42 protein-coding genes (1 of these 42 running past the window's edge) are annotated in these 57,671 nt (G+C 42.3%); 28 read left to right on the top strand and 14 right to left on the bottom strand.

Translation table 11 applies throughout. From position 1 onward, the window contains the following. A protein-coding gene (gene rpoB, locus DI53_RS03915) for a DNA-directed RNA polymerase subunit beta (protein WP_037495618.1) crosses the window boundary here: on the top strand, positions 1-2,878 show its 3' portion. 932 nt of this gene lie to the left of the window's left edge; 2,878 of the gene's 3,810 nt are visible here — the last part of the coding sequence; the start codon falls outside the window, past its left edge; its stop codon occupies positions 2,876-2,878. A 67-nt stretch (positions 2,879-2,945) separates the two neighbouring features. After that, a complete protein-coding gene (rpoC, locus tag DI53_RS03910) occupies positions 2,946-7,223 on the top strand; it encodes a DNA-directed RNA polymerase subunit beta' (protein ID WP_037495616.1) in 4,278 nt (1,425 codons plus the stop codon). 75 nt (positions 7,224-7,298) lie between these two features. Here the strand turns inward: rpoC and DI53_RS03905 are convergent, their stop codons facing one another. Further along, positions 7,299-8,297 carry a sugar kinase gene (locus DI53_RS03905; protein ID WP_037495614.1) on the bottom strand — a complete coding sequence of 333 codons (999 nt, stop codon included), beginning with the start codon at positions 8,295-8,297 and terminating at the stop codon, positions 7,299-7,301. Between the two features lie 151 nt (positions 8,298-8,448). Here DI53_RS03905 and DI53_RS03900 point away from each other — a divergent pair, with 151 nt between their 5' ends. After that, the gene (locus DI53_RS03900; protein WP_037495612.1) at positions 8,449-9,270 is read left to right on the top strand and encodes an SDR family oxidoreductase; all 822 of its coding nucleotides are present in this window, start codon (positions 8,449-8,451) and stop codon (positions 9,268-9,270) included. 13 nt (positions 9,271-9,283) lie between these two features. Continuing rightward, positions 9,284-10,453: a mannonate dehydratase gene (gene uxuA, locus DI53_RS03895; RefSeq protein WP_037495704.1), complete on the top strand. Its 1,170-nt coding sequence runs from the start codon at positions 9,284-9,286 to the stop codon at positions 10,451-10,453. Between the two features lie 7 nt (positions 10,454-10,460). Here uxuA and DI53_RS03890 read toward each other — a convergent pair whose 3' ends face one another. The 5 genes from DI53_RS03890 to tyrS form a co-directional block, all read right to left on the bottom strand. Beyond that, positions 10,461-11,486, bottom strand: coding sequence for a LacI family DNA-binding transcriptional regulator (locus DI53_RS03890; RefSeq protein ID WP_037495610.1), 1,026 nt, complete (start codon positions 11,484-11,486; stop codon positions 10,461-10,463). 5 nt (positions 11,487-11,491) lie between these two features. After that, positions 11,492-12,136 (bottom strand): outer membrane lipoprotein periplasmic chaperone LolA1, encoded by a 645-nt coding sequence (lolA1, locus tag DI53_RS03885; protein ID WP_037495608.1) that lies wholly within the window; start codon positions 12,134-12,136, stop codon positions 11,492-11,494. Between the two features lie 3 nt (positions 12,137-12,139). Next, positions 12,140-14,839 (bottom strand): FtsK/SpoIIIE family DNA translocase, encoded by a 2,700-nt coding sequence (locus DI53_RS03880; RefSeq protein ID WP_037495606.1) that lies wholly within the window; start codon positions 14,837-14,839, stop codon positions 12,140-12,142. A gap of 111 nt (positions 14,840-14,950) precedes the next feature. Next, a complete protein-coding gene (locus DI53_RS20480; protein ID WP_052072045.1) occupies positions 14,951-15,970 on the bottom strand; it encodes an energy transducer TonB in 1,020 nt (339 codons plus the stop codon). Positions 15,971-16,017: 47 nt separating this feature from the next. Beyond that, on the bottom strand, positions 16,018-17,301 hold the full coding sequence (gene tyrS / locus DI53_RS03870; RefSeq protein ID WP_037495603.1) for a tyrosine--tRNA ligase: 1,284 nt from the start codon (positions 17,299-17,301) through the stop codon (positions 16,018-16,020). Positions 17,302-17,388: 87 nt separating this feature from the next. Here tyrS and DI53_RS03865 point away from each other — a divergent pair, with 87 nt between their 5' ends. Then, positions 17,389-18,063 carry a hypothetical protein gene (locus DI53_RS03865; RefSeq protein ID WP_037495602.1) on the top strand — a complete coding sequence of 225 codons (675 nt, stop codon included), beginning with the start codon at positions 17,389-17,391 and terminating at the stop codon, positions 18,061-18,063. A 58-nt stretch (positions 18,064-18,121) separates the two neighbouring features. After that, complete coding sequence (locus tag DI53_RS03860) at positions 18,122-19,810, top strand: amino acid permease (RefSeq protein ID WP_037495600.1); 1,689 nt, start codon at positions 18,122-18,124, stop codon at positions 19,808-19,810. 115 nt (positions 19,811-19,925) lie between these two features. On the opposite strand, the gene DI53_RS03855 is transcribed toward DI53_RS03860, so the two are convergent. Continuing rightward, positions 19,926-21,869: a KUP/HAK/KT family potassium transporter gene (locus DI53_RS03855; RefSeq protein WP_037495598.1), complete on the bottom strand. Its 1,944-nt coding sequence runs from the start codon at positions 21,867-21,869 to the stop codon at positions 19,926-19,928. 231 nt (positions 21,870-22,100) lie between these two features. On the opposite strand from DI53_RS03855, the gene DI53_RS03850 reads away from it, so the two are divergent. Next, positions 22,101-22,499 (top strand): T9SS type A sorting domain-containing protein, encoded by a 399-nt coding sequence (locus DI53_RS03850; RefSeq protein WP_157836747.1) that lies wholly within the window; start codon positions 22,101-22,103, stop codon positions 22,497-22,499. Positions 22,500-23,055: 556 nt separating this feature from the next. On the opposite strand, the gene ispG is transcribed toward DI53_RS03850, so the two are convergent. Then, entirely contained in the window at positions 23,056-25,056 is a 2,001-nt protein-coding gene (ispG, locus tag DI53_RS03845) for a (E)-4-hydroxy-3-methylbut-2-enyl-diphosphate synthase (RefSeq protein ID WP_037495597.1), read from the bottom strand. Between the two features lie 30 nt (positions 25,057-25,086). Beyond that, entirely contained in the window at positions 25,087-26,013 is a 927-nt protein-coding gene (locus DI53_RS03840) for a LiaI-LiaF-like domain-containing protein (RefSeq protein WP_131555168.1), read from the bottom strand. Between the two features lie 175 nt (positions 26,014-26,188). Between DI53_RS03840 and DI53_RS03835 the strand changes: the two genes are divergently transcribed. The 3 genes from DI53_RS03835 to DI53_RS03825 all read left to right on the top strand — a co-directional run bounded on the left by DI53_RS03835 (position 26,189) and on the right by DI53_RS03825 (position 28,698). Further along, entirely contained in the window at positions 26,189-26,923 is a 735-nt protein-coding gene (locus DI53_RS03835) for an MlaE family ABC transporter permease (RefSeq protein ID WP_037495591.1), read from the top strand. Positions 26,924-26,926: 3 nt separating this feature from the next. After that, entirely contained in the window at positions 26,927-27,682 is a 756-nt protein-coding gene (locus DI53_RS03830) for an ABC transporter ATP-binding protein (protein ID WP_037495589.1), read from the top strand. Between the two features lie 113 nt (positions 27,683-27,795). Then, on the top strand, positions 27,796-28,698 hold the full coding sequence (locus DI53_RS03825; RefSeq protein WP_037495587.1) for a class I SAM-dependent methyltransferase: 903 nt from the start codon (positions 27,796-27,798) through the stop codon (positions 28,696-28,698). A gap of 245 nt (positions 28,699-28,943) precedes the next feature. Here DI53_RS03825 and DI53_RS03820 read toward each other — a convergent pair whose 3' ends face one another. The 3 genes from DI53_RS03820 to DI53_RS03810 form a co-directional block, all read right to left on the bottom strand. Continuing rightward, complete coding sequence (locus DI53_RS03820; RefSeq protein ID WP_037495584.1) at positions 28,944-30,737, bottom strand: hypothetical protein; 1,794 nt, start codon at positions 30,735-30,737, stop codon at positions 28,944-28,946. Between the two features lie 136 nt (positions 30,738-30,873). Continuing rightward, positions 30,874-31,716, bottom strand: coding sequence for a formyltetrahydrofolate deformylase (gene purU, locus DI53_RS03815; protein WP_037495581.1), 843 nt, complete (start codon positions 31,714-31,716; stop codon positions 30,874-30,876). A gap of 25 nt (positions 31,717-31,741) precedes the next feature. Then, positions 31,742-33,601 carry a DNA topoisomerase IV subunit B gene (locus tag DI53_RS03810; protein WP_037495580.1) on the bottom strand — a complete coding sequence of 620 codons (1,860 nt, stop codon included), beginning with the start codon at positions 33,599-33,601 and terminating at the stop codon, positions 31,742-31,744. Positions 33,602-33,776: 175 nt separating this feature from the next. Here DI53_RS03810 and DI53_RS03805 point away from each other — a divergent pair, with 175 nt between their 5' ends. Next, positions 33,777-35,789: a transglutaminase-like domain-containing protein gene (locus DI53_RS03805; RefSeq protein WP_037495579.1), complete on the top strand. Its 2,013-nt coding sequence runs from the start codon at positions 33,777-33,779 to the stop codon at positions 35,787-35,789. A gap of 61 nt (positions 35,790-35,850) precedes the next feature. Here DI53_RS03805 and DI53_RS03800 read toward each other — a convergent pair whose 3' ends face one another. Then, positions 35,851-36,354, bottom strand: coding sequence for a cupin domain-containing protein (locus tag DI53_RS03800; RefSeq protein ID WP_037495578.1), 504 nt, complete (start codon positions 36,352-36,354; stop codon positions 35,851-35,853). Between the two features lie 198 nt (positions 36,355-36,552). On the opposite strand from DI53_RS03800, the gene DI53_RS03795 reads away from it, so the two are divergent. The 14 genes from DI53_RS03795 to DI53_RS03730 all read left to right on the top strand — a co-directional run bounded on the left by DI53_RS03795 (position 36,553) and on the right by DI53_RS03730 (position 52,222). Then, positions 36,553-38,775 carry a helix-turn-helix domain-containing protein gene (locus DI53_RS03795; protein WP_052072040.1) on the top strand — a complete coding sequence of 741 codons (2,223 nt, stop codon included), beginning with the start codon at positions 36,553-36,555 and terminating at the stop codon, positions 38,773-38,775. Between the two features lie 101 nt (positions 38,776-38,876). Next, the gene (locus tag DI53_RS03790; RefSeq protein WP_037495577.1) at positions 38,877-39,104 is read left to right on the top strand and encodes an AtpZ/AtpI family protein; all 228 of its coding nucleotides are present in this window, start codon (positions 38,877-38,879) and stop codon (positions 39,102-39,104) included. Continuing rightward, on the top strand, positions 39,097-39,501 hold the full coding sequence (locus DI53_RS03785; protein WP_037495575.1) for a hypothetical protein: 405 nt from the start codon (positions 39,097-39,099) through the stop codon (positions 39,499-39,501). The genes DI53_RS03790 and DI53_RS03785 overlap by 8 nt, the downstream gene beginning before the upstream one ends. A gap of 89 nt (positions 39,502-39,590) precedes the next feature. Continuing rightward, on the top strand, positions 39,591-40,685 hold the full coding sequence (gene atpB, locus DI53_RS03780; protein ID WP_037495573.1) for a F0F1 ATP synthase subunit A: 1,095 nt from the start codon (positions 39,591-39,593) through the stop codon (positions 40,683-40,685). 38 nt (positions 40,686-40,723) lie between these two features. Beyond that, the gene (gene atpE / locus DI53_RS03775) at positions 40,724-40,912 is read left to right on the top strand and encodes an ATP synthase F0 subunit C (RefSeq protein ID WP_028070619.1); all 189 of its coding nucleotides are present in this window, start codon (positions 40,724-40,726) and stop codon (positions 40,910-40,912) included. Between the two features lie 99 nt (positions 40,913-41,011). Then, on the top strand, positions 41,012-41,512 hold the full coding sequence (locus tag DI53_RS03770; RefSeq protein ID WP_037495567.1) for a F0F1 ATP synthase subunit B: 501 nt from the start codon (positions 41,012-41,014) through the stop codon (positions 41,510-41,512). Between the two features lie 86 nt (positions 41,513-41,598). Next, a complete protein-coding gene (locus DI53_RS03765; RefSeq protein WP_037495564.1) occupies positions 41,599-42,144 on the top strand; it encodes a F0F1 ATP synthase subunit delta in 546 nt (181 codons plus the stop codon). A 55-nt stretch (positions 42,145-42,199) separates the two neighbouring features. After that, positions 42,200-43,774, top strand: a complete 1,575-nt coding sequence (gene atpA / locus DI53_RS03760; protein WP_037495562.1) for a F0F1 ATP synthase subunit alpha — start codon at positions 42,200-42,202, stop codon at positions 43,772-43,774. A 69-nt stretch (positions 43,775-43,843) separates the two neighbouring features. After that, a complete protein-coding gene (atpG, locus tag DI53_RS03755; RefSeq protein ID WP_037495560.1) occupies positions 43,844-44,731 on the top strand; it encodes an ATP synthase F1 subunit gamma in 888 nt (295 codons plus the stop codon). A 295-nt stretch (positions 44,732-45,026) separates the two neighbouring features. Continuing rightward, positions 45,027-45,392 carry a hypothetical protein gene (locus DI53_RS03750; protein ID WP_131555167.1) on the top strand — a complete coding sequence of 122 codons (366 nt, stop codon included), beginning with the start codon at positions 45,027-45,029 and terminating at the stop codon, positions 45,390-45,392. 40 nt (positions 45,393-45,432) lie between these two features. Then, positions 45,433-47,478 (top strand): ComEA family DNA-binding protein, encoded by a 2,046-nt coding sequence (locus DI53_RS03745; RefSeq protein WP_081939379.1) that lies wholly within the window; start codon positions 45,433-45,435, stop codon positions 47,476-47,478. Next, positions 47,472-49,559 (top strand): ComEC/Rec2 family competence protein, encoded by a 2,088-nt coding sequence (locus DI53_RS03740; RefSeq protein ID WP_037495554.1) that lies wholly within the window; start codon positions 47,472-47,474, stop codon positions 49,557-49,559. Before DI53_RS03745 ends, DI53_RS03740 begins: the two co-directional genes overlap by 7 nt. Positions 49,560-49,562: 3 nt before the next feature. Next, a complete protein-coding gene (locus tag DI53_RS03735; RefSeq protein ID WP_037495552.1) occupies positions 49,563-51,464 on the top strand; it encodes a RecQ family ATP-dependent DNA helicase in 1,902 nt (633 codons plus the stop codon). 131 nt (positions 51,465-51,595) lie between these two features. After that, the gene (locus tag DI53_RS03730; RefSeq protein WP_037495550.1) at positions 51,596-52,222 is read left to right on the top strand and encodes a sterol desaturase family protein; all 627 of its coding nucleotides are present in this window, start codon (positions 51,596-51,598) and stop codon (positions 52,220-52,222) included. Between the two features lie 43 nt (positions 52,223-52,265). Here the strand turns inward: DI53_RS03730 and DI53_RS03725 are convergent, their stop codons facing one another. Beyond that, positions 52,266-53,312 (bottom strand): 3-oxoacyl-ACP synthase III family protein, encoded by a 1,047-nt coding sequence (locus DI53_RS03725; RefSeq protein WP_037495548.1) that lies wholly within the window; start codon positions 53,310-53,312, stop codon positions 52,266-52,268. Between the two features lie 65 nt (positions 53,313-53,377). Here DI53_RS03725 and DI53_RS03720 point away from each other — a divergent pair, with 65 nt between their 5' ends. The 3 genes from DI53_RS03720 (at position 53,378) to DI53_RS03710 (ending at position 57,059) form a co-directional block, all read left to right on the top strand. Beyond that, positions 53,378-53,659: an ATP-dependent Clp protease adaptor ClpS gene (locus DI53_RS03720; RefSeq protein ID WP_037495546.1), complete on the top strand. Its 282-nt coding sequence runs from the start codon at positions 53,378-53,380 to the stop codon at positions 53,657-53,659. Positions 53,660-53,741: 82 nt separating this feature from the next. Beyond that, positions 53,742-56,195, top strand: coding sequence for a TonB-dependent receptor (locus DI53_RS03715; RefSeq protein WP_037495544.1), 2,454 nt, complete (start codon positions 53,742-53,744; stop codon positions 56,193-56,195). Positions 56,196-56,243: 48 nt separating this feature from the next. Beyond that, positions 56,244-57,059, top strand: coding sequence for a 3-keto-disaccharide hydrolase (locus tag DI53_RS03710; RefSeq protein ID WP_037495542.1), 816 nt, complete (start codon positions 56,244-56,246; stop codon positions 57,057-57,059). Positions 57,060-57,671 lie beyond the last annotated feature (612 nt).

Here is a 57,671-nt window from a genome sequence, read left to right as displayed (position 1 = left end):
TAATACATTACAAAAAGATACGTCAAACTCGGAGAAAGAGGCCGTGGAGCATATCTATCGTCAGTTGCGTAACGCAGAACCACCTGATGAGGAAACTGCACGTGGTATCATCGATCGTCTGTTCTTCTCGGACAAGCGGTATGATTTAGGTGACGTGGGTCGTTACCGTATCAACCGTAAGTTGAAGTTAAACACGCCGGATGAAACGAAGGTGTTGACTCGCGAAGATATCATCGCTATTGTGAAATATTTGATCAATTTGATCAATTCTAAAGCTGAAGTGGATGATATTGACCACTTGTCCAACCGTCGTGTTCGTACGGTAGGTGAGCAGTTATATGCACAATTTGGCGTAGGTCTATCACGTATGGCACGTACGATACGTGAGCGTATGAACATCCGCGACAACGAAGTGTTTACACCAACAGATTTGATCAATGCGCGTACGTTATCGTCCGTGATCAACTCCTTCTTCGGAACAAACCAGTTATCGCAGTTTATGGATCAAGCCAATCCATTAGCGGAGATTACGCACAAGCGTCGTTTATCAGCGTTAGGACCTGGAGGTCTTTCGCGTGAACGCGCTGGTTTCGAGGTTCGTGACGTTCACTATACACACTACGGCCGTCTATGTACTATCGAAACGCCAGAGGGGCCAAACATCGGTTTGATTTCGTCTTTAGCGGTACATGCGAAAATTAATAATTTAGGATTTATCGAAACACCATACCGTAAGGTAACCGATGGTAAAGTAGTCGTTGATGAGCCGGTTGTTTACCTATCTGCCGAAGATGAGGATGACAAAACGATCGCGCAAGCGAATGCACAGTATGATGATAATGGTAACTTCCTAGATCCAAAAGTAAAAGCTAGATACGAGGGTGACTTCCCGATTATCGAGCCAGAGCGCTTGGACTATATGGACGTTGCACCTAACCAGATTACATCAATCGCTGCTTCACTGATTCCTTTCTTGGAGCATGATGATGCCAACCGTGCGTTGATGGGATCGAACATGCAGCGTCAAGCTGTGCCTTTATTGCGTCCTAGTGCGCCAATTGTAGGTACCGGTTTGGAAGCGCGTGTTGCATCTGACTCGCGTACGCTGATCAATGCTGAAGGCAATGGTGTGGTAGAATACGTTGATGCCAACGAGATTAAAATCCGTTACGAGCGTACGGAAGATGACCGCTTGGTTTCCTTCGATGACGACGTAAAGACATACAGATTAATAAAATTCAAGAAAACCAACCAAAATACCTGTATCAACTTGAAGCCTATTGTTATTAAAGGCCAAAAAGTTAGTAAAGGTCAGGTATTATGCGAAGGTTATGCTACCGAGAATGGTGAGTTAGCGCTGGGTCGTAACTTGAAAGTAGCATTCATGCCTTGGCAAGGATATAACTTTGAGGATGCGATCGTAATCTCAGAGCGTGTCGTATCAGAAGATTTGTTTACATCACTTCACATCGAGGAGTTCGAACTGGAGGTGCGTGATACGAAACGTGGTGAAGAAGAGTTGACTGCTGATATCCCTAACGTTTCTGAAGAAGCTACAAAAGATTTGGATGAAAATGGTATCATCCGTATTGGTGCTGAAGTAAACGGTGGCGATATCCTTATCGGTAAGATCACGCCTAAAGGAGAATCTGATCCTTCACCAGAGGAGAAACTTCTTCGTGCAATCTTTGGTGATAAAGCAGGTGATGTGAAAGATGCATCGCTAAAAGCTTCTCCATCGTTGAAAGGTGTAGTGATCGATACGAAGCTATTCTCGCGTGCGAAAAAAATGTCTAAAGAAGTTGAAAGAAAAGCTTTAGAGAAATTAGAAGTAGCACACGATAGAGCCGCAAGGATTTTAAAAGAGCGTTTGGTAGAGAAATTGTTCACGGTAGTGAATGGTAAAACGAGCCAAGGTGTTTACAATGTGTACAAAGAACTATTGGTGCCAAAAGGTGCTAAGTTTACGCAAAAGATCCTTACAGACTTAGATTATACGCATATCAATCCGACAGGCTGGACGACTGATGATGATAAAAACGAGTTGATCAAATTGGCGTTGCATTTTTACAACATCAAGATCAATGAGGAGCTTGGGGCATTCAAGCGTGAGAAGTTTGCAATCTCTGTGGGAGATGAGCTTCCTTCTGGAATCGTACAGATGGCCAAAGTTTATGTCGCTAAGAAACGTAAGTTGAAAGTAGGAGACAAGATGGCGGGCCGTCACGGTAACAAAGGTATCGTTGCACGTATTGTACGTGATGAAGATATGCCTTTCTTAGCCGATGGAACACCAGTTGATATCGTGTTGAATCCACTAGGGGTACCGTCACGTATGAACCTTGGACAGATCTACGAAACTGTATTAGGTTGGGCCGGACAAAAATTAGGTATGAAGTTCGCTACGCCAATTTTCGATGGTGCTGAAATGGACGAGGTAGAAGAATGGATCGCTAAAGCAGAGTTGCCAAAATCAGGTAGAACTTACCTATACAACGGTTTGACAGGTGATCGTTTTGATCAACCAACCACGGTAGGTGTGATTTACATGCTGAAACTGGGACACATGGTGGATGATAAGATGCACGCGCGTTCTATCGGACCATACTCCCTGATTACGCAACAACCGCTTGGTGGTAAGGCACAATTTGGTGGTCAGCGTTTTGGTGAGATGGAGGTGTGGGCCTTAGAAGCATTTGGTGCCTCTAATATCCTGCAGGAGATCTTAACAGTGAAATCCGATGACGTAGTGGGCCGCGCGAAAACGTACGAAGCCATCGTTAAAGGTAATAATCTGCCAACTCCTTCTGTACCGGAATCGTTCAACGTATTGGTGCATGAGCTTCGCGGTTTAGGTTTAGATATCACATTAGATTAATATCAGGTGCCTAAGAAGTTTTCGGACTTCTTAGGCTTCTACATACAGCTTTAACTTTTTATAAAGTATGTCTTACAAAAAAGATAACAAAATCAAAAGTAATTTCACATCGATTACGATCAGCTTAGCTTCTCCAGAAACTATTTTGGAGCGTTCAAGCGGTGAAGTTACCAAACCAGAGACGATTAACTATCGTACATACAAACCAGAACGTGATGGTTTATTCTGTGAGCGTATCTTTGGTCCGGTAAAGGACTATGAATGTCACTGTGGTAAATACAAACGTATCCGTTATAAAGGTATCGTATGTGACCGTTGTGGTGTAGAGGTTACGGAGAAAAAAGTACGTCGTGAGCGTATGGGACACATCAGCTTGGTGGTTCCTGTGGCGCACATTTGGTATTTCCGTTCTCTACCGAATAAAATTGGATACTTGTTAGGTCTTCCAACCAAAAAGTTGGACATGATCATCTACTACGAGCGCTACGTGGTTATCCAACCGGGTGTCAAAGAGGAAGATGGTATCTCGTTCATGGATTTCTTGACAGAAGAAGAATACTTAGATATTTTAGATACGTTACCAAAAGAAAATCAGTACCTAGACGATACAGATCCACAGAAATTTGTAGCTAAAATGGGTGCTGAGGCGATGGAAGAGTTGTTGAAACGTATTGATCTAGATCAGTTGTCATACGACTTACGTCACCAGGCTGCAAACGAAACTTCACAACAACGTAAAAACGAGGCTTTAAAGCGTCTTCACGTGGTAGAAGCATTCCGTGGCGCTAACGGCCGTATCGAAAATCGTCCAGAATGGATGATTGTGAAAATTGTTCCTATCATTCCACCAGAGTTGCGCCCATTGGTGCCTTTGGATGGTGGTCGTTTTGCGACGTCCGATTTGAACGATTTGTATCGTCGCGTTATTATCCGTAACAACCGTCTTAAACGTTTGATCGAAATCAAAGCGCCAGAAGTAATCTTGCGTAATGAAAAACGTATGTTGCAGGAAGCTGTAGATTCGTTGTTCGATAACTCGCGTAAGGTTAATGCTGTGAAAACAGAGGGTAACCGTGCGTTGAAATCCTTATCGGACATATTAAAAGGTAAACAGGGTCGTTTCCGTCAAAACTTGTTGGGTAAGCGTGTTGACTACTCGGCTCGTTCGGTAATCGTCGTGGGACCTAACTTGAAATTGCACGAGTGTGGTCTACCTAAAGATATGGCTGCCGAGCTTTACAAACCATTTATCATTCGCAAGATGATCGAAAGGGGTATTGTGAAAACGGTAAAATCTGCAAAGAAAATTGTTGATCGTAAGGATCCGGTTGTTTGGGATATTTTAGAAAATGTATTGAAGGGTCACCCTGTACTCTTAAACCGTGCGCCTACGCTTCACCGTTTGGGTATTCAGGCTTTCCAACCTACGTTGGTAGAAGGTAAAGCGATCCAGTTACACCCATTAGTATGTACAGCGTTCAACGCGGATTTTGACGGTGACCAGATGGCGGTTCACTTACCTTTAGGTAACGCTGCAATCTTGGAAGCCCAAATCTTGATGTTGGCCTCACATAACATCCTTAACCCTGCGAATGGTTCGCCAGTTACAGTACCATCACAGGATATGGTATTGGGTCTTTATTACATTACTAAAGGCCGTAGAACAGTAGAAAGCCATGTTGTAAGAGGTGAAGACATGATTTTCTATTCTCCGGAAGAGGTAATTATCGCCTTGAACGAAAAGAAAATCGATCTACACGCATACATCAAGGTTAAGACTAAAGCGAGAAATAAGGAAGGTCAAATTGTTGATACCATTTTAGAAACAACGGTAGGACGGGTTATCTTTAACCAAGTCGTGCCAGAAGAGATGGGCTTTATCAATGAGTTATTGACTAAAAAGTCTTTACGTAACGTCATCGGCGAGATTGTGAAAAATACGGGTATGGCTCGTGCTGCACAATTCTTGGATGATATGAAAGAGCTAGGATTCCAAACAGCCTTTAAAGGTGGTTTGTCGTTCAACTTGCAAGACTTAAATATCCCTGCTGCAAAAGTTGATTTGATTGCACAAGCGACAAATGAAGTTGATGAAGTAATGAATAACTATAACATGGGTTTCATTACCAACAACGAGCGCTACAATCAGATCATCGATATTTGGACGCGTATCAATAACAAATTGACTGCGCACGTGATGGATATTCTTTCCAACGATAACCAAGGCTTCAACTCGGTATACATGATGTTGGATTCTGGAGCTCGTGGATCGAAAGAGCAGATTCGGCAGTTGTGTGGAATGCGGGGCTTGATGGCGAAACCACAGAAGTCTGGTACTTCAGGTGGTGAAATCATCGAAAACCCGATTTTATCAAACTTTAAAGAAGGTCTTTCCGTATTAGAGTACTTTATCTCTACCCACGGTGCGCGTAAAGGTCTTGCGGATACAGCCTTGAAAACGGCTGATGCGGGTTACTTGACACGTCGTTTGCATGACGTTGCGCAAGATATGATTGTCGTTGAAGACGATTGTGCTACGCTACGTGGTATTTATAAAACTGCATTGCGTGAAAACGATGATATCGTGGAGCCATTGTATGACAGAATTCTTGGTCGTACGCCGCTGAATGATGTTTTCCATCCAGAGACTGGTAAATTGATTATTGCGGCTAACATCGATATTTCAGAAGAGGTAGCGGCAGAAATCGAAGAAGCTGGAATCGAAGGCGTAGAGATTCGTTCGGTATTAACGTGTGAGTCTAAGCGTGGTGTTTGTGCATGTTGTTACGGACGTAACTTAGCGTCTGGTAAACGTGTTCAGCTAGGTGAGGCAGTAGGGGTAATCGCAGCGCAGTCTGTCGGTGAGCCAGGTACACAGCTTACACTTCGTACGTTCCACGTGGGTGGTACGGCATCTAACATTGCCGCTGATTCGAGCATCGTTGCAAAATATGATGGAAAAATCGAGTTTGAAAATGTACGTTCGGTTGCTAAGGAAGGCGAAGATGGTCCTTATCAAGTAGTTATTGGACGTTCTGGCGAGATCCGTATCGTGAACGATGAGAAGAAAGTTCTTTACACACAGGTCATCCCTTACGGTGCTAATTTGTATGTTAACGAAGGGGATAAAGTCGAGAAAGGTAAAAACTTAGTTGACTGGGATCCATATAATGCGGTAATCATCTCTGAATTCGGTGGAAAAATCGAGTTTGAAGCGATTATCGAAGGTGTTACTTTCCGTGACGAGTCTGATGAGCAAACAGGTCACAAGGAGAAAGTTATTATCGAGACACGTGACAAAACGAAGAACCCGACAATCAAGATTACGGATTTAACTGGCGACACGTTGCGTTCTTATAACATTCCTGTGGGTGCCCACGTTTCTGTTCAAGATGGACAAAAGATCAAAGAAGGTACAATCTTAGCGAAGATTCCGCGTGCTACTGGTAAAACACGAGATATCACCGGTGGTCTTCCAAGGGTAACGGAGTTGTTCGAGGCACGTAATCCTTCCAATCCGGCTGTAGTAACAGAGATTGATGGTATCGTTACTTTGGGTGGTGTGAAACGTGGTAACCGCGAAATTTCTATCGAGTCTAGAGATGGACAGATCAAGAAATATTTGGTGCCGCTTTCTAAGCACATCTTAGTACAGGATAATGACTTCGTGAAAGCAGGTATGCCATTGTCAGATGGTTCTATTTCACCTGGAGATATCCTATCTATCAAAGGCCCTGCGGCAGTTCAGGAATATATCGTAAATGGTATCCAAGAAGTTTACCGCTTACAAGGGGTGAAAATCAACGATAAGCACTTTGAAACCATCGTTCACCAAATGATGCAAAAAGTGAACATTGAGGATCCAGGAGATACGCGATTCCTAGAGAAAGAAGCAGTTAACAAGTGGGATTTCATGCAGGAAAACGACTCATTGTTTGACAAAAAAGTTGTTGTAGAGGCAGGTGATTCTAAAACATTACGTCCAGGCCAGATCGTGACGATGCGTAAGCTTCGTGAAGAAAATTCGGTATTGAGACGTCAAGATTTGAAAACTGTAGAGGTTCGTGATGCAATTTCAGCAACGTCAAGCCCACTATTGCAAGGTATCACACGTGCATCTTTGGGTACAAAATCATTCATCTCAGCAGCATCGTTCCAAGAAACTACGAAAGTGCTTAATGAGGCTGCGATCGCCGGTAAACGCGATGACTTATTAGGACTGAAAGAAAACGTAATTGTTGGTCACTTGATTCCTTCAGGAACTGGTTTACGCGATTACGGTAATATTATCGTAGGCTCTCGCGAAGAATACGATCAACTATTAGCTTCTAAAGAAGAAGATTAATCGGTTTGATCCAAAAATAAAAAAGGGTAGTGAATTTTTTCGCTACCCTTTTTATTTGCAATTTGCGTTTATAATTTAAAACCAGCTAATCTGTCCGTCTCCAAAATCCCCCTTGATAAATAGCTTGTGGAAGCCTGCAGCAGTGGCGGTATCGACAATTTCCTGCGGACTCATGTTGTCGACCAGCGCATGGATCAGTCCCGCCATAAATGCGTCACCACTCCCAATTCTATCAATCACTTGCTGGGTTTCCAGCGTTTTGGAGTATACGTCAGTAGTGCGGTTATGGTAGGTGCCGTAGAATAGGTTGTGCTGCGGATTATCCATAAAGCGAAAAGTATTGGCAATGTGTTTGCATTTCGGATATCTTTCAAATATCTCCTGTGCAGATGCTTTGGCGGCAGCCAAATAATCTTCTTTCGATGTGTTACGATCCAGCTGCTCATCCACCTTCGATCCCAGCATTTTGTTTGCCGCCCAAATGTTGCCCATGATAACATCACAATGTGCCACCAACTGTGGCATTACAGCAATTGGCTCTTGGCCATATTGCCACAACCTATTCCTGTAGTTTAGGTCAACGGATATAGTAATTCCTTTTTTTGCGGCATGTTCTAATAGTTTATGCATCAATTCCGCCATGTGAGCGTTGAGCGCAGGCGTTAAAGCTGTCCAGTGAAACCAGGTTATACCTTCAAACAGTTCATCAAAATCAATATCAGCTTCCTTCAACAAGCTGAAACTCGAGTATTTTCTATCGTAAATTACTTCGCCTTTGGACAATCCATTCGCGGACATCAATATGTAGGAGCCGATGCGATCGCCGGATAGTACGGATTTTGATACGTCAATCTTTAGATTTTTAAGGATGGAAAAAATTTCATCGGAGAGCGCATTTTCAGGAAATGCGCTACAGTAAGCGACAGCATTTCCCATTTGCGCCAATGATGCGGCTACATTTGCTTCGGATCCGCCGGGAAAAATTTCCAATTTATTGTTCTTCTTATCAAAGAAGCTTGAGCCTAAACTCTGTTGTCTGATGAGGATTTCACCAAATGATAAGATACGGTTCATATGACATTTTATTTTGGATGGTAAAATAGCGTTATTTTCCCTTTATTTTCAACTGGACTACGAAATCGTTATCGTTAATTAAACGCTTTTTTGATAGCTATATGCGGTAAAAAACCCCTATAATTGGGGCTTATAAACTAAAAATCAAACTATGAATATTCTAGAGAGGTTCTCCTTGAAAGGCAAAGTGATTGTAGTGACGGGTGGAACGGGGATTTTAGGAAAAGCTTTTGTAAAAGCCTTGGCCGAGGCTGGCTGTAAAATTTGCATAATCGGTAGAAATGAAGAGCGTGCAAATGAACGGGTGCGATTAGTAAATACCTTGGGAGCGGAGGGCTTTGCGGTTGTCGCTGATGTCATGGATGAACAATCTATGCGCGCTGCCCGCGAACAGATCCTAGCGAAGTGGGGAACCATAGATGGGCTTATAAACGCGGCTGGCGGAAATATCCCTGGCGCCACAATTGGACCCGACGAAAGTATCTTCGATAATAAAATTGCCGATACCATCAAGGCGATCGAGCTTAACCTTTATGGCACGATCATCCCTACCATGATTTTTGGTGAGGTAATGGCTAACAAAGGTGCCGGATCCATTATCAATATTTCTTCATTGGCCTCAAGCCGGCCTTTTACGCGCGTGTTAGGTTATACAGTCGCAAAACATGGTGTAGATGGATTTACCAAGTGGATGTCAGCGGAGTTAGCCCTACGCTATACTAACAAGATTCGTGTAAATGCTATAGCACCAGGCGTTTTCTTAACCGAACAAAACAGAACCCTTCTCACCAACCCTGATGGAAGCTATACCGATAGGGCGAATAAGTTTGTGCAAGGGACGCCATTCTCTCGATTGGGCGACCCATCAGAACTGGAAGGCACACTTATCTATTTACTCAGCGATGCTTCTGCATTCGTTACCGGTGAAACAATATTTGTGGATGGCGGTTTTAATAGCTGGTCTGGCGTATAAAAGCATAAACAACATGGCAGAAAAATATTTACAACAAGGGTGGCGTTGGTATGGCCCGAATGATCCTGTTTCTTTACAAGATGTAAAGCAGGCAGGGGCAACTGCCATCGTATCTGCCCTTCATCATATTCCCCACGGGGAAATTTGGCCAAAGGCTGATATTTTAGAACGCAAGCATATCATTGAAGAAGCTGGCTTGGTATGGAGCGTGGTGGAAAGTGTGACGATCCATGAAGCGATAAAGACAAAATCGGCTGATGTGGAACATTACCTGGAGAACTATAGACAAACGTTACAGAATTTGGCCGATTGCGGGATCAAAACGGTATGCTATAATTTTATGCCGGTGTTGGATTGGACCCGTACCCAACTTGATATGTTGATGAACGATGGTTCCAAAGCGCTCTATTTCGATTGGATCGATCTAGCAATTTTCGACATCTATATTTTAGAACGTCCAGACGCAGCAGCATCTTATCCAGCAAACGTTAAAAACCTAGCTGAAGAAAGGTTTAAAACATATAGTGAAGCGGATAAAAATCATTTACAACATAATGTACTGATGGGTATTCCCGGGGAGAAGGATCCATCAGTACAAGAGTTGAGAGATAGCATTGAGATATATTCCCGTATAGGTTTCGATGGCCTTCGGAAAAATCTAGCATATTTTCTTAATGCTATTGCCGATGTATGTGAACGTAACGGCATAAAAATGACGATTCACCCGGACGATCCACCTTATCCTATCTTAGGCCTGCCGCGGATAGCGAGCAATATTGACGATTTTCAATATATTATAAGTTGTGTAGATAAGCCATTCAACGGCGTATGTTTTTGTACCGGCTCATTAGGCGCGGGTCCTGCTAACGATCTGCCAGCTATTTTTGAACAGGTCGCTCATCGCGTTTATTTCGCACATTTGCGCAATGTAAAACGCGACGAATTGGGTAGTTTCTACGAAGCCGATCACTTGGATGGCGATGTGGATATGTATGCAATTATGAAAAAGTTGGTAGAAGAAAATCAACAGCGCGATTTACCTATCCCGTTCAGGCCTGATCACGGACATCAAATGCTGGATGATCTGCATAAAAAAACGAACCCAGGATATTCCGCGATTGGTAGATTACGCGGCCTTGCGGAACTACGCGGTTTAGAATTGGGCATCATTAAATCGAAATAGATATATATCAGATTTTTGTCGATCGTCGGAGCTGAATAGATGTGGGTAATTTAATATCTTCCCATTCTATTTGGTTCCGATGATTTTTATCAATGGTGTCGATCAGCTTATTTACGGATATTTCCCCAATATCTTTTGTAGGCTGCCTAATGGTACTTAATGATGGGTTTAGGGATAGGGCGAGGTCAGTATTTGCGAAGCCAATGACAGCAATCTCTTCCGGCACCTTTATTTCCAATTTGGCCATCACGCCCAATAAGTGCGTAGTAATCGTATCTGCAATTCCTACTATCGCTTCTGGTGGCTCAGGAAGCGCCCTTAAACGTAGGATATGTTGCTCCATTTCGGCATGCAGTCCTTCAATTGTTTTTACATCGCAATAGACGATGTATTCCGACCGAACAGCGAGTCCATTCTCTTCATGCGCGTGTCGATATCCGGCCAAGCGCTTCGCGGTAATACCTTGCTTCGTTCCGCAAAATACGGCGATCCGACGGCGACCGCTTTCAAAAAGATGTTGGCAAGCATCATACGTGCCATCTGCATTGAGCACGCCGACCTTATGGGTTTCCAAGGGGTAATCGGTTCGGTCGAAAATGACCATAGGAGTATTGGCAATAATTTGTGTGGCGAGCGCGACATTTGAATTCTCATGAATAGGGCAAAATAATAAGCCGTCAACTCCCTTATCTTGCATAGCGCGAAGAGCGGAACGCTCCAGTTCTTCATTCTCCATACTAACCATGATCACGACGCGGTAGTTTCTTTCGCGTGCGGCATGCTGCATGCCTTCCAGAATCTGTGATTCAAATGGGCTGGTCATTTTAGGCAGAACAATACCAATGGTTTGGGTTTTTCCCGTCTTTAATGACTGCGCAAGAACATTAGGCTGGTAATTCAGCTCGCGCGCAAATTCCCTAACACGCTTTTTGGTTACCTCACTAATTTCGTAACTATCATTAAGCGCTTTGGAAACGGTAGAAACCGACATATTTAATGCCGCCGCCAAACTCTTGAGCGTTGTTTTCGCCATGTGATCTACCTTAAATCAACTATTTCGAACCCTGGATAACTCGATTTGTTGAACGCAAACTGAGAAGCTGGCAAAGCATTGTTTACATAGAGCGTTTTAATGGTATATGTGTAACGCGCACCAGACTTATCGAAAATTAAAACATCGTGAATGTGCTTGTTCTTATTCACCCGAATTTTAATCTTGGCGTAGTTGTTTTTCGTATCTGTCGGGCTTAACTCGACAACATTTAGAAGTTCGGAGCCTACGCGTTCATCGCCGCGGCTGGCATAATTAAAACCGTTTTTGTAAAAAGTAAACAGGTTATTTGGCCCTATACTCGTGGCATTATTTTCTGCTGGAGAGATTTGAACTTCCTTATCTTCCTTCAAAATGCTATAGGTAGCCTTTCCGTCGCTTATCAATTCTTGTGTATTAAGCTGTATACGGTATTGGTTTTTCGGTTTGTTTAGGTAAAGAGTTCCTTGGTCGGTATACGGCTGGTCCTGACCCTGCTGCACCAAAAAGCTAAAATTCGACTGAATAGTCCTATATGCGTCGTACTTCTCGGATACCTGATCTAAAAGCTTTTTAGCTGTCGGGTCATTTTGTGCTGCTGCTAGGAAAGTACTCCCTAGTAAAAATGTGAATAAAACTATTGATAATCTCATGTACTAATCGTTTTTTCTCAAGGTTTCTAAATATTGTTCCAGCGAATATTCATCAGGATAAAGCACTTCACGTGCTTTACTTCCTTCAAATGGGCCTACAATTCCAGCAGCCTCCAATTGATCGATAATTCGCCCAGCTCTATTGTAACCTAGCTTGAGTTTGCGTTGTATCAACGATGTTGACCCTTGTTGATGCATAACGATAAGTCTTGCTGCGTCTTCAAACAATTGATCCCGATCGTTCATGTCAAAATCCATGCTGCCACCACCTTCACCATTCTCATCAACATACTCGGGTAGCAAAAATGCAGAAGGGTAACCACGTTGGCTTCCTATAAATTCTGATATTTTATCCACTTCCGGCGTATCAACAAAGGCACACTGTATCCGCGTTAAATCACTTCCTGTAGACAGAAGCATATCGCCTCGCCCTATTAGCTGATCTGCACCCCCTGTATCTAAAATTGTACGCGAATCCACTTTAGACAATACACGGAAGGCCAAACGAGCCGGGAAGTTTGCCTTTATCGTACCCGTAATGATATTTACCGAAGGCCGCTGTGTTGCAATAACCAAATGTATGCCTACCGCACGCGCTAATTGTGCAAGTCGTGCAATAGGGGTTTCCACTTCTTTTCCAGCTGTCATCATCAAATCTGCAAACTCATCTACTACAAGAACTATAAAGGGTAAGAATCGATGACCCTCCTCAGGGTTTAATCTGCGCCCAACAAATTTTACATTATACTCTTTTAAGTTCCTGACTTGCGCATTTTTTAGCAGGTCATAACGCTGATCCATCTCGATACATAAGGAATTGAGTGTATTGATAACCTTTTTTGTATCGGTAATGATGGCCTCTTCTTCGTTTGGAAGTTTGGCGAGGAAATGTCTTTCAATAGTCTTAAATAAAGAAAGCTCCACTTTTTTCGGATCGACCATCACAAATTTCAGCTCGGCAGGATGTTTCTTGTATAATAGCGAGGTTAAGATCGCGTTGATACCGACAGATTTACCCTGACCTGTTGCACCAGCCACCAAAAGGTGGGGCATTTTTGATAAATCGGCTATAAAGACCTCGTTTGAAATGGTTTTACCCAGCGCGATAGGAAGATCCATGTCGGTCTTTTGGAACTTTTCCGTTGCCAATACAGATCGCATAGAGACCATTTCTGGCGAGCTATTTGGAACTTCAATACCTATAGTTCCTTTGCCCGGCATCGGCGCTATAATACGGATGCCTAATGCGGCTAAGCTCAGCGCAATATCATCTTCCAAATTTTTGATTTTCGAAATCCGGACCCCAGGCTTGGGTATGATCTCGTAAAGCGTTACTGTCGGGCCGATCGTTGCTTTTATATGCTCAATTTCGATATTATAGTTTCGTAAGGTATCGACAATACGATTTTTGTTGGCTTCAAGCTCTTGCTGATTAATTGTTATCTTTCCCGTTCCGTAATCTTTTAACAGATCTAGCGTTGGGTATTGATAACCGGATAGGTCAAGCTTCGGATCGTATTCGCCGAACTGTGCTACCAAATCATTCGCTGTGATCTCTTTCTCTTCGACGACCTTCTCCACGGCAAGCACAAGGCCTTCCTCCGCTAGCGCGGTTCCCTCATCTTCTGCGGGTTCAGTGTCATTGAAATCTTCTGCATTATCAACGGAAAAGGTAATCTCGTTTTCTGGCGCTGTACCGACTGCCATTGGAAGGTCATCCTCTTCGTCAAGGTCACTGATGGCAAATTCTTCCCGTTTTCGTGCTCCAGCTGCCGCTATGGCATTGGCTGGCTTCTCATTAAACGTGTTTGATTGCGTAGGCGTGGCACGAATTTGTTCTTCCTGTTTATCCAAAATTGACTCCTCAATTTCAGCGCGTTTCGCCGCCGCTAAAGTTTCATTTCGGGTCACCACGGCCGATGCCACGGTGTTGCTGCGCTTAAATGTTTCAAAGTTATCATCATCTTCTTCCAACTCTTCCTCTTCTTCTTTTCTAGATGACCAAGTCCATTTTAGATCGAGATTATATACCAGGATCAAGGCTGTGAGGTATGCGAAGACCAAAAGAGCGGCTATACCAGTCGATCCGATTTGGGCTTTCATCAGCTGATTGGTCCAATAGCCAAATTTCCCTTCCAGTATATGCGGCGAATCCGTGAGGAAGTCTTGTAAAAATCCCAGCGTTACGGATAGGAAAACGATACTGATCGAAGAATAAATAAGGGTTTTCCAAACGGGCAAGATTGATCTTTTGTAGAGGAGTTTATAGCCTATCACAAAGGACATCAGGGCAAAAAGGAAAGAGGCTACCCCAAACCACTCATAGATAAATTGGTTCGCGAGCAAAGCACCAAGTTTACCTAGCTTGTTTTCCACCACGGGTAATTCAATTCGCTCATCAGCGATTTCTTCCGTTGTTTGGAATAGCGTTGACCAACCGCCGTTGGTTTGCGCGATGTAACTTTGGTCTTGCTTCCAAGTAAATAGATAGGAAACGAATGATACCGCAAGCACGAAAGATACAAAGAGCAGAAAAATGCCCAATATCTTGAGCGCTTTGCGCTGGCCTTCGGAAAAATTTATTTTTTCGAAAGATTTGAAATGCTCCTTCTTATTGTATGTTACATTTCCGGCATTACGTGGAGCACGTTTCGCACCGCCACCATTGCTGGAATTTTTAAACGTATTTCCTTTGTTCGACATGAAAAATAGATAATCCTCCTAGATACAAACTTAAAAAAAAAGGACGACTATCTGTTCAGAATTTTAGCGCAGGACACAAAACGCAAATGGCGCTCATAAAGCGTTATGTGTTTATTTGCTCAGGTTCAGGTTTATAGGTAATGTGTAAGCTACGCGGACGGGGATTCCCCGCTGGAGACCTGGAGACCATTTCTTATTTGCTTTTTTAAGTACATCCACTCCCGCTTTTCCCGTACCATAACCTAAGTCTCGACTTACCTTAAAGCTGCTCATGCTTCCATCTTTTTCCACGATAAAATCGATCTGTACGGCACCGGATACGCCGGCATTGATAGCTCCACTGGGGTAACGGTAATTGTTCCCAACAAACCTCATAAGGGCTGTTATACCTCCGGGATAAGCTGGCGGTACAGCGTAACTTTCTTCATTATATATTGTTTCTGCACCGAGCGAGTCTTTAATGACGCCGCCTATTAGTTTATCATTTTTCCAGGTTTCTTTATATGTGCCTTGCTGGGATTTACCTGTCCATTCGCCATCTTTTTTGTGGTTCAACAGCGGCCCTTGTTCCAACAATACCAAACTCGCCAGTTCGAAAACCGGAAAATCGCCGGTTCCATTTTTAACAACCACTTCGCCAAGACTGTCTTTTACCAATATATACTCGACAATACGCTGACTACTCGATTCGTTACGTTCCGTGAGGAGACGTGCTGCAACGCGCTGATCGGAAGAAGCGAATTTGTGCAAGGTTAATGTATATAATTGGCCATTAGGATAATAGGCATATGCGCTGTCTATCAGTTGATTCTTTTCATTAAAACGCTGTTTTTCTTGTAACTGCCCATTCGCATAATACGTTAGGCATTCTCCGATTTTAGAGGATGTTATACTGCCATTGGTCAATCGTGTGACGAGTTTGAGACGATCGCCTTTTGTGTAATACTCTTTATACTTCCGAAGATCGGGATATCGTTCATCCGGAGCTATGACACGGTAATAGTAGGATTGTTCGCGCGTTTGTACAGTTCGCCCTACGGAATCGTGGTAGCTGACCTGCTTGTGTTGCGCAAGCAAGCTGATGTTTAAAAAAAGTAATAATAGGATGAAAGAAGATAGGTTTTTTATCATGTTAATTTCGGTGAATGGCTTGGATTATCATTCACCGAAATTAAAAGCTATTTTGCAATAATCAAAAAATAGTTTTTCTTGCCGCGTTGCGCTACAATGTATTTATTGTTGATCAAACTGCTCTCATTGACGGTAAGTTCAATGTCAGTCATTTTTTCTTTATTCAAGGCTACCCCGCCTCCTTGGAGCATTTTTCGAGCTTCACCTTTGGATGGGAACACTTGCGTTTCTACAGCCAAAAGATCTAATATATTGAGACCTGTCGCTAAATCACCTTTGCTGATTTCGAATTGCGGTACGCCATCAAAAACTTCCAGCACAGCATCATGCTCTAGGTCAGCGAGAAATTCTAGTGAGCCATTGCCAAAGAGGAATTCAGATGTTTTGATGGCCGTTTCATAGTCTTTTTCGCTGTGCGTCCGTATTGTAATATCTTTTGCTAAAGCTTTTTGTACGGCACGCGTGTGCGGTGCTGCATCATGCTCTGCAATGATTGCGTCTATTTCAGCCTCGGTTTTAAGCGTGAAAATCCGAATCCAGTTTTTTGCATCATCGTCAGACGTGTTAAGCCAAAACTGGTAGTATTTGTAAGGTGATGTCTTCTTTGGATCCAACCATATGGCGCCAGACTCCGTTTTACCAAATTTTTGGCCGTCCGCTTTCTTGATCAATTGTGTCGTGAGCGCGTAAGCTGTACCCTGATCTTGTCTACGGATCATTTCACTACCTGTCACAATATTTCCCCACTGATCGGAGCCGCCCATCTGTACCTTGCAGTTGTGGTTTTTCCACAGATAATAAAAATCGTAACCCTGTATCAGCTGGTAGGTGAATTCTGTGAATGATAGACCGCTGTCACCTTCTAAACGTTTTTTGACAGAGTCTTTAGCCATCATGTAGTTCACGGTGATTAATTTCCCAACATCACGAATGAAATCCAAAAAGCTGAAATCTTTAAACCAGTCGTAGTTATTCACCATTTTAGCATCGTTCTCCCCGTCGCCAAAATTCAGAAATTTGGCCAGTTGACTTTTCAAGCAGTCCAGATTGTGCTGTAAGGTCTCCTCATTCAAAAGGTTTCGCTCAGCGGATTTAAAAGAGGGATCACCAATCATACCTGTCGCTCCGCCCACAAGCGCTACGGGCTTATGTCCGGCATTCTGAAAATGAATCAGCGTCATGATTTGTGTTAGGTGCCCTACGTGTAGCGAATCGCCTGTTGGATCGAATCCGATATATCCTGAAACCTTTTCTTTATTCAATAATTCTTCGGTTCCGGGCATTATATCTTGCAACATACCTCTCCAACGTAGTTCTTCTACAAAGCTCATTTTTTTATGATTACGATTTTTTAAACTAAGATTGCAAAGATAAGAGATTAAGCCGTATCTTACGATATTAATTGAGAAGATTGGGTTGTGAATTTTTTGTCGCATTATTATTTCGAACGTTATAGTCCACACGCGGAAACCATATTTGGTGCGCTACTTCCAGATTTGCTGAAAAATGTGGATAAAGCATACAATTTTCATCCACAACGTTTCGAAGAGACGCTTTTTGCGCATCCACAGACCCGATATGTTTCGGAGGGTTGGTATCGTCATGTCGAAGTAGACAAGCTTTTCCATAGTTCCGCTTTTTTTATAGACCATTGTCACGCGCTTCGAAAACTGCTTGATCCGATTGTGGCACACCTGCCTATCCGCGCCTCGTTCCTCGCCCATATAAGTATCGAGCTCTTATTGGATCATTTATTGATCGATCAAAAAATTGTGAATGCGCAGCGCTTGTATGAACACTTGGAGCACATTACACCGAATCTGATCGGAAAATATTTACGCACTTTGGGTGACGTCGATATCGCGAAGTTTACCGACTTTTACACCCGTTTTTTGGAATCGCGCTACATATTAAGTTATCAGGATGTGGGCAATCTTGCGCACGCGCTGTTTAATATCTGTAAACGGGTTTGGGTATTTCAAACCTCCGATGCCGATCTTTATGAACTCACCATTTGTTTATCAAATTATAAAGACCAGCATCTGAAAAACTATTTGGATATTTTTCATAATATCCAGGGTAGTATGAGTTAGTTTACCTAAATTTTATCATTTTTGCCTTTTGTAACAAAGCGCAATATTAACATTAGATATGATAAATAAACTTTTCCGTAAGAAGAGTGTTGACCAAATTTTGAAAGACTCCCAAGAGGGGAGTGGACTGGCAAAAGTGTTGGGTGTCAAAGATTTGGTTTCCTTGGGCATAGCCGCCATTGTAGGTGCCGGTATTTTTAGTACCATAGGCCTTGCTAGTTTTGAAGGTGGTCCCGCCATATCCTTGCTCTTTATTTTTGTAGCATTTGCCTGTGTCTTTACGGCGTTGGCCTATGCCCAGTTTGCAAGTACTGTTCCTGTATCTGGCAGTGCCTACACCTATGCTTATGTTGCCTTCGGCGAGCTCTTCGCATGGATTATTGGTTGGGCACTGGTGCTGGAATACGCAGTCTCGAATACCGTCGTTGCTATATCGTGGTCTCAATATTTCGTGTCGATGCTGGAAGGGTTTGGCATTATGTTGCCCAAATGGCTGACGATGGCGCCGGGCTATGCATTAGACGCACACGCTAAATTCCTCTCTGATGGAATGGCGGCAATGAATGTGGCCGACAAAGTAGGGCTCGAAGCCTATATGACTGCACCGCGGATTGGCGACATACCCATTATCTTTGATTTTCCAGCCGGATTAGTCACACTTTTGGTCACCTGGTTGGTCTATATCGGTATTAAGGAATCGCAACGCGCCAGTAATATCATGGTCATGATCAAGGTGGGCATCATCATCTTAGTGGTCGTTGGCGGTGTATTCTTTATAGCTCCTGAAAACTGGACACCTTTCGCACCAAATGGATTGCGAGGCGTAATGGGATCGGTTGCAGCTGTGTTTTTTGCGTTTATTGGATTCGACTCGATCTCGACAACAGCGGAAGAATGTAAAAATCCGCAACGAGACCTTCCCAGAGCTATGATAATCTGCCTGATTATTTGCACGGTGCTTTATGTAGCGATTACCTTAGTGCTGACCGGCATGGTTAACTACACCGAATTGAATGTAAAAGATCCTTTGGCTTTCGTTTTTAAGTATGTTGGCTTCGATCATATGGCCGGCATTGTATCGGTAACTTCCGTCATTGCAATAACAAGTGCTTTGCTTGTCTATCAACTCGCACAGCCAAGAATTTGGATGACTATGAGCCGTGATGGGCTTCTTTCGAAACGATTTGCACGTATTCATCCAAAATATAGAACGCCCTCTTACGCAACTATTGTGACGGGCATTGTCGTCGCTATCCCTTCTTTATTTTTTAAGATGGATTTTTTTGTTGATTTGACGAGCGTAGGCACATTTTTCGCGTTTATCCTCGTGTGCGCGGGGGTATTGTATATGGATCATGTAGGGCTATCTGCCAAATCGAAATTTAAAGTGCCATATATTAACGGAAAATACATCATCGGAGCCGGCTTTGTTTTGGCTTGGGTATTGGTATACAATTATGCACAGGGTGCAATCGAGGAATGGCGTTCATTATCCTTCGCCGAAGTTATAGAGCATAAGTCCCTCGTTCTGGTCTTTTGGTTCAGCTGGGTATTGCTTGCCGTGTTGGGCTTTAAACATAATTTTTCGTTATTGCCCGTTATCGGTATATTGATCAATCTTTACCTGATGAGTGAATTGGGTGCAAGCAACTGGATTATTTTTATTCTTTGGCTGGCTATTGGTCTGATTATCTATTTTGCTTATGGATATCGGCACTCCAAGTTGAATAAAATCACAGCATCGTAAATAACAGCATAATAAAGTAAGGGCACCTATCCGAATAGTTGCCCTTATTTTTAATCTAGTTGAGAAACAGATTAGGAAAACTGATTTGTTTTAGCTTTACGCACTTCCCGACAAATTAATTTAGCCGTTTAAGCTTCACTTCTTTTGTAGTGGGTATATTTAGCGGGACGCGCTCCAGTGTTACGAAGCTGCTATCCAGACCAAAGCCTTTTTCTTCAGATAAGCTGAATTTTTTCAATATTTTGTAGATCTCCAAAATAATCTTTTCATGCCATTTCAGATCATGAGTCTTGGCAATCATTTTTTCCAATACAACAAAGTTAAAATCGCCAGCAATCTTATGTTTTTTCAGCGTGTCGTAATTGCTGGTAATGTCGATCTCGCCTTTCTCCACCATATCTTCCACCACCTTTCTAAACAATAGACTGATCCGCTGCTCTTCTCTAAAACCAAGCTTAAAATCTATACGGATAAGCTTGTTTGGAATAAGCTGCTCCACCACGAACTCTCGCGTATGCGGATTGTCCATCACATCCACGTGTACTAGCCAATACACATCGGCACGTTTCGGTTTTTTGTTGATGATGGAGTAGATAATCTTGGATTCAATCTCGTTTTTATTATTAGCACTCGTTAGGTAAACCAAGTGTGATGCGAAAAGAGGAACCGATTTGTCTTCGCTGAGCTCTGATATAATCGGGAAATAGTCCCGGATATTGTTAAACCGGACGAAGCTGTTTTTTATTTTGCGTGCGCCGTACCAAGAGAACATTGCAATAAATAGCGTGGAAGCCAATAGTAGCGTCAACCAGCCGCCATGGGTTAATTTAACAAGGTTGCCGGCAAGGAACGCCACCTCAATGACGAGATAAAATGCTGCAAACACCACAATCCAAATTTTCGGAATATGCACACGTGCTAAGAATACACACATCAGTATTGTTGTCATGATGAAAGTCATATTGATAGCTAAACCATAAGCGGCTTCCATATTTGACGATTCTTTAAATACCGCAATAATAAGCATACAGCCGATGTAAAGAATGAGGTTGATGGAAGGCACATATAGTTGGCCTTTTTGATCACTTGGGTACCGGATAGATACTTTAGGCCAAATATTCAAGCGTACTGCTTCGGAAATTAAGGTGAATGAGCCCGAGATCATCGCTTGGCTGGCAATGACAGCAGCCATAGTCGCTATGGCGATTCCATAGACCACAAACCCCTCAGGCATAATAGCATAAAAAGGATTCTTTTCGCCCATTTGAGTGCCTGCATGTTGCATCAGCCAAGCGCCTTGACCGAAGTAATTTAACACAAGTGTAGCTTTAACGAAAATCCAACTCACGCGTATATTGGATTTTCCACAGTGCCCCATATCCGAATACAGCGCTTCCGCACCAGTGGTACAAAGGAAAATGGCGCCGATCAGAAATAGTGCATTGGGGTGATTGATGATGGTAGTTATGGCATAGTAAGGATTTAACGCATAAAAAACCTCCGGGGCATGTTTTATATAAAGAGCGCCCAATATGCCTATTGTAGTAAACCAGATGAACATCATCGGTCCAAAAATTCTTCCTACGATGGATGTTCCGAAACGTTGAATCACGAAAAGGAGTGTGATAATGATCACAACGATTGGCACGGTCGGAACTTGCGGATGCCTGATGGCGAGCCCTTCGATAGCGGAAGATATGGTAATAGCGGGAGTAATCATGCCATCAGCGAGGAGTGTGCTCGCTCCTATAATTGCGGGGATAATCAACCATTTTGCTTTCTTCCGTACCAGCGAATAGAGGGAGAGTATACCGCCTTCCCCTTTATTATCGGCATTTAGGGTAATCCACACATACTTGATTGTTGTTTGAAGCGTCAATGTCCAAAATACACAAGACAGACTTCCTAAAATAAGGTCCTCCTGAATGGTACCTTTGTTAAAAATGGCTTTAATAACATAAAGGGGAGAGGTACCAATATCACCGAAAATGATACCTAGACTAATCAGTAAGCCAGCGAAGCTGAGCTTATGCGCATCGTGATGCTTATGGGTCTTCATGTGAAAAAAATTATCCTGCAAACTTACAGTAAATTATGTGTCAAACATATAGTGAAATGTAGACAACGAATATTCTTGTTAAAAATTGTTAAATGAAAAATTTATTTTAAAAAATGTATGCTACATACTTCCAAAAGAATTAACTTTGGGACAGGAGGTTTTGATATTATTAAATGAAATTGTGATTTTAAGCCGACTACCTAACACACTACATAGTATACAATGTCGAGAATGATTAGAAAAATAGCGTTTTTAGCCCTCGCGAGCATATTTATGTTCCAGAGTGGGCAGGCTATTGCAGCATCATTTTTTGATTCATTTTATGTAAAGTCTAATACGGCAACCTTGCCAAAAGAGGACGGTGAAAAGCTGATCAACAATGTGAAGGTTTTTTACAATCCTGTTGCCGAGCAAATCACCGCAAATTTCAAATTATCCAAACAGGGCACTGTAACCATCAAAGTTATGGATGCGCTAGGTAATGAGGTGCTCAGCCTTATGAATGGAAGTTTGGAACCCGGTATCCAAAATCTTTCTTTTGATTCGAACGGTAAATTAACGACAGGATTTTATTTTGTCCGCGTAACATCCGGTACGGAAACTGTCGTCAAACGTATATCTGTACGTTAAGCTTTCAGCTGATAGAGCATAATACCTTCGTACTTAGTAAATAGTACATAGTATGTAGAAATGTTATGCCGCATCCAATTGGTGTAAATTCACCTATCCTCTTTAATCTTTAAACGATACGTCGCATGTTCAGGGGTATTGAGTAATGCGTACATTGACTTTTTACTTTCAACTGCACCTACTATTATTAAACGAAATGTCGCATTTGAAGGAGTATTGCGTAATGCGTATCGCGTAGTGCGAGAGGTTTAAGTTTCCCATACTTTATCGCTTCCAACCAATGTTAAACGAAATGTCGCATCGAAAGCTTTGCAATATGTAATCATCTGCCACAGCACAAACCTACCCTGCAAAGGTTTCAAGCGACGGGGTTTTGAATACTTTTGCCCTACGAAAGTATTTGCGTTGCCGCGGCATGCGGCGGAAGGGTTTGAGCGGGAGACAATCCATTTGAAAAGCAAAAAATCCCCTTACAAAAGTATTTGCCTTGTCGCGGCATGCGGCGGAAGGGGTATGGGGTGGACAAAGCCAATAAAAACGAAAATTAATCGCTTAACTACGTATTCTCTATCCAAAGACCGTCACTTCTGATAATCTCTATCAATTCATCGAGCGCATTGACGGCGCTTACATTTTTCTTGACGACTTCTTTACCTCTATACAAGGTTATTTTGTCCGGTCCAGCACCTACGTATCCGTAATCCGCATCTGCCATTTCTCCAGGTCCGTTTACAATACAACCCATGATCCCGATTTTTAATCCTTTTAAATGATTTGTACGACTTCGGATCATCTGCGTTGTTTCTTGAAGGTCGAATAGTGTTCGTCCGCAGCTTGGGCAGGATATGTATTCCGTCTTCGATATTCTAGAGCGGGTAGCCTGCAGAATACCAAATGATAAGGATGCAATTTTATCTGTCGGTGTAGCCGGAGAATCAATCCAAATGCCCGAGCCTAGTTTATCGACAAGCAGCGCACCAAGATCTGTGGACGCATACAGTTGGATTTTAGAAATAGGCTCTTCGGGGCTCATCCAATCGCCGATAGGACCCGAAAATTCGGCCGGCAAGTAGGCGCGTTTTACGATGACAGGTGTTTCCAGACCCATTGCCTGTATATTATTAAAAAACTGGCGCTGGTCAGCCATGCCGTGCAGGTGTTTTGTTTCCAACACGAAGACGGTCGTTTTATCGGCCTTGAATTCCGCAAAAACATCGCCTAGTAAATCATCGTTTTTGATACGTATCAAATTCAATACCGGATCATGGATCTGCGTTTCGTTGTATTCGCATAGATCGAAAACAGGATGTTTATTGCCCTTTTCGGCTAGGTTTTGCCAAGTCTCAAAATCGTATAAGACCTTCAGGTTGCCGGGTAGGGTAAACGATGGCAGATTTTTGCCTAAGTAAACAAAATCTACCGACTGGTCGCCCATGTGGTATTTATCATTTACAGCGTCATAGCGGTAGCCAACTGGGGTCAAAACAAAAGGATCCTTCAAGTTTTCGTTTGATATATCGACAACTACTCGAGGAACTAAAGACCCGCCTATAAAAGCGTTTACCTCTGCCGTTTCGTAAGGTTTGGTAATTGTATTGCCTGATAAATTAACAATCTCTCTTGATTGCTGATGCGTTGTTTCTATTTTCCGTTGCGCGTATCGATTCACTAAGGCTATTGCGACTGGCGCTTCTTTTTCAGGCTCCTCTGTAAGAGATACACGAACGGTATCCCCAAGTCCGTCTTCCAGCAGCGTGCCAATACCAACTGCGGATTTGATACGCCCATCCTCGCCATCTCCGGCTTCTGTTACCCCAAGGTGCAACGGATAGTTCATATTTTCAGCAACCATTTTTTCTACCAGTAGACGGTAAGCACTGACCATCACTTGTGGATTGGACGATTTCATGGAGACAACCAAATTGTAAAAATTCAGGTCTTCACATATCCGCATAAATTCTAGAGCGGACTCTACCATGCCCTCTGGTGTATCGCCGTAGCGGCTCATAATACGATCCGATAACGATCCATGGTTGGTGCCAATCCGCATCACGGTACCATACTCTTTACAGATCTTTACTAGAGGAGCGAATTTTTTATATATGCGCTCGAGTTCAGCTTGATAGGCTGCATCGGTATAGTCTATTTGGTCAAATTTTTTCTTATCGGCATAGTTACCTGGGTTGATGCGCACCTTTTCAACGATACGCGCTGCGGTTTCTGCCGCATTTGGAGTGAAGTGTATGTCAGCAACAAGTGGCACATGATAACCCCGCGCTTTCAATCCATTTTTTATATTGGCCAGATTTTCGGCTTCCTTAATGCTAGGTGCTGTTATCCTCACATATTCGCAGCCTGCTTCAACCATCCGTATGGTTTGCTCGATGGAGCCGAGCGTATCCATGGTGTCAATTGTTGTCATGCTTTGGATACGGATCGGGTTTGTGCCGCCCATTGGGATATCGCCCACACTAACCTCCCGCGTCAAAAATCTGCTATAAGTTGTTTTGGAGTTGCAGTAGCCTCCGGCCAAATGAATTGCGTCTTTTGTGTTCATGCGTTGTCACAAAGTTAGCTAATTTTTATATTAATAGCGGGTAATAGTAAATGTATTGGCGGCGCCGTCAAGCTCAATATCAAACTTTGTTGGAGCCTCGTCGTAGTTCGCTGTGACAGCTCTGCCATTTTTCTTAGATTTGAATCCTTCAAATGCATTTTTGGATAGTATTGACGAGTACTTTACACTTATGGCCGCGTCTTTTGGGATGCTAAAATGTATTTTAGAAGCTCCTGTCGCTATATTGATTCTAGATCGCTCAATCTGAGGCATCCCCAATTTCAAATCCATTTTGCTAGCACCTGTGTTTATTTCTAAATTTTTAAAGCGTAAGGTGGATAGATCGCCTTCAATAGTTGCTGCACCATAGTTAAATTCAAAATCCCACAACGGTTTTTTATTAAGATCGATCAAAACTGCACCCGTTTGTTTGCCATCTGTGATGGGTTTTGCGTTTAAAACGACGATCTGGTTCCCATTATCTTGGCTGGATTTTATGTTCATCCCCATCTTATTATCTCCACTTTTTGCGGTGATAAGTTGGCCAATATCACTAGCGGTCAGTTTGAATTTTCCAGCTCCGCCATTAAATTCTAGCTTTGCTTCCGGTATCGCGCTATCCAAAGCAACTTCTACCTGTTGTTGCAGCGAGTCAGTATCATCTAAATCACCGATTTTTATATCTCTGTTATTTAAAAGGTCAGTTGTCCAATGTGTGGAAGGCTTTGTCAGTCCAACATAGGTTATCCATCCGAGAAACATCAGGTTACAGGCAATCTTGATATAGTTGCCATACACACGATTCTGCACAATCAAATTTATACCTACGATAACAATAAGCAATGGCCAGTACTTCAATATTGCTATAAAATTGAAATCAATTACATCAATATTATGCAACAAGAGAATCAACCCTATAAAGACGAACCAAATGCCGGAGGTAATTTTGTTTTCCATATTTTGTATTTCCATGTAAATATATAGGTCAAAACTATAACATACTAATTTTTTATAAAACCAGTTTTAGGTTATGTTGTTAATATCTTCGGTGAAGCAAACCTTTGAGGCGGTGAAAATTCTTCCTCGTAAATGTGTATATTGCAATAATGTTAATTTAAGAGTCAATTATTCTATGATATTCCACCATTTTGGTAAGTATGTTTTGTTATTGCGTAAGGTTTTCAAAAAGCCTGAAAAATGGAAGATATATTCAAAGGAAATTTTTCATGAAATGAACGAGATTGGGATCGGATCGCTTGGTCTAATCGTCATCATATCCACTTTTATTGGTGCTGTTATGACACTACAAATCGCATTTCAGCTGGTTTCGGATCTTATCCCGCCCACGGTGATCGGTCAGATCAACCGAGACTCCAACATTTTGGAGTTGGGGCCCACCATTTCAGCGTTAGTGCTTATGGGTAAAGTCGGATCCGCAATATCGTCGCAAATTGGCTCCATGCGTGTCACAGAGCAAATAGACGCATTGGAGATTATGGGTATTAATGCACCTGGCTATCTCATTTTACCTAAAGTTGTAGCGGGAGCAGTGATGGTTCCAGCCTTGGTTATTATCGCGATTTTCTGTGCAATAACAGGCGGGTTGATCGGCGGAACGCTTTCTGGGGCAGTGGCACCATCAGACTACATTCAAGGAATACAAGGTGGATTCAACGGGTTTACTGTCACCGTTGCACTAGTCAAAGCCTTTTTCTTCGGTTTTATTATCACTTCGGTTCCGGCCTATATGGGCTTTTACGTAAGGGGAGGGGCACTGGAGGTAGGGCAGGCAGGTACCAAAGCCGTGGTGATCGGTTGTATATCTATATTAGTATCAGACTATATAATTACGGCATTGATGCTTTAACATATGATTGAAATTCAAAATATAAACAAATCTTTTGGTGAGAATCACGTACTGAAAGGTATAGATGCCATTTTTGAGCCGGGTAAAGTGAGCTTGATTATTGGAGGGTCAGGATCTGGCAAAAGTACGTTACTCAAGTGTATCGTGGGCTTGCATGAGCCCGAAGAGGGAAAAGTTTTCTTTAGCAAGGAAGAATTTACAGGGATGGATTTTGAGCAACGTGTACCCATTCGTCGGGATATAGGTATGCTTTTTCAAAATTCTGCCTTATTTGATTCTATGACGGTGGAACAAAATATCGTTTTTGCGCTTGATATGTTTACCGATATGAGTAAACAGGAGAAGATAGATCGTGCGAATTTTTGCTTGGAGCGTGTCAACCTGAAAGATAAAAACAAGCTATATCCTGCGGAACTTTCCGGGGGTATGAAAAAAAGGGTCGGTATAGCACGTGCCATCAGTATGAATCCGAAATATCTATTTTGCGATGAACCAAATTCCGGACTGGATCCTGCAACGTCAATTTTAATTGACGAACTTATACAGGAACTTACCGAGGAGTATCAATGCACCACTATTGTCGTCACGCACGATATGAACTCTGTGATGGGGATCGGTGAATACATTTTATTTCTATACAAAGGAGAGAAATTTTGGGAAGGCTCAAACGATGAAATGTTGCGATCGGATGTTCAGGAGCTGAATGACTTCGTTTTTGCAAGCCCGCTCATGAAGGCTGCCCGATCAACAATTACGTAAGCACGGGGTCGATTCATTTGATAAGTCGCTGTTAAGTTCATATTTTTGCACACATGCTTTATTCCACAATGTGCAAGTGCATTTTGGATATTTTTAACTTTTGAATTTTAACTTTGGCTTCAACAACAAATATTCAACTCCTTACTCCACAACACTGGGAGGATTACGAACTTATAGATTGCGGTGATTTTGAAAAGCTGGAACGCTTTGGTAACGCTGTTCTTATTCGCCCAGAGCCACAAGCGGTATGGCCAAAGTCTTTAGATGAAGGGGAATGGACGAAAAGACAGCATATTCGTTTCAGAGGACGTTCCGCAACATCTGGCGATTGGGTAAAGAAAGCATCATCAACACCAGATCGCTGGCATATCAGCTATAAAAATAACGATGTCGCTATTAAATTCCGATTGGGGTTAACCTCTTTCAAGCATGTGGGCATTTTCCCAGAACAAGCCGTTAATTGGGATTATATTTCAGATTCGATAAAGTCATTTAAGACTCCACAACCTAAAGTGCTTAATCTTTTTGCTTATACTGGAGGCGCATCGCTGATTGCGAAGGCGGCGGGCGCAGATACAACGCATGTAGACTCGATAAAACAAGTAGTCACTTGGGCGAACGAAAATCAAGAGCTTTCAGGAATTGATAATATCCGATGGGTGGTTGAAGATGCATTGAAGTTTGTAAAACGCGAATTAAAAAGAGGAAATAAGTACAACGGAATCATTTTAGACCCGCCGGCGTATGGCCATGGCCCCAAAGGTGAGAAATGGAAGCTTGAAGACCACATCATGGAGATGATGCGCGATGTGGTGCAATTGCTCGATCCGAAAGAACATTTCTTGATCTTGAATACCTACTCCTTAGGATTTTCATCGGTCATTGTAGAAAATCTGATCCGCACGTCGTTTCCTGCTGTCGAAAATCTAGAGATAGGCGAGCTTTATTTACAAGCATCAGCAGGTCCCAAACTGCCTCTTGGTGTATTTGGTAAATTTCGTAAGATAGCGAAGTAAGCTTCGCAGCTGAGCAAATATATATTGTTGCTCAGCTTGCTTCGTTACGCTTACTTTAAAATTAGGCACCCGTAAAAATGCGTCTTTAGAAGTGTGACGACTGCAGAAGGCAGCTCGGCTTAAATCTCATTCTATCAGGTTCGAGTGCTATCTCGCGCAGCTGATAATTACAAATCTGCATTTAATTTACATACGATCGCTTTGTCGTCGTGCCTCCTCCTCGCGATGACGATCACACCTAGCTTTTAGACAGCCCGCTTTTCTCGTTCATGTTGGAGGTTCAAAAGTTGCTCTTCAAAATCTTGCAATCCGGAATAGAAAGTTGAGACGTTTAAGAAACCTATTTTACAAGGTGTTTTGTCAACTGTCCTGTAATAGTTTATTCCAGCGAGCAACTGCATTCTGAATTTCTCCGCGAATTTTATTTTTTTTGCATCATGTGCCATTTCTCGCATGTAGCTGCGCAGGTATTCTACGTATAGTTTCAGTTCATTAATGAATAGATTTGGTCTGTTGTGCAGATCTATAGCCACACGTCCGTATATATGATCTACCATTTGTTGAAGGGTATAAGTTCCTTTGAAAAATGCGGTGTTAGGTCCTGGGCAAATGGCAACCGCACTACTTTCTTTTGCTTTGCGAATGCCGTATATCGAGTAGGCAGATGCAGCTAAGCCTTCACAGAGGCAGGTCTTTTCTGTTATCCGATCAAAAGCTTGCTGATATTCAGGCGCAGAAAGTTGCTTTGTTTCAAGCTCTTTTATTTTGGCATGTTGATAAACGCGCGCAGCGGTACAAATTGGCGCCTCTGAAAACTCGGTGTTGGAAATTAGATACTTTTTTATGCAAGGGCTCCCGGGACGACCTTTTCGAATGCGCGCTAGGCGCTCCTGTTCGGCAGTGCTTTTGCGAAAATTATTGAATGGTACGCCGAGCGGGGAAGCATTGCTTAGATAAAAATCTTCTTTTTTCGACATTGCGAGTGCATCCAATGTCTCTTTGTCCACTGTCGTAGCTTCCGGTACCAACAAAAATGGCGATCCCCAGCCAGCGCTATCAAAGCCGTAATAGGTTAATAGAAATGATTGTTCCTCGGCCGTGCCGATCCCGCCCTGTACTGTAAATCGCGTGGTGAGGTCGGGTAGCTTCGCGTATTTTCTTTCGCTTAGCGCCTGATGATATATTGCCGATAGCTCATCAAGAAGTTCCGCTTTGCGGTGTTTAAACTCTTCCAATATTGGCCCCAATAGATAGCCGTCTGTCGCGAATGCATGGCCGCCGCAATTTAATCCGGACTCTACGCGAAACTCAGAGACCCATAGCCCTTTTTTTGCTAAGTATTTCGCTTGTATATGGGCTGATCGGAAATCGGAAACCTTTAGTGCAATCTTTTTCTCTATGATCCCGGCTTCATTTGGGAAGAAGGCAGGCAGTTCCGCAAGGTAGTTGTACAACCTCGGATTCATTCCGGCAGATAGGATAACAGCGGAGCACAAGGTAGAATTGGCAAATCCGCGTAATGCTGCCGTCGCATCAGAATATTTATCTTCCAAAGGCATACCATGTTGATCCATGTTTACCTTATCTACTTTAGACATAATATTTACATCGATGTCGCCCGGCTGAATGCTGTTTTTGAGGGATTCAATAAGTTGTTTTTTTTCTATGCCCGTCTTACTGCTAAGCATCGTCAGGTAGGTTTGTTTTTCCGGGCTGTTGTCAGGTAGCAAGTTGAAGTATTTGTCCAGATCAGATGTTCCGGAAAAATGTCCAGCTCGCATGCTTGACAGATCAGCATCCACCATCTCTCGCAACATATTCAGATAAGCTGTTATTCTTTTTGCCCGATAATCATCTTCTTTTTTGGAAATAGGCTGTGCGGGAAGATTGTTCTGCTTCAAGTAGAATAGGCGCATACGTTCAATCAGTTCATCGTCGACAATCGAGACAACTGAATTGATGCCAAACTTGGCCACTTTTAGCGGTGTATCAATGGAAAACGCCAGTCCTAATACTGGGATGTGGAAACCATGTTTCATATAGTTGTATTATACCCGCGAAGTAAGGCAAATACATGCACCTATAAAATAATGGAGTCCTTAGGAAAAAATGATATCAATCATTTTGTTTATCTCATGCTCTTCCTTGCAGGCTGTTTCCCATGCCTCCTGAAGGCTATTCGAATACAATAGTTTTGTTGCCTTGGCGCATGACACGGTCTTCCATAAGCAACTGTATGGCATGGCTTAGCACCGCTTTTTCAATTTCTTTTCCTGCGGTAACTAGGTTTGGCACATCATAGCTATGGTTGATTGATTTTGTGCGCTGTACAATAATGGGGCCTTCATCCAAATCATTCGTCACGAAATGTGCGGTAGCACCAATGATCTTCACGCCTCTTTTATAGGCTTGCCTGTACGGGTTTGCGCCGATGAATGCAGGTAAGAACGAATGGTGAATATTGATCAATTTGTTTTCAAACCGTGATACAAAACTCGGCGAAAGAATCCGCATAAATTTAGCGAGCACAATGTAATCTGGATTAAAAGGCTCGATAATTTCCGCCAGCTCGGTTTCGAATTGCTCTTTCGATTTATTCTCGTGAGAAACTACATAATAGGGGATGTCAAACTTTTCGGTAAAGCTTTTCAGTGTATCATAATTACCTACAACCGCCTTAACATCTGCATTTAGCGTTTCAAAAAAGTGGCGTACGAGTATGTCGGCCAAGCAGTGATGTTCTTTTGTAACCAGAACAACGAGTTTCTTTTGCCTGTCGGGATTGATCGTTACTAATGCGTTGGCTGGTAAGTCTGCATGTAAATCTTGCTGTAAGGCGGCGGGGGAGGCAGGTATTCCACTGCACACTACGCGAAGAAAGAATTTTTTATTTTCCTCATCCACGAATTCCCGCATAGTAACGATATTAAGCTGGTGCTTAGCAATAATTTGTGCAATACTTGCTACTAATCCAACAGCATCTTGGCATTGAATTAGGATGAGGGTTTGGCTGTGCATATATTTTAATGCTTGAGCTGTAGCTTTAAGAGGCTACAGCAGCGTTTGCTAGTTCTTCTTCTAAATCTACTTCTATTCGAAGGTTTTCGACGATATGTTTTTGACGATCCGGCGTATTTTTCCCCATGTAGTATTCCAGTAGCTGAGGAAGTTTGTTGTCTTTCGATAGAATGACAGGATCGAGACGTATATCTTTACCTATAAAAAGCCCGAATTCCGACGGCGATATCTCGCCCAAACCTTTGAATCGCGTTATCTCTGGCTTTCCACCGAGTTTCGCAATAGCACGTTGCCGTTCCTCATCGGAATAGCAATATATCGTTTCTTTTTTATTACGGACGCGGAATAGCGGCGTTTGCAATATGGAAACGTGGCCGGCTTTCACCAAGTCCGGAAAAAACTGAAGGAAGAAAGTTAGCAATAAAAGGCGGATGTGCATGCCGTCCACATCGGCATCTGTCGCCACCACGATGTTGTTATAGCGCAGCCCGTCAATCCCGTCCTCGATATTTAACGCATGCTGTAATAAGTTAAACTCTTCATTTTCGTAGACGATCTTTTTAGACATGCCGTAAGAATTTAGCGGCTTTCCCTTTAAGCTAAACACCGCCTGTGTTTGCACATCACGTGACTTTGTGATGGAGCCACTAGCCGAGTCGCCCTCGGTGATGAAAAGTGTAGTTTCTTGATTTCGTTCGTTCTTATCGTTGAAATGAACTTTGCAATCCCGAAGTTTTCTGTTGTGCAATGAGGCTTTCTTAGCCCGTTCATTAGCAAGTTTTTTGATGCCTGCAATATCTTTGCGCTCTCGTTCCGACTGCAGGATACGCTTCAAAAGTGCATCTGCGGTATCTTGATTCCTGTGTAGATAATCGTCAAGCGCTTTTTTAATAAAGTCATTGATGAATGTACGCACGGTTGGCCCGTCTGGCCCTATGCTTTGAGAACCCAATTTTGTCTTTGTCTGCGATTCAAAGACCGGTTCCTGCACTTTTATAGCGATAGCGCCTATAATCGACGAACGAATATCTGCGGCATCAAACTCTTTTTTATAAAACTCACGAACGGTTTTAACAAGTGCTTCCCGAAAAGAAGCTTGATGCGTACCACCTTGGGTTGTATGCTGACCGTTTACGAACGAGTAATATTCTTCACCATATTGTTGCCCGTGTGTCAACGCAATTTCGATATCTTCGCCTTTAAGGTGGATGATGGGATAGCGCATGGACTCCGTGTCGATGTTCCGCTCCAAAAGGTCCTTAAGACCATTTTCAGAAATATATTTCTGACCATTAAAATTTACCGTCAATCCCGTATTCAAGAACACATAGTTCCAGATCATATTTTCCACAAACTCATTCCGGAATTTGTAGTTTCGGAATATGGATTCATCTGGATAAAAGCTGGTCGATGTACCGTTGCGCTGCGAGGTATCCTTTTGTTCGTCGTTCACTAGTTCGCCGCAGCTAAACTGCGCTATACGGGTAACACCTTGACGGTAAGACTGCACCACAAACTGGCTGGAAAGGGCATTTACCGCTTTGGTACCAACGCCATTTAAGCCTACCGATTTCTGAAAGGCTTTGCTATCATACTTACCACCTGTATTAATTTTGGAAACAACATCAACCACTGAGCCAATTGGGATACCACGGCCATAATCGCGAACGGCGACTTTATTTTCATGAACGGTAATATCAATGGTTTTGCCAGCCCCCATTACAAACTCGTCTATCGAGTTATCAACTATCTCTTTCAATAATACATAGATGCCGTCGTCGTAGGCTGAGCCATCCCCTAATTTCCCGATGTACATACCGGGACGTAGACGGATATGCTCTTTCCAATCCAGCGATCGTATACTGTCTTCGTTATATGTCGTCATTTAACGTTATGATGGTTTATTTTTCGAAACAAAAATAGGAAAAAAAGCCGCATGGGTTGATACAAAAACTCGGGATCCCTGAAAATTGCTATTTTTTACTGAAATCAACTATTTTATAGATTGTTTGTTTCTAACGCGTTATACTTTTACTTATATTTAACAAAAGCGTTTTTTTATGGAACAGGAATCACAGGATAAATATAAAATTGTACCCCCCGCCTCTTGGGTAGAGACAGTGGACGATGAGCGACTGCTGTCATGGATCGTCGAAACAGACTTTTCCCAAGAACAGTATGATAATGGCAGGGACTACTGCTACTTCCTTAAGAAGCTTCAGTTTACCGATAATAGTCACAATGCTGAATACAATTTCATGGCTTACAGCGTGCAGCAGCCCGGTACATTAGATTTTGCTTCCGTAAATGAGTTTGTTTTATATCCGGCGGAGCACATCGAATTCCATCGCATCGCCGTGCTGCGGGATGGCATTCTGATTGATAAATTACCGGATACAACATTCAAGGTACTGGATAACGAAACGCAGAGTATTGACGGTGTCTTGAATAGTTCAAAAAAGGTGAACGTCGTCATTAAGGACGTTCGTCTGCACGATATTATGATTATTGAGGATACGCGTGTCGTTCGTTTTACGGAAAAGGATTTTTTGCGTAAAGAATTAATTAAATATATATGGTTTAGTCCAGACGTGTATTGGGCCTACGGTACATACGAGTTTGATTTGATTAACAAACGTACACATCCCATTCGCTACAAAAAGCTTTATTTCCGTGACGATCAAGGTGAACTATTGCCCATAGAGCAGGGTCTAGTGGAGCCTGACACCAACTTTTCGCTTCGCTATACAAATTATCTGAACTCGGTAGACGTGAATAGGGAAGTATACCCATTTATTGATTTTGCGACTGACCACAACTATGAGGAGCTGTTGCAGTTGGTTTACCCCTACTACCAAGCAGCATTGGAAACAAAATCACTTGGTGAGTATGCGCCAGATTTGGTGACGAAATTGGATGCGCTACCAGATTTAGATGCTAAAATCCAGTTTGCCATCGAGTATGTGCAAAATAGTGTTCGCTATCTATATAATGAGGACGAGATGCATGGGCACAAGCCGCAGGACCCTTGGATTACGTATGAGTTTAAACAAGGAGATTGCAAAGCTAAAACGGTACTTCTTAAAAGTATTCTGCAATATCTCGGTATTGAATCTGCGATTGTTTTGGTAAATTTCAACGCAGACTTTTATGTAAACCAGTATCTGCCGTCGCTCTTCAATTTCAACCACGTTATCCTGAAGATTTCTAACGATGGAAAGGAGTATTTCATTGATGCTACCTCCCGTGACGAATATGGTTCTTTAGAAAACAGATCATTCATCAGTTTTTTAAACTACTTAGAAATAAAGCCGGAAAGCACCATTCAACAGCGGGGAGGTTATAAATCGTCAGGTTTCTCTATTTTCGATGAGGTTCTTTTTGAGGTTAAAGATGATATAGGTTTTATAACACTAAAAACTACGTACAGATATAATCGTGCAAATGCGATGCGTAGGTATTTCAAAAACACCAATAAGAAAGCGATTGTAGACCATACGAATAACTTTGTTTTTAATTGCCTGGACTTTGTGGAGTCTGATAGTGGAAACGACAAACGCGAAATTTTTAAAGACGCAGCAATCGCAGTGTTGAGGGATGACAAGGTTGATAACGTTTTTATTACCGAATACACGGCAAGCATCAATAAGCCTTATTACATGACTAGCGATGGGCGGAAGTATTTAAAATTTTATGATTCTAGTGTAGTAAAACAGAATCTTCGGGAGTATGTGCAAAAAGATGTAAGCTTTTGGCAGCCATTCGAGTCTGAAAAATACCAAATTACTATTCGTTCCGACAAGCCCATCGATACCCGTGATGAAATAACGAATAAGCAGTTAGCCGTCGAATACGAACTCTTTAAATATACTATCAAAAAGAAAGTGGACAGGTATCAAGCGGTTGCTGATATTGAGTTCATTCCGTTGTGCAACGTGGAGGTGCCTGTTTCCGAGATACCTTCTCTGCGTGATAAATATGCAGAAGTGGCGCGCAGCGCTTATGGACTCGGTGTTGGAATTGCCAAGCCGTCGTTCATGGAGTCGCTTAAGAGTATGTTTAGCAAGTCTTAAAGAAAAGGGGAAGTTCAGCGTCTGCTGAATTTCCCCTTTTCTTCCTTTTGGTAGGAAAAAACTATCTGCCGAAATCGTCCTGAACGCGCACGATATCGCTTTCGTCTGACGGGTTCTCGCTATCTGTATGTTGCCAGATTTCAGCAACTACACCATAGCCTTCCAATCCGATTAAGCGATGTCTCTCGCCTTGCGACAATCTAATAAATTCGCCAACTGTAAGTCTTTTAAGCTCATTTTCCTCATCTGTATTGCTCGTTACCACGCCAACTTCGCCCTGCGTCACGCGCCAGATTTCTGCACGGCGGTGGTGGTATTGCCATGATAGGCGTTTGTTGGGAGCAACAACAAGTATTTTGGGGCTTAACTTACCAGATATTTTTAAACCTTGCACATCCAGTCCGTCGAAGTATTGATCAGCAAATTGCTGCGCTTGGTCTTCATTAATTACAAAAAAACCGCCCCAAGGTCTTGTCTGATCGACGTTGTCAATTTCAAAACCTTGCGCTTTTAGTTTCTCTTCAATCTGGCTAAATAATTCGCCTTTTTCCATATGTTCTGCCATGTCTTTCGTATTTGTGGTGAAGTTAATAGTTTTCTTAAATTACACCAAAAAAAAGCGCTGTATATGCGCTTTTAAACTTAGTGAGCCTGTTTCGATATATTTGATAAGGCGTTTTCCAAACCTTATCGATACCGATCTTCGGATGAACGGCTAGATATTGTTATCTTTGTGATTCATCAATAATCAGGGAGTAAATTCATGGGACATACAGAAGTTGACGGTAAAAATGTGGCCTTTATGCAGGCCGTTTCTTTCGTTAATCAAACTAATCAGCATTTATTTCTAACCGGCAAAGCCGGAACTGGTAAAACGACTTTTTTAAAGTATATCCGGGAAAACTCCTATAAAAAAATGGCAATCACTGCGCCAACAGGCGTTGCAGCCATGAATGCAGGTGGCACTACCTTACATGCCCTTTTTTGGTTGCCCTTCGGTGTGTTTATCGAAGACTATACGCTTAAATGGGACGAACAAGACAGCCACATCTATAACAAGAGTCGACTTTTTTCAACCATCAAACTCACGAAACAACGGCGCGCTATCTTACAAGAGTTGGAGCTACTGGTGATTGATGAGGTGTCCATGGTTCGTGCGGACACGCTGGATGCGATCGACGTGATTCTGAAATCGGTGCGGCGCGATATGCGTCCATTTGGAGGCGTGCAAATGTTGTTCATAGGTGACCTTTACCAGCTGCCGCCCGTGGTGCGGGACCATGAATGGCAGGTGTTGCGGCAGCATTACAGCAGTCCGTTCTTTTTCGATGCCAAAGTCTTGCGCGAGCATCCGCCCGTGCTTTTGGAGCTGAATAAAATATACAGGCAAAATGATAATGACTTTATAGGCTTGTTAAATAATATCAGGAATAACGAATGTTCCCAAGCGGATTTAGATTATTTAAATGCGCACTATAGTGAGCAGTTCACTCCAGAAGAGGGGGAGCAATTTATTACATTGACATCTCATAATAAACTGGCAGAGGGTATTAATCAAGAACAGCTGATGCGGTTAAACGGTACTATGCACAATGTTAAGGCGGTTGTCAAGGATGAATTTCAGCAATCATCGTTTCCTGCAGAGGAAATCCTTCCCCTTAAAATAGGTGCGCAGGTGATGTTTATCAAAAACGATACTGGTGAAGATCGCAAATTTTTCAACGGAAAGATCGGGACGGTGAAAGAGTTGCATTTGGATAAACATCAAGTCCTTGTTTCTTTTCAAGATGGCTCAGAAGATGTGACGGTGCGACGTGAAACGTGGGAGAACATTCGTTATAACTACAATAAAGGGGAAGATAAGATTGAGGAAGAGGTGATGGGCACATTCTCACAATTTCCGCTTCGTTTGGCCTGGGCCATTACGATTCACAAAAGTCAGGGTCTGACGTTTGATCGAGCGGTGATCGATGCCGGTGCATCTTTTGCTGCAGGGCAGGTTTACGTGGCGTTAAGTCGGCTCACAGGGCTGGAGGGGCTTGTTTTGAAGTCTAAAATTCCTCATCATTCTATCCGTACAGATTTCCAAGTGGTAGACTTTATGAAGCGCATGCGTCCGGGTGATGAAGTAGCAAAAATGTTGGAGGTATGTCAACGGCACTATCTCGGACAAATCTTATTGCAAAGTTTTCGTTGGGGAACTTTGGTAGAAGGCGTGGAAGAGCTTAAAGAATCATTGACAAAGCGGAATATAGATAGCAAAGATGCTGCTCTTGCCGTATTGAACGGCGTAGCTGACGCCTTGCGAGAGCAAGAAAAAGTGGCTAATAAATTTATTACACAATTGTATGCTATGCTGCGCGATAAAGCGCAATTAGACTATGGAAAGATTTGTGAGCGCACGCAATCCGCCGTGGCATGGTTTCTTCCAAAATTCGATGCAGATGTGCTACTGGCTATGCAGCAGCATATTGAAGAGTGGAAAATAAAAAAGCGCACCAAAAAATATGTTGAAGAGCTGCGCTCGCTGTTGCTGGACTTCCGGCGCAAAAAAGAGCAATTGGACCACTGTCTCACCATTGCTGATATTTTAACACAGGAGGGCGATTTATCTCAGGTTGTAGATTCAATCAATGCGAAGGAAAAGACCAAGGATAGTCGTGTGAAATCAACTACGGATGATTACGCCGTGAAGGATACGAAAGCGATTTCGCTTGATATGTTTATGGATGGTCTGAGCATTGAAGAGATTTCGAAAAAGAGAGATATGGTCGTAGGCACAATCTATGGGCACTTGATCAATTACGTGGGGACAGAGGTTGAGGCTACCGATTTAATCGCGGAGGAAAAATTGAATAGAATAATGGATGTTATCCGTGAAAACCCTGAAAAGTCATCCTCTGAACTGAAAGTAATGTTGGGCGCAGACTTTGATTATCCGGACATAAAGATCGGACAAAAACTGCTGGAGCTTACCGCCGACTGATTATGATTTTCTTTTTGTACGAATTTAGAAAAGCCGGAGTGTGCAGGATAGTTTCTGCATATTAAATCCTATCTTTGAGTCCTTTTAGTTGCCGATGGAAGATGGAAGAAAAAAAGGGAAGTAAAGCGAAAAACAAATGGTTAGTCTTCACTTCCATGCCTATACAGATGGGTGTAACAATTTACTTGTTTTACCGATTGGGCGCTTGGTTGGACGAGCGTTATTCGGTAGAGGGGGAGTGGTGGATGAAGGGGCTAACCATGTTAGGCGTTATCGTATCTATGTATCAGTTTATAAGACAGGTCAATTATTTAAATAAGAATGAGTAAGTATGTGCGTTTCGGAATTTTTCTGTTGCTGTTAGCAGGAGTAAGTTATTGCCTTCATACATTAATCTTACAAAATTTGGGACTTGATTCATATTGGCTACAAACTGATTTCTCACTGACGGGCATGTATATGTTCTTTTTTGGGGCGTCACTAGCAGTCGCCATATTGCTGATGTTAGCAGATTTTGCTTTCCCAAATTATCTGAGTTTTGTATTTCTGGGCTGTATTCTGATAAAGGCTATCGCGAGCTATTTATTTATTCGATCCGGCCTAAATTTATTCGAAAATGACTTTTTAGAATTGAACTTTTTAGTGGTGTTTTTTATCTTTTTATTATATGATATTTTGGCAGCTTATAAGCTTGTGAATCAAGGAGTAAAGGTTGTTGAAAAGTAAATCTATAAAAAGTTCTAACATTTGTTAACAAATGCCAAATAAAGTTGTATTTTTGCGCAAAATTTTTTATCATTCAATAGTAAATCGAAATGGTGAGTCTTAAGAGAGCACTTTTATTTTTTACAGTAATTTTCTTTGCTGTTGCCCCGTTTACCGCACTTCGTGCCGCTGAAGAAGCGCATCATGATGGAGAGTCCAAATCTCAGGCGGAGGAAATTCAGGAATACAGTCAGCATCACTTGGAGGACGATTATTATTTTTCGTTGTTTACGGATAAAAAAGCTGGGAAGCACTATGGTTTTCCTTTGCCAGTTATCTTGATTGACGGAGGTCTCAAAGTGTTTTCATCCGGCAAATTTCATCATGGAGAATCGGTGGTTGAAAAAGATGGTCAGCACTACAAGTTACACCACGGTAAGATCTACAAGACAGATGCCACAGGGACATTAACCTTTGACGAGCATCACCATGCTACAAATGCAAAACCTTTAGACTTCTCGATCACGAAAAATGTCGTGGGATTGTTTCTTGCAGCAGCCCTGTTATTTTGGGGTTTCATAAGTTTAGCAGGAACATACAAAAAAGGACCAAACGCATTGCCGAGAGGTATGGGTCGTGCGCTGGAGCCTTTAGTACTTTATGTTCGCGATGAAATGGCGATGCCAAACATTGGCCACCGTTACAAAGAATTTATGCCGTATTTGTTGTCAGTGTTTTTCCTAATATTTGTTTTGAACCTATTAGGTTTGACGCCACTGGGCTTTAACGTTACTGGAAATATTTCGGTTACCCTATGTCTAGCGCTCTTCACGTTTTTAATCACAAACTTCAAAGCTAATAAAGATTATTGGAAGCATATTTTCTGGATGCCAGGTGTTCCTGTCCCATTCAAATTTGTACTTGCCCCTATTGAAGTGTTGGGTATGTTCACAAAGCCTTTTTCCCTTATGCTTCGTTTGTTCGCAAATATTACGGCTGGTCACTCTGTGGTGATGGGGCTTATCGCGATCGTTTACTTATTTCAACAGCAATTGACGGTGCCAGGTAGTATCGGTGTCTCTTTAGTTTTGACATTGATCCTTACATTCTTGGAATTGTTGGTTGCCTTTTTACAGGCGTTTATCTTCACCATGTTGTCCTCTTTATTTATCGGGATGGCTGTTGAGGAGCACGCTCATCACTAAGCATTTTTTGTTAAATTTTATATTATAAATTCATTACTATGTACAACTTAATTGGAGCAGGTTTAATCGTAATCGGTGCAGGTTTAGGTTTAGGTAAAATCGGTGGTTCAGCTATGGAAGCTATCGCTCGCCAGCCAGAAGCAGCATCTAAAATTCAAACTGCAATGATCATCATTGGTGCCCTAGTAGAAGGTTTAGCATTCGGTGCTTTAATCCTAGGTAAATAAGCCAGTGTACAGTACAAGGCATCCTTTGCAACGGTTGGTTGCAAAGGTGCTTTTTTAAAAGACAAAAAATAAAAACATTATATTTTATACTATTATACAATGGATGCATTAATTAATCAGTTCTCGTATGGTTTGTTCTTTTGGCAAATTATCATTTTATTGATCGTGATCTTTATCTTGGGTAAATTTGCATGGAAGCCTATCATAAATGCTTTGGAAGAACGTGAGAAAGGTATTTCTGATGCTTTGGCCTCTGCTGAAAAGGCAAAGTTGGAAATGGCTCGTTTAACCAATGAGAATGAGCAACTATTAAAAGAAGCGCGTGCAGAGAGAGACGAGATTTTGAAAGAAGCGAAAGAATTGAAAGATAAAATCGTTTCTGAGGCAAAGCACGAAGCGCAAGAGTCTGCGAAGAAAATCCTAGAACAAGCGAAGCGGGAAATCGAAGAACAAAAGAACTTAGCATTAGCTGAAGTTAAAAACCAAGTTTCTTCTTTATCTTTGGATATTGCCCGTAAGGTATTGACAAAAGAATTTCAAGACCAAGGCAAGCAAGAAGCGTTTGTTGCAGACTTGTTGAAGGATGTTAAATTAAACTAAGATTGAAAAGCAATTACGCTTTTTTATTTTTCAATTTTTACTTTTTAAACCGAGCGTAGCGAGCTCATCAAAGATAATTTAATAAGATGTCAATTTTTACAGTTGCCTCCAGATATGCAAAATCACTTCTTGAACTAGCACAGGAGCAAGGTAATTTAGACGCTGTTAAAGCCGATATCGATCAAATCGTTGTCGTTTTGAAGTCCAATACGGAAATTCAGACAGTTCTAAAGAACCCTATCATCAGTGCAGATAAAAAGCGGAGTATTTTACAGGCCCTTTTCAATGGAAAGGTGAACCCCTTGATCGTATCCTTTTTCAATATATTAGTAAGCAAGGGGCGTGGTGATATTCTAGTTGATATCGCTCAGGAATTTATTCGCGAATACAACCAATTGAAAGGTATCGTTAATGCAACTGTTATTTCGGCAACGAAATTATCGGAAAAAAATCTGAATGATTTACAGGCAAAGATTTCTCAAGAAATCAACGCTCAGGTATTGCTTAAGAACAAGGTAGATGCTTCCGTGATCGGTGGTTTCAAACTCCTTGTTGGCGACAGACAGATCGACGCAACGATAGCCGGTAAATTGAATAAATTGGAAAAATATTTTGTAAGTCAAGGCGTTTAATTCGCATTGACTTTTGGATAAAAAATAAAATCAAAAACCCCTTATAATAATAACAATGATAGAGGTAAGACCAGATGAAGTTTCGGCAATTCTTAGAGAGCAATTGTCAAGCTTTAAATCAGAAGCCGAACTCGAGGAAGTGGGTACCGTACTTACTGTGGGTGACGGTATTGCTCGTATTTACGGCTTAACTAAAGTTCAGTCCGGTGAGTTGGTTGAATTTGATAACGGATTAGAAGGTATCGTATTGAACCTGGAAGAAGACAACGCAGGTGTTGTACTTTTAGGATCTTCAGACGAAATCAAAGAAGGAGATACCGTAAAACGTACAAAACGCATCGCATCTATCAAGGTTGGTGAAGGTATGTTGGGTCGCGTTGTGAATACATTAGGCCAACCTATTGATGGTAAAGGACCTATCGCAGGCGAGACTTACGAGATGCCAATCGAGCGTAAAGCACCAGGGGTAATTTATCGTCAGCCGGTAACTGAGCCTTTGCAAACAGGTATCAAGGCTATTGATGCAATGATTCCAGTAGGCCGTGGCCAGCGTGAGCTTGTAATCGGTGACCGTCAGACAGGTAAAACTGCTGTATGTATCGATACAATCTTGAACCAAAAAGAGTTTTATGATGCAGGTCATCCTGTATTCTGTATATATGTTGCCGTTGGTCAAAAGAATTCTACGGTAGCGAATATCGTTCGCGTGCTTGAAGAAAAAGGAGCGATGGCTTACACGGTTGTGGTAGCAGCTTCAGCGGCGGATCCTGCACCTTTGCAATTCTATGCGCCAATGTCAGGTGCTGCGATTGGGGAGTTTTTCCGCGACACAGGTCGTCCGGCGTTGATCGTTTATGATGATTTGTCGAAACAAGCTGTAGCCTACCGTGAAGTTTCTCTATTGTTACGTCGTCCTCCAGGACGTGAAGCATACCCAGGAGACGTTTTCTATTTGCACTCCCGTTTATTGGAAAGAGCAGCGAAGATCAACGCTTCCGATGATATCGCACGTAACATGAACGACTTGCCAGAATCCATTAAGCATTTGGTAAAAGGTGGCGGATCTTTAACAGCACTACCGATTATCGAAACGCAAGCAGGTGACGTATCAGCTTATATCCCTACAAACGTAATTTCGATTACAGATGGTCAGATTTTCTTGGAATCGAACTTGTTCAACGCAGGTATCCGTCCAGCAATCAACGTTGGTATCTCGGTATCGCGTGTAGGTGGTAACGCGCAGATCAAATCAATGAAGAAAGTTTCTGGTACATTGAAGTTGGATCAAGCACAATTCCGCGAGCTAGAGGCCTTTGCTAAGTTCGGATCTGATTTAGATGCAGCGACGAAAGCTGTTCTTGATAAGGGTATTCGTAACGTAGAAATATTAAAACAAGGTCAGTACTCTCCTGTAGCAGTAGAAAAGCAAGTTGCGATTATTTATGCAGGTACCAAAGGTTTGTTCCGTTCGGTTCCGGTAAAAGATGTCCGTAAATTTGAAGAAGAGTATTTGACTCAGTTGGAACAACGTCATCCGGAAGTTTTAGCGGGCTTGAAAGCCGGCAAATTCAGTGATGAATTGACTGATGTGTTAGATAAAGTAGCTAAGGACTTAGCAGCAAAATATTAATCAGATATGAGTGCTAGCGTATTGTGTGTGCACATACACAATACGCACAGCTCAAATCGACACTAGTATATGGCAAATTTAAAAGAAGTAAGAAACCGGATTAGCTCGGTAAGCTCGACGCAACAAATCACGAAGGCCATGAAGATGGTGGCTGCCGCGAAATTGAAGCGTGCGACAAATGCTATAGTACAGTTACGTCCGTATGCCAATAAGCTAAGAGATATTTTAGCTCAAGTTTCCGCTTCTGTGGAAGGAAACGACTCTCCATATACACAAGACCGTATCCCTACAAAGGTGTTGGTTATTGTGTTGACATCAAACAGAGGTCTTGCAGGTGCGTTCAATGCTAATGCTATTAAAACAGCTAACAATTTAATTTTTAGCAAATATGCAGAGCAACACGCACGTGGCAACTTAAGCATCATTGCTATTGGAAAGCGCGGTCACGATTTCTTTCAAAAGCGTGGTTTTAACGTCATTGGGAATTACAACGATTTGTATAGCGATCTTAACTTCTTGAATGTATCGCAAGTTACAGATTATGTAATGGAAGAATATAAAGCCGGAAATATAGATCGTGTGGAGGTGGTGTATAATGAGTTTCGTAATGCAGCTGTTCAGATCTTAACTGCAGAGCAGTTGTTGCCTCTACTTCCCGAAGAGAAAGAAGAATCGGATAAATCTGCTGCAGAAGTAGACTATATTATCGAGCCATCTAAAGAAAAGATTATTGAGGAATTGATTCCAAAAGCCATCAAAACGCAATTATATAAGGCGGTGCTTGATTCCAATGCTTCTGAGCATGGAGCACGTATGACGGCCATGGACAAAGCAACAGAAAATGCAGGTGATTTACTTAAATCGCTTAAACTTTCTTATAACCAGGCTCGTCAGGCAGCAATCACTACCGAGCTTTCGGAGATTGTTTCTGGAGCTGCAGCGTTGTCAAACGGATAATTTTATTTCAATTCTACAGCAAAAGGCTGCTTTATCTTTTTCGATAAGCGGCCTTTTTTATTACCGTACTACGCTGCTTCCCATCGCTATTGTTAAGTCGTCAGTTTTAATTTTCTTCATCTGACATCAAGTCATCAATAGCGTAGCCATCCTTTTATTTTAGTCAATGCAGCGTTTTCCTTATTATAACTGAATAGCATAAACTTATTAGGTTAAATATTTATTCATTATTATGCTTTTGTTGAATATTTATTTTATCTTTAAGCATCAATTATAATGAATTATGATAATCAGGATGTTACTTCTCCAAGTAATTACCCTTCGGTTATCTGCTCAACAGTTTTCTCTACCTCTACTATTAGGGGCAGGCGGTGTCTACATCGCGGAGGAAGGATTCTTTGCATTGCAGGATAATTCGGAAGGTATTACATTAATCAAAAGCGTTCCAGTTTGGAAGGCCTCTCGCCATCATTATCATCGTGTTTGCATAAATACAGCCACAGCGACTGCTATATACACTATCCAACGGCCATGCCATAGCAGATCGCCGCCTGATGATGTCAGCAAGCATGAAGTATACTCGTTGCTACGAAATCCAACTGACATACTTCTGCTACCTATAGCGGGGAGCGCAAACGGGTACATTCGGTCTTTTGATTAGGTAACCCTCGTCATTCATTTCCTCTAAACATTTCTTTGCTATGCATCTTAAGATTTACATGCTAACCCTATCTTTCTTTGTATTGGTGCTGGAATCAACCTGTCAGGTCTTTTCGGAGCTAACAATGGAACAAGAAATTGTCGAGCAGATTCTTGAAAATCTGGATCAGGAGGTAGATTTAAGTGAGTTCACCGAACTGTTACGTTTTTATCTCAAAAATAAAATAGATCTCAACATGACTGATGGAAAAGAATTGAAAGATCTCTTGTTTCTAACACCGATTCAAATACTTGGCATCGTCAATCACCGTAAACTAACCGGAGGCTTTCTCTCTGTATTAGAACTGCAAGCTATCGATGAGCTTGACGTGCAAACAGCCGAAAAGCTGCTTCCTTTCGTAACTGTGCGTCCGCGAGGAAGTCTTAGGGATTTGAGTTGGAAGGAGATCCGACAGAAGATTGATCAAGAAGCTATCATTCGTTATGGTCGTGTGCTCGAAGAACAGTTGGGTTATACGATAGAGGATACTAATCGCTCAAGATACCTGGGAGATCCCAATCGCTATATGGTGCGCTATCGAATGAATATGGCGGACAAAGTTCGTTTGGCTGTTAATATGAAAAAGGATGCAGGCGAACCTTTTTTTCGTGAGCAACAAAGATTTGGGTTTGATCATTATGGCATAAGCTTGTATGTGAAAGGTGGATCAAATTTGAAAGAACTGATAATAGGTGATTATGCTTTACAGTTGGGGCAAGGATTAGTGGCGTGGAATGGTCTGAGTTTTGGTAAGGGAGCCCTAATTACCACGAGCGCTCGTAATGCGGCGACCATACGAAGCTATACGTCTATGAACGAATTTAACTTCCTGCGCGGTGCGACGGCAACTGTAGGCTGGAAGAGTATTGAACTTACGCCCTTTGTTTCTTTACGCCATCTGTCAGGATCGGTAACGGATACAGATGATGGGCTAGAAATTCGTTCCATTTCAACAACAGGGCTGCACCGTACACCAACGGAGCTCCGTAACCGACATCAGGTACACCAACTTGTTTCTGGCGCAAATTTGTACTACAATAAACAACGCCTACGTTTGGGAGCCGTCGCTCTATATAGCCGCTATAATGGTACCGTAGTTCCGACTGCAGCTATGCGTAATCTATACAGCTTCCGTGGGCAAGAAAGTATGAATGTAGCGGTTAACTACCAGTTCACATTTCGCAATGCATATATCTTTGGGGAATCTGCTCATCAGATAAACGGATCATGGGCAACTATAAATGGTGTAATAGCTAGTCTGCACCCTAAAGTATCTATTTTCGCTAATTATCGTAATTATCAGAGAGCATACTATTCGCCGCTAGGCCAAGCTTTGGGCGAAGGAAGTCGGGTAGCAAATGAACGTGGCATTTACTCTGGCATTTCTTACCGCGTGGCTAGAAAGATAGATTGGGTTAGTTACGTAGACTTCTTTCGTTTTCCCTGGTTGCGCTACCGCGTTGATGAGCCGAGCGCCGGCGCAGATATTTTTTCGCAATTAACGTACGCGTGGTACAAAAAGGGAAACATAGGGCTACGCTATCGGTATCGCGTAAAGCAGGAAAATTGCAATGACCCCAGGCCCGAGCCGCACCTCGCTGACGTGTGGCGCCATCAAATGCGTCTTAATTTTCAATATAAATTAACAAAACAATGGGAAATCCGTTCCCGCTGTGAAACGGTTTCTTTCCAAAAGGAAGATCGTTTTGACCGAGGGACATTGCTTTTTCAAGACGTCTTTTGGACGCCAGCTAAATTGCCCGTACACATGAATGTGCGGATAGCATTTTTCAACACAGACTCTTATGAAGCGCGATTATACGCGTTTGAAAACGATATACTGTATGCTAATTCTTTTCCTCTTTATAATGGGAAAGGATGGAGGTCTTATCTAAACCTGCGTTACCGTGTAACGAAAAAGATGGACTCTTGGGGGCGCTATAGTGTCAGCAGTTATCGGGACGTCGAAACTGTAGGATCTGGTTTAGATCGAAGTGATGGATCTGTTCGCTCGGAAATGCGGATACAGCTGCGGTACAAATGGTAGCTTTAAATAGCACAGAAGCGCTTCGGAGGATGCCCTTTTTTCGGGCTTTCATATGCTATGGCGCAGGCATCCTGTTCGGTCGACTGGTGGAGATGCCGTCCAGCCTCCTGGCAATAACGGACGCAGGAGTTTTGCTGTTATCTCTCGTGATGTTTCTGATGACCGCTTTTTGGAGACGCCTCAATCAAACTCTTTTTCCTTTATTTTTATACCTATCCTTATTTGTTCTTGGCATATCATCCATTTTGAGGCCGCTTTCCACTCATCAAAAAATTGCGTTTGAACGCAGTGGCTTGGAAACGTGTATAGGGTTAATCGCCGATGAGCCAAGCATACGGGAGAAGGTTATCCGTTTCCCCGTAGCCCTAGACCAAGGCCAATCTGGGGATCGTCATTACCCGATATCTGGAAAAGTGATGCTGAGTGTTGCGCGCGGAAACGAAGCCCAATCCTTTCGCTATGGCGACAAAATAGCATTTAAAAATACATTGCAGCCTATACCCCCGGCTTTTAATCCGCAGCAGTTTGACTATAAACGGTATTGCGCAAACAAAAACATGTATTACCAAGGGTATGTGAAAACACAGGATTACCAACTGATCGGTAGGGAGCGTGGCGAACTTTTGGTAGGGCTTGCGCTTAAGTTACGCCATACATTGAAAGATAAGTTTGCTAAGTTCGTGACAGATCAGGAAGCTTTAAGTGTGTGTGCGGCGTTGATCTTTGGCCATCGTAGTGATTTCAGTAATGAAACGTTACAGGTATTTTCAGAAACGGGTACAATACATGTTTTAAGTGTTTCTGGAATGCATGTGGGGATCGTATTTTATCTTTTAAACCTTATCTGTCGTTTTCTGGATAAAATACGATATGGGAAAGTGTTTCGATTTACTTTCATTATGCTTGCCATATGGAGTTACGTTGTGCTAACGGGCATGGCGCCCTCCATTCTTCGTGCTGGCCTAATGATATCCTTTCTTTTATTTGCGGATTGGGGAGAACGGAAATACGCTAGCTTAAATTCTCTTTTCGCTTCCGCATTTCTGTTGCTTATCTTCGATCCATTTCTGATTTTTGATGTAGGTTTTCAGCTGTCTTATATGGCGGTATTTGGATTGTTTACGTTGTATCCGCTGTTGAATAAACTTGTTAGGCCTCGCTATTGGTTTCCACGTGTCGCATTACAATTAATCTGGGTGTCATTGAGCGCTCAACTTTTTACTGCACCCTTTGCTTTATATTATTTCCAGCAGTTTCCGACTTATTTTCTAGTCGGCAATCTATTTATTGCATTACCTTCCACTTTGCTGATGTACCTCGGTATTCTATTAAGCTTTTCACCTTTCGCATTTTTGAATGCTTACATAGGGCTGGGGTTAGTTTACCTCTGTAAGTTTATGCTTGAGGGTTTGTACTTCGTTCAGAAGCTGCCTCTATCTGTTATCTCAGGAATTCAAATGAGTGTTTTTGAAATGATCCTGTTTGCTTTGCTACTTGCACTTTTCGTTACATCATGGCGTATGAAATCTAAATCTATGTTGTTTTCGGCAACTCTATGTATGTTGTTGTTCAGCGCCGCTTCTGCATACTATTCCCTCGCCCGCTGGTCTTTCAAAGGAATAAAAGTGTATAATGTTCAGCGCGATCTTGCCATAGCGTTTATTGATAATGGGAAGGTATCGTTAATTTCTACGTTTGACAGCTTGAATCATCCGCGGCTAAAGATGTTGGTTTGGCCAGATCTAGCGATGTATACCAAAATTGATCATGTTGGGTTTCAACAAATAAATCGGGTTGCAGGAAGGAATTACACGATCAATAGCGGCTTTGGTAAGCTGGTTATTGTGAATCGTTACCCTCATTTACCGGCACTGGACTCTGCTGATTGGATCGTGCTGCGCAATTTACGGACGATGGATACGTTAGATTTATCTGCAATACGCCCGAGAAGATCAATTATTTTCGACGGCTTTAATACCGATACGGTCATCTCTCAATTGCGTAAGCGTGCTGGTTCTGCGGATGTGGAACATTATGTATTGAAAGATAATTTTGCTTATGTTTGGGAGAAGCCCGATTAAAAGATGGAAAGCAAGAGTGTAGCCATATTGAAGCAGTATTGGGGATACGATACGTTTCGTCCCTTACAGCGTGAGATTATAGAATCTATTCTGCAAGGAAGGGATACGCTGGCGCTGTTACCGACCGGCGGAGGGAAATCTGTCTGTTTTCAAGTGCCCGCCATGCAATTAGCCGGCATATGTATTGTTGTTAGCCCATTAATTGCACTGATGAAAGATCAGGTTCAGAACCTGCGGAAGAAAGGAATTGATGCTGTTGCTATTTTTTCGGGCATGTCACATCGGGAGGTCGATATCGCCCTTGACAACTGTGTTTACGGTCGAATAAAATTCCTCTATTTAGCACCTGAACGTTTGTATAGCGACTTGGTACGTGAGCGAATTCGCTATATGAAAGTAAGTCTTTTTGCCATCGATGAAGCCCATTGTATATCCCAGTGGGGTTATGATTTTCGCCCCCCATACCTTCAGCTTTCAAGTCTTCGCACGCTACATCCAGACGTTCCGTTTCTTGCTCTTACAGCCACAGCTACACCGGCGGTGGTGGAAGATATTCAGGAAAAATTGGAATTTGTCGGCCGACAGGTATTTCAGATGAGCTTTCGTCGGGCGAATCTCGGTTACATGGCGCTAGCAGAAGATGATAAAATGGGCCGGATGTTGCGTATGATTAACAAGCTTGGTGGATCAGGGGTTGTATATGTGCGAAACAGAAGGGAAACGCAAGAGGTTGCCCAGTATTTGGTTAATCATGGGGTCTCGGCAGACTTTTATCACGCAGGGCTTGAAGCGAGTATGCGTTCAGCAAAGCAAGATAGCTGGATGGACAATAAAGTGCGTGTCATCGTAGCGACAAATGCGTTTGGAATGGGCATCGATAAGCCGGATGTACGCTTTGTGCTACATTTGGACATCCCTGATTCGCTGGAGGCCTATTATCAGGAGGCCGGGCGAGCAGGGCGAGATGGTAAAAAAGCGTTTCCCGTCTTAATGTATCAGCAAGTTGATCGGGATAAACTTTGGGAGAATTTCGAGGCGAGCTATCCATCCGTTAAGTTTATTCAACATGTCTATCACCATTTGGGGAATTATTTTCAGATTGCCTATGGAGCAGGCAAGGGCTCTTTCTTTGATTTTGATATCGTGGATTTTTGCAAACGGTATCAAATCGAGATTTTACCGACCATGAGCGCACTTAAATTTTTGGAAAAAGACGGTTGGATCAGTGTATCGGAAGCTGTGTTTATTCCGTCCCGCTTTAAGTTTGAAGTTGAATATCAAGAGTTGTATAAGTTTCAAGTACAGTCCGCGAAATATGACCCATTAATAAAGCTTATCTTACGCACTTACGGCGGCGTTTTTGAATTTTACGTGCCCCTGAACGAATATGATTTTGCGAAGAAACTAAAGACTTCCTACAGCAATATCGTCGACATGCTAAACTCACTCCAAAAACTACAGTTAGCTAGTTATCTTCCGAAAACGGATGCTCCTCAACTGGAATTTTTACAGGCTCGAGTTGACTATAAAAATCTTTTTATAGACGCCGCCTTTATACAGGAACGGAAGACGATAAAAGAAACACAGCTCAAGGCGATCTATGCCTACCTCGACGATACAGCGTGCAGGAGTAAAGCGTTACAACGGTATTTCGGAGAGCAAGATGAAACCTTTTGTGAGGTTTGTGATCTATGTTTGATGCGTGCGCACCGCAGCGGAATTGAAAATAAACTACGAGAAGAGATTAAGAATTTACTATTAGTGAATCAAAGATCGATAAAACAATTGGTGGACGATTTAACCATTGGGAACGACGAAATACGAGTTCGGGTAATTCGAGAACTATTGGATGAAGAACAGCTTACCTTAGAAGATGGGGTATATCGTTGGAATACAGGTTTTTAGCTTGATGGCAGACGTCTTGTATTGAGCGGAGTGAATTTATTTGACAAAACGATGAAAAAGTTCAAAAAGTAAAATTTTGATAAGGGTAGCAGACTTGTTAATTTTACAGCCTTATTTAAATCCATCCGGTTATGGCAAAAAAATTATATGTTTCGAATTCAACGGAATCGACTCGCATGTTCAAGAACGATTTTTTGGAGTCTTTAACAAAAATACATTACAGTGTGCCATTGATCTTTTGGGTGCCCGTTATATGTTATTTGATCTATAAATCATACGCAGCAGAGGAAATGGATGTTTCCCGAGTTCTGCTTTACTTCGTTTTCGGCTTGGCTTTTTGGACTTTAGCGGAATATGTACTTCATCGCTGGGTTTTCCATTTTCATCCTACATCAGCTTGGGGACAGCGGATTCATTTTATCTTTCATGGCGTACACCATGATTACCCGAAAGACCGACTGCGTTTAGTTATGCCTCTATCTGCCAGTATACCGATGGCAGCTTTTATTTATTTTATTTTCAGCTTTTTCTTTGAAGACTTTACCTTATGGTCGTTTTTTGCAGGATTTCTATTTGGTTATCTGATCTATGATGAGTGTCATTACGCGATGCACCATGCAAATTTCAAGTCGGGCTTATTCAAAAAGATTAAGGATCACCATATGTTGCACCATTATTCAGATCCTGAACGCGGTTTTGGCGTAAGTTCTGGAATTTGGGATTCGATTTTTAACTCTGGTTTCAAAAAGAAGAAGTAGAAAATCTAACTATATCATGGGCCGTGAACGGCCCATGATATAGTTACCATCTAATTAGTGCGGATCCCCAGGTGAAGCCTGCGCCAAAGGCAGCCAAACATACAAGATCTCCAGCCTTTATTTTTCCTTCTTCCCAAGCCTCACACAATGCAATGGGCACAGATGCTGCCGTTGTATTGCCGTATCGCTGGATATTGTTAAAGACCTTTTCGTCGGGAAGACCTAATGTTTTCTGTACGAATTGCGAAATCCGGAGATTTGCCTGATGGGGCACAAGCATATCGATATCTGTTGTACGAAGATCATTTTTCAACAATGCTTCTTGGATAACTTCCGGGAATTTCACTACCGCTTTTTTAAATACAGTTTGTCCGTCCATATATGGAAATGCGGTCCCATCTTCAAGCATCTCCGCGGTCATCAACATCCCACCAAGTTCTTGCTCTGGCCATTGAGGCTTATTATCTAACCATTTTCCTCCGGATGCACCAGGGTAATACATGGCTAACTTTTCGGCGTCAGCTCCATCTGCGTGCAAGTGAGTGCTTAAAATACCTTTTCCCGCTTCTGTTGTCGATTGTAGAACAACAGCACCAGCGCCGTCACCAAAAATCACGGATACAGCGCGTCCACGAGTGGAATAGTCCAAAGCAAAGGAATGTTTTTCAGAACCTACGACGAGAATGTTTTTGTACATGCCCGTTTTTATAAACTGATCGGCAACGGATAGTGCATACACAAAGCCTGAACATTGATTACGAATATCCAAAGCTCCGACTTCCTTCATGCCCATTTCACGCTGCAGCAAAACGCCGCAACCGGGGAAATAGTAGTCGGGAGAGAGGGTTGCGAAGATAATGAAATCAATCTCTTCTGCAGTAGTGCCCGCGCGTTCGATAGCGACTTTTGCCGCTTCGATGCCCATGGTTGTCGTGGTTTCCTCCAGCCTATCGGCATAGCGGCGCTCTTTGATCCCGGTCCGCTCCTGAATCCACTCATCACTGGTGTCCATAAAGCGCTTAAGATCATTATTGCTGTATACGTTCTTCGGCACATAATAGCCAATGCCTGCTATCTTAGACTGAAACATAAGTTATATCAATTTGATTAGATGGTAAAAGTACATAATTTTTAAAAAATAACTATTTTTGTGCTATGAGTGTACAAACCGAACAAGAGACGTTTACGCTGGAGGAAATTTTAGCTTCCGTAAAGACTTCCAATCGTCTGGTTCTTTGGAACGATGAAATCAACACCTTTGAACATGTTATAGCGTGCCTGATTAAGCATCTGCAATATACCGAGCCGCAGGCAGAGCAGATTGCCTGGAAAGTACACAATGAAGGTAAATGTGACGTTTTGGAAGGCTCTTTTACTGAGATGGAAGTGTATCGAAAAATCTTGAAATCGGAAGGTTTAACGGTCTCCGTTGAGTAAAAAGGCGCATCGTAATAATGCAGTTACGATAGAACGATAGAGGCTTTTATTTTGTTGTTTTGTGGAAATGTTAGTCTTCACAATGGTATCAACTAAAAACTTTAAGTTACTTTTATTCTTTATTTTTTCACCCTTTATACTACTCGCTCAAAAAGGAAAAATTGAAGCGATCGTTGTCGACGCTGAAACAAATGAGCCAATTATCGGGGCAAGTGCCTCCTTGCTTCAACAAACTGATAAAAAATACGTTTTAGGCGCACAAAGTGATATAGAAGGGAATCTTGCCTTTAATGCCGTAAGTTTCGGTACCTATGCGCTTCGCGTTACCTATGTAGGTAAACAAGATATCATCCGGGAGAATATACAGGTTAACAGTACGGAAGCGCTCAATCTGGGTAAGATCTTATTGACCGGTGACGGTAAAGTGATCCAGGAAGTCGTGGTGGAAGGACGTGCGCCAGAGATGCGCCTCGGGATTGATAGAAAGGTTTTTGACGTGTCGCAAAGTTTGGTGAGTGTCGGCGGATCGGCGACTGACCTATTGCAAAATGTGCCGACTTTGCAAGTAGACATGGATGGCGCAGTTTCCTTAAGAGGATCAAACGGTGTTAAAATTCTTATCGATGGGCGGGAGTCTGCTCTAGCAGGTAGTGACGTGAACGCCTTGTTGCAATCCTTGCCTGCGAATGCTATAGATAAAGTTGAAATCATCACGAACCCCTCATCCAAGTACGACGCTGAGGGCCAATCTGGTATTATTAATATCGTATTGAAAAAGAATGTCAACACCGGAATAAATGGTACAGCGACGGCGTCTGGAGGATCGTATAACAACTATATGGCAGGTGTTACCTTGAACTATCGTGATAAAAAATTCAACTATTTCGGAAGTTATAATTTCAACCGCCGTAACATGCTTGGATCCGGAGCGCGCAACAACTTATATACGAATAACAATAGCCGCATCAATAATACGGAAGAAACATCTCGCCGAGGCATTAATAATACAGTGAAGCTTGGAGCAGATTACTTTCTGAATGACAAGACAACGATTGGTGTGTCTGGTAATTTAAGCATACGTGATAATAACAGAGATGCTGATCTATTTTACCAGTACTTTGATCATCCAAGTCTTTCAGGCACTAGTATGCGTTTGTCGCGGCAAGAGGAAAGCGATCTTGGTTACGAATTTAATGTGGATTTTATCCGAAAATTCGACCGTGAAGGTGCTGAACTAGTGGCGAACTTCAACTATGGTCGAGATACTGAAGATGGTATCAATAGCTTTTCGCAAACCTATTCCTCCGGGATGCCAACGGATGGCCGTATTAATAATACAAGTGAGGATGGTAAGATGATGAATATTCAGCTAGACTACGTCTTGCCTTTTAGTGAGAACAGCAAGTTTGAGGCCGGTTATAGAAGTTTAATACGTAAGTCTTTTGATACACAGTTTTCCGATACACTGAATACAGCGAATAATCAATATTTCCCGGATTTCAGTATCAGCAACGATTTTGATATGACCAATGCGGTGCATGCACTATATGCAAACTATCAAAATAAATTGACGAAAGAAATCGGCTATCAGGTGGGACTGCGTGCCGAACAAGTGGATTTAGATACGCGATATTTCGCGAAAGAACCGGGGCTTCCTGAAGCAGAACGTGTGGTAGACGGCGGGCAGAATTACTTCCGGTTATATCCGACGGTATTCTTGACGTACGATGTCAATGAGGGTGGGGATAAGATCCAGTTGAGCTACTCTCGTCGTGTGCAACGCCCTCGAGGTTGGCAGGTCAATCCATTTCCCGACGTATCCGATGAGATGAACCGAAGACAAGGAAATCCAAACCTATTGCCCGAAGATATTCATTCTTTTGAAGCAAGCTTCGCAAAAACTTATAGCAAATGGAATTTCATATCAACAGCCTATTTCCGTCGGATGAACGATGTGATGCAGCCCTACATCTACCTTGTGGATGAAAACAGTGTAACATTTAGTCGATGGGAGAATTTAACAAGCTCTAACGTCGCTGGTTTGGAACTTATCTCGAAGGTCAATATCACCAATTGGTGGGACGCAACTTGGAACGGGAATCTATTTTACAATAAATTTGAAGGAAACGAGGCTTTCGCGATACAAGAACAGGAGGGGGTGAACTGGAATGCCAATTTAAACACGAACGTGAAGTTTCCAAAAAACTGGGCGTTTCAGCTGCGCGGAGACTACTTCGCACCGCGGGTGATGGCACAAGGAAAAACGAAATATATGACAGGTGTAGACGTTGCTGTAAAAAAAGAGTTTATGAACAAGCGTGCAAATCTATCACTCAATGTTCGCGATTTATTCAACACCCGACGCTTCGGTGCGCAAACAACCACTCCACAGGTAGTGACAGATTTTGAGCACCGCTGGATGAAACGCATGGTTACCTTGTCATTCTCTTACAGATTTGGGTTTCAAGATTTAACAAAGAAACGCGAGCAGCGTGATAATGGCGAATCCGAAGGCGATATGGGCGGCGGTTTTTAATTAGATTTTTATTATCTTTAATCAGCAACTAGACTTAAGTATTTTAATATGAAGAGAAATTTTATGTATGTGATCGGTGCTGCAATGCTCGTCACCACGCTAGCGTGCAAAGCGCAAACCGCGAAAAAAGCTAAAGCCAATGTCCCATCGTACGAAATTTTAAATCTACCGAAGGTTGATCTTAAAGATTTTAAGAAAAACGCTGCTGGTGCATATGTTATCTTCGATGGTACGTCATTAAAAGGATGGAGAGGATACAATAAAGAGAAGGTGCCAGCGAAATGGGGCATCGAAGATGGTATGTTGAAGTTCTCAAAGAATCCCGCAGGTGTCACTAATCCGGATGGCGGAGATCTAATCTTTGCGCATGATTTTAAAAACTTTGAGTTGGAGTTTGAGTGGAAGATCTCCCAGTCAGGGAACTCGGGTGTTTTCGTTCTTGCTAAGGAGGTAAAAGACCAGCCTATCTATATATCGAGTCCAGAGTATCAATTGTTGGATAATGAAAATCATCCTGATGCAAAGATGGGAGTAGATGGCAATAGAAAATCCGGATCTTTATATGACATGATCCCAGCCAAGCCACAAAACGGTAACCCGGCAGGTCAATGGAATAAAGCAAAGATTGTAGTTAATAATGGTAAGGTTACGCACTACCAAAATGACGTGAAGGTTGTCGAGTATAGTTTGTGGACGGCAGACTGGACAAAAATGCTTCAATCGAGCAAATTTAGCCAGGCTAAATGGCCATTAGCTTTCGAACTACTTAATAATGTAGGTGGGAAATCAAAATCCGGGGTCATTGGCTTCCAAGATCATGGAGACGATGTTTGGTTGAAAAATGTAACCGTTAAGGTACTTTAAAAGGAACATTTATCTGTAAGATAGTGTGAGGTCGGAAGAAATTCCGGCCTTTTTTATGCGCTTTCGCTCCCTATATAAACCATCGTTATCATCTTCTCTCTTGCTAGGGCAACTGTTGCTTGCTTAATACAGGTGTTTTAAAGCGTATTATTAGATCAATGTGGTATCTATTAATTCAGTCGTAAGAGCGTTAATGTTTGGCTTCTACAAGGTGCTATACTTCGGGAATAATGAAGTAATTATCTCATGATAAATAGGGACTGATAAAGCCAGGTGCCAGAATTTGATCGCAAAATTATGTCTGGGAATATGAATTATCCCGCGCCATTACCCAATATGGCTAACTTGTATAATATTGATTTAATATTTCTTTTAAACTAATATAAATTATTTTTTAAATTTTATTATTCTTTTTTATTAATACTTTTTGTTAATTTTATGTAATTATTTATATAAACGTAATAATTATGAAAAAAGCCGATTTATTTGGGTTAACGGTTGGAGTTTCTCTTCTGTTTTCCGTAAGCATTTTATCGTACAGCTCTCAGGCTAAAGTGGCTTGGGGTGTACACGAATTATCAAAGAGTGAGCCCGCCGCGGCTGTTACAGGTA

Origin of the sequence: Sphingobacterium deserti (genome assembly GCF_000757725.1) — a bacterium.
Taxonomy (GTDB): domain Bacteria; phylum Bacteroidota; class Bacteroidia; order Sphingobacteriales; family Sphingobacteriaceae; genus Sphingobacterium; species Sphingobacterium deserti.
Note: the sequence above shows the minus strand (reverse complement) of the source record. Positions and strands in the feature narration are given on the sequence as shown.

Excerpts from the sequence above, each read along its gene's own strand:
- rpoC (WP_037495616.1), top strand. The coding sequence starts at position 2,946 with ATGTCTTACAAAAAAGATAACAAAATCAAAAGTAATTTCACATCGATT.
- DI53_RS03905 (WP_037495614.1), bottom strand. The coding sequence starts at position 8,297 with ATGAACCGTATCTTATCATTTGGTGAAATCCTCATCAGACAACAGAGT.
- DI53_RS03900 (WP_037495612.1), top strand. The coding sequence starts at position 8,449 with ATGAATATTCTAGAGAGGTTCTCCTTGAAAGGCAAAGTGATTGTAGTG.
- uxuA (WP_037495704.1), top strand. The coding sequence starts at position 9,284 with ATGGCAGAAAAATATTTACAACAAGGGTGGCGTTGGTATGGCCCGAAT.
- DI53_RS03890 (WP_037495610.1), bottom strand. The coding sequence starts at position 11,486 with ATGGCGAAAACAACGCTCAAGAGTTTGGCGGCGGCATTAAATATGTCG.
- lolA1 (WP_037495608.1), bottom strand. The coding sequence starts at position 12,136 with ATGAGATTATCAATAGTTTTATTCACATTTTTACTAGGGAGTACTTTC.
- DI53_RS03880 (WP_037495606.1), bottom strand. The coding sequence starts at position 14,839 with ATGTCGAACAAAGGAAATACGTTTAAAAATTCCAGCAATGGTGGCGGT.
- DI53_RS20480 (WP_052072045.1), bottom strand. The coding sequence starts at position 15,970 with ATGATAAAAAACCTATCTTCTTTCATCCTATTATTACTTTTTTTAAAC.
- tyrS (WP_037495603.1), bottom strand. The coding sequence starts at position 17,301 with ATGAGCTTTGTAGAAGAACTACGTTGGAGAGGTATGTTGCAAGATATA.
- DI53_RS03860 (WP_037495600.1), top strand. The coding sequence starts at position 18,122 with ATGATAAATAAACTTTTCCGTAAGAAGAGTGTTGACCAAATTTTGAAA.
- DI53_RS03855 (WP_037495598.1), bottom strand. The coding sequence starts at position 21,869 with ATGAAGACCCATAAGCATCACGATGCGCATAAGCTCAGCTTCGCTGGC.
- DI53_RS03850 (WP_157836747.1), top strand. The coding sequence starts at position 22,101 with ATGATTAGAAAAATAGCGTTTTTAGCCCTCGCGAGCATATTTATGTTC.
- ispG (WP_037495597.1), bottom strand. The coding sequence starts at position 25,056 with ATGAACACAAAAGACGCAATTCATTTGGCCGGAGGCTACTGCAACTCC.
- DI53_RS03840 (WP_131555168.1), bottom strand. The coding sequence starts at position 26,013 with ATGGAAAACAAAATTACCTCCGGCATTTGGTTCGTCTTTATAGGGTTG.
- DI53_RS03835 (WP_037495591.1), top strand. The coding sequence starts at position 26,189 with ATGATATTCCACCATTTTGGTAAGTATGTTTTGTTATTGCGTAAGGTT.
- DI53_RS03830 (WP_037495589.1), top strand. The coding sequence starts at position 26,927 with ATGATTGAAATTCAAAATATAAACAAATCTTTTGGTGAGAATCACGTA.
- DI53_RS03820 (WP_037495584.1), bottom strand. The coding sequence starts at position 30,737 with ATGAAACATGGTTTCCACATCCCAGTATTAGGACTGGCGTTTTCCATT.
- purU (WP_037495581.1), bottom strand. The coding sequence starts at position 31,716 with ATGCACAGCCAAACCCTCATCCTAATTCAATGCCAAGATGCTGTTGGA.
- DI53_RS03810 (WP_037495580.1), bottom strand. The coding sequence starts at position 33,601 with ATGACGACATATAACGAAGACAGTATACGATCGCTGGATTGGAAAGAG.
- DI53_RS03805 (WP_037495579.1), top strand. The coding sequence starts at position 33,777 with ATGGAACAGGAATCACAGGATAAATATAAAATTGTACCCCCCGCCTCT.
- DI53_RS03800 (WP_037495578.1), bottom strand. The coding sequence starts at position 36,354 with ATGGCAGAACATATGGAAAAAGGCGAATTATTTAGCCAGATTGAAGAG.
- DI53_RS03795 (WP_052072040.1), top strand. The coding sequence starts at position 36,553 with ATGGGACATACAGAAGTTGACGGTAAAAATGTGGCCTTTATGCAGGCC.
- DI53_RS03790 (WP_037495577.1), top strand. The coding sequence starts at position 38,877 with ATGGAAGAAAAAAAGGGAAGTAAAGCGAAAAACAAATGGTTAGTCTTC.
- DI53_RS03785 (WP_037495575.1), top strand. The coding sequence starts at position 39,097 with ATGAGTAAGTATGTGCGTTTCGGAATTTTTCTGTTGCTGTTAGCAGGA.
- atpB (WP_037495573.1), top strand. The coding sequence starts at position 39,591 with ATGGTGAGTCTTAAGAGAGCACTTTTATTTTTTACAGTAATTTTCTTT.
- atpE (WP_028070619.1), top strand. The coding sequence starts at position 40,724 with ATGTACAACTTAATTGGAGCAGGTTTAATCGTAATCGGTGCAGGTTTA.
- DI53_RS03770 (WP_037495567.1), top strand. The coding sequence starts at position 41,012 with ATGGATGCATTAATTAATCAGTTCTCGTATGGTTTGTTCTTTTGGCAA.
- DI53_RS03765 (WP_037495564.1), top strand. The coding sequence starts at position 41,599 with ATGTCAATTTTTACAGTTGCCTCCAGATATGCAAAATCACTTCTTGAA.
- atpA (WP_037495562.1), top strand. The coding sequence starts at position 42,200 with ATGATAGAGGTAAGACCAGATGAAGTTTCGGCAATTCTTAGAGAGCAA.
- atpG (WP_037495560.1), top strand. The coding sequence starts at position 43,844 with ATGGCAAATTTAAAAGAAGTAAGAAACCGGATTAGCTCGGTAAGCTCG.
- DI53_RS03750 (WP_131555167.1), top strand. The coding sequence starts at position 45,027 with ATGTTACTTCTCCAAGTAATTACCCTTCGGTTATCTGCTCAACAGTTT.
- DI53_RS03745 (WP_081939379.1), top strand. The coding sequence starts at position 45,433 with ATGCATCTTAAGATTTACATGCTAACCCTATCTTTCTTTGTATTGGTG.
- DI53_RS03740 (WP_037495554.1), top strand. The coding sequence starts at position 47,472 with ATGGTAGCTTTAAATAGCACAGAAGCGCTTCGGAGGATGCCCTTTTTT.
- DI53_RS03735 (WP_037495552.1), top strand. The coding sequence starts at position 49,563 with ATGGAAAGCAAGAGTGTAGCCATATTGAAGCAGTATTGGGGATACGAT.
- DI53_RS03730 (WP_037495550.1), top strand. The coding sequence starts at position 51,596 with ATGGCAAAAAAATTATATGTTTCGAATTCAACGGAATCGACTCGCATG.
- DI53_RS03725 (WP_037495548.1), bottom strand. The coding sequence starts at position 53,312 with ATGTTTCAGTCTAAGATAGCAGGCATTGGCTATTATGTGCCGAAGAAC.
- DI53_RS03720 (WP_037495546.1), top strand. The coding sequence starts at position 53,378 with ATGAGTGTACAAACCGAACAAGAGACGTTTACGCTGGAGGAAATTTTA.
- DI53_RS03715 (WP_037495544.1), top strand. The coding sequence starts at position 53,742 with ATGGTATCAACTAAAAACTTTAAGTTACTTTTATTCTTTATTTTTTCA.
- DI53_RS03710 (WP_037495542.1), top strand. The coding sequence starts at position 56,244 with ATGAAGAGAAATTTTATGTATGTGATCGGTGCTGCAATGCTCGTCACC.